Annotated in this window: 51 protein-coding genes, 1 other RNA gene and 1 riboswitch (1 of these 53 running past the window's edge); of the genes, 42 read left to right on the top strand and 10 right to left on the bottom strand. The window is 59.7% G+C overall.

Going from position 1 to position 57671, the window contains the following annotated elements:
- Window positions 1–157 precede the first annotated feature (157 nt).
- The 29 genes from argF to DWZ01_RS00145 all read left to right on the top strand — a co-directional run bounded on the left by argF (window position 158) and on the right by DWZ01_RS00145 (window position 32272).
- The gene (gene argF / locus DWZ01_RS00005; RefSeq protein WP_099431521.1) at window positions 158–1153 is read left to right on the top strand and encodes an ornithine carbamoyltransferase; all 996 of its coding nucleotides are present in this window, start codon (window positions 158–160) and stop codon (window positions 1151–1153) included.
- Window positions 1154–1291: 138 nt separating this feature from the next.
- Entirely contained in the window at window positions 1292–2779 is a 1488-nt protein-coding gene (locus DWZ01_RS00010) for a YfcC family protein (RefSeq protein WP_369831649.1), read from the top strand.
- A 554-nt stretch (window positions 2780–3333) separates the two neighbouring features.
- Complete coding sequence (locus tag DWZ01_RS00015; protein ID WP_117847516.1) at window positions 3334–4815, top strand: DUF1846 domain-containing protein; 1482 nt, start codon at window positions 3334–3336, stop codon at window positions 4813–4815.
- A gap of 256 nt (window positions 4816–5071) precedes the next feature.
- Window positions 5072–5410, top strand: a complete 339-nt coding sequence (locus DWZ01_RS00020; protein ID WP_040358312.1) for a hypothetical protein — start codon at window positions 5072–5074, stop codon at window positions 5408–5410.
- A gap of 178 nt (window positions 5411–5588) precedes the next feature.
- Window positions 5589–7250 carry a CTP synthase gene (locus DWZ01_RS00025; RefSeq protein WP_117770006.1) on the top strand — a complete coding sequence of 554 codons (1662 nt, stop codon included), beginning with the start codon at window positions 5589–5591 and terminating at the stop codon, window positions 7248–7250.
- Window positions 7251–7252: 2 nt separating this feature from the next.
- Window positions 7253–8194, top strand: coding sequence for a site-specific tyrosine recombinase XerD (gene xerD / locus DWZ01_RS00030; RefSeq protein ID WP_171025140.1), 942 nt, complete (start codon window positions 7253–7255; stop codon window positions 8192–8194).
- Between the two features lie 462 nt (window positions 8195–8656).
- A complete protein-coding gene (locus DWZ01_RS00035) occupies window positions 8657–9091 on the top strand; it encodes a division/cell wall cluster transcriptional repressor MraZ (protein ID WP_006234269.1) in 435 nt (144 codons plus the stop codon).
- A gap of 20 nt (window positions 9092–9111) precedes the next feature.
- The gene (gene rsmH / locus DWZ01_RS00040) at window positions 9112–10077 is read left to right on the top strand and encodes a 16S rRNA (cytosine(1402)-N(4))-methyltransferase RsmH (RefSeq protein ID WP_006234266.1); all 966 of its coding nucleotides are present in this window, start codon (window positions 9112–9114) and stop codon (window positions 10075–10077) included.
- Between the two features lie 90 nt (window positions 10078–10167).
- Window positions 10168–10638: a hypothetical protein gene (locus DWZ01_RS00045; RefSeq protein WP_022094483.1), complete on the top strand. Its 471-nt coding sequence runs from the start codon at window positions 10168–10170 to the stop codon at window positions 10636–10638.
- Window positions 10639–10820: 182 nt separating this feature from the next.
- Complete coding sequence (locus DWZ01_RS00050) at window positions 10821–12521, top strand: penicillin-binding protein 2 (RefSeq protein WP_306421710.1); 1701 nt, start codon at window positions 10821–10823, stop codon at window positions 12519–12521.
- A gap of 126 nt (window positions 12522–12647) precedes the next feature.
- Window positions 12648–14072, top strand: coding sequence for a UDP-N-acetylmuramoyl-tripeptide--D-alanyl-D-alanine ligase (gene murF, locus DWZ01_RS00055; protein WP_117770004.1), 1425 nt, complete (start codon window positions 12648–12650; stop codon window positions 14070–14072).
- A 3-nt stretch (window positions 14073–14075) separates the two neighbouring features.
- Window positions 14076–15095, top strand: a complete 1020-nt coding sequence (mraY, locus tag DWZ01_RS00060; protein WP_117746963.1) for a phospho-N-acetylmuramoyl-pentapeptide-transferase — start codon at window positions 14076–14078, stop codon at window positions 15093–15095.
- A 9-nt stretch (window positions 15096–15104) separates the two neighbouring features.
- A complete protein-coding gene (gene murD, locus DWZ01_RS00065) occupies window positions 15105–16511 on the top strand; it encodes a UDP-N-acetylmuramoyl-L-alanine--D-glutamate ligase (RefSeq protein ID WP_117770003.1) in 1407 nt (468 codons plus the stop codon).
- A gap of 36 nt (window positions 16512–16547) precedes the next feature.
- Window positions 16548–18041 (top strand): putative lipid II flippase FtsW, encoded by a 1494-nt coding sequence (gene ftsW / locus DWZ01_RS00070; RefSeq protein WP_117770002.1) that lies wholly within the window; start codon window positions 16548–16550, stop codon window positions 18039–18041.
- Window positions 18031–19146: an undecaprenyldiphospho-muramoylpentapeptide beta-N-acetylglucosaminyltransferase gene (murG, locus tag DWZ01_RS00075; protein WP_117770001.1), complete on the top strand. Its 1116-nt coding sequence runs from the start codon at window positions 18031–18033 to the stop codon at window positions 19144–19146. Before ftsW ends, murG begins: the two co-directional genes overlap by 11 nt.
- A gap of 97 nt (window positions 19147–19243) precedes the next feature.
- Complete coding sequence (gene murC, locus DWZ01_RS00080) at window positions 19244–20662, top strand: UDP-N-acetylmuramate--L-alanine ligase (protein ID WP_055286074.1); 1419 nt, start codon at window positions 19244–19246, stop codon at window positions 20660–20662.
- Between the two features lie 5 nt (window positions 20663–20667).
- Window positions 20668–21579: a UDP-N-acetylmuramate dehydrogenase gene (gene murB, locus DWZ01_RS00085; protein ID WP_006234257.1), complete on the top strand. Its 912-nt coding sequence runs from the start codon at window positions 20668–20670 to the stop codon at window positions 21577–21579.
- Window positions 21580–22003: 424 nt separating this feature from the next.
- Window positions 22004–22792: a cell division protein FtsQ/DivIB gene (locus DWZ01_RS00090; RefSeq protein WP_227790121.1), complete on the top strand. Its 789-nt coding sequence runs from the start codon at window positions 22004–22006 to the stop codon at window positions 22790–22792.
- Window positions 22793–22991: 199 nt separating this feature from the next.
- Window positions 22992–24146, top strand: a complete 1155-nt coding sequence (ftsZ, locus tag DWZ01_RS00095; RefSeq protein WP_022094491.1) for a cell division protein FtsZ — start codon at window positions 22992–22994, stop codon at window positions 24144–24146.
- Window positions 24147–24356: 210 nt separating this feature from the next.
- Entirely contained in the window at window positions 24357–25157 is an 801-nt protein-coding gene (locus tag DWZ01_RS00100; RefSeq protein WP_117758729.1) for a polyphenol oxidase family protein, read from the top strand.
- Window positions 25154–25990 carry a phosphate ABC transporter substrate-binding protein gene (locus DWZ01_RS00105; protein ID WP_055251678.1) on the top strand — a complete coding sequence of 279 codons (837 nt, stop codon included), beginning with the start codon at window positions 25154–25156 and terminating at the stop codon, window positions 25988–25990. Before DWZ01_RS00100 ends, DWZ01_RS00105 begins: the two co-directional genes overlap by 4 nt.
- A gap of 1 nt (window position 25991) precedes the next feature.
- Entirely contained in the window at window positions 25992–26918 is a 927-nt protein-coding gene (gene pstC, locus DWZ01_RS00110) for a phosphate ABC transporter permease subunit PstC (RefSeq protein ID WP_117769999.1), read from the top strand.
- A gap of 3 nt (window positions 26919–26921) precedes the next feature.
- Window positions 26922–27827 carry a phosphate ABC transporter permease PstA gene (gene pstA / locus DWZ01_RS00115; protein WP_006234250.1) on the top strand — a complete coding sequence of 302 codons (906 nt, stop codon included), beginning with the start codon at window positions 26922–26924 and terminating at the stop codon, window positions 27825–27827.
- Between the two features lie 12 nt (window positions 27828–27839).
- Window positions 27840–28643 (top strand): phosphate ABC transporter ATP-binding protein PstB, encoded by an 804-nt coding sequence (gene pstB / locus DWZ01_RS00120; protein ID WP_117758727.1) that lies wholly within the window; start codon window positions 27840–27842, stop codon window positions 28641–28643.
- 92 nt (window positions 28644–28735) lie between these two features.
- Complete coding sequence (locus tag DWZ01_RS00125) at window positions 28736–29593, top strand: PhoU domain-containing protein (protein WP_006234247.1); 858 nt, start codon at window positions 28736–28738, stop codon at window positions 29591–29593.
- Between the two features lie 119 nt (window positions 29594–29712).
- Window positions 29713–30450, top strand: a complete 738-nt coding sequence (locus DWZ01_RS00130) for a YggS family pyridoxal phosphate-dependent enzyme (protein WP_117758726.1) — start codon at window positions 29713–29715, stop codon at window positions 30448–30450.
- Window positions 30451–30510: 60 nt separating this feature from the next.
- Window positions 30511–31233 carry a cell division protein SepF gene (locus tag DWZ01_RS00135; RefSeq protein WP_006234245.1) on the top strand — a complete coding sequence of 241 codons (723 nt, stop codon included), beginning with the start codon at window positions 30511–30513 and terminating at the stop codon, window positions 31231–31233.
- Between the two features lie 57 nt (window positions 31234–31290).
- Window positions 31291–31536: a YggT family protein gene (locus DWZ01_RS00140; protein ID WP_227790178.1), complete on the top strand. Its 246-nt coding sequence runs from the start codon at window positions 31291–31293 to the stop codon at window positions 31534–31536.
- Between the two features lie 61 nt (window positions 31537–31597).
- Window positions 31598–32272, top strand: coding sequence for a DivIVA domain-containing protein (locus DWZ01_RS00145; RefSeq protein ID WP_006234242.1), 675 nt, complete (start codon window positions 31598–31600; stop codon window positions 32270–32272).
- A 167-nt stretch (window positions 32273–32439) separates the two neighbouring features.
- On the opposite strand, the gene DWZ01_RS00150 is transcribed toward DWZ01_RS00145, so the two are convergent.
- The 3 genes from DWZ01_RS00150 to DWZ01_RS00160 form a co-directional block, all read right to left on the bottom strand.
- Window positions 32440–32970 carry a nitroreductase family protein gene (locus tag DWZ01_RS00150; RefSeq protein ID WP_117758725.1) on the bottom strand — a complete coding sequence of 177 codons (531 nt, stop codon included), beginning with the start codon at window positions 32968–32970 and terminating at the stop codon, window positions 32440–32442.
- Window positions 32971–33250: 280 nt separating this feature from the next.
- Window positions 33251–33874 carry a DUF47 domain-containing protein gene (locus tag DWZ01_RS00155; RefSeq protein WP_006234238.1) on the bottom strand — a complete coding sequence of 208 codons (624 nt, stop codon included), beginning with the start codon at window positions 33872–33874 and terminating at the stop codon, window positions 33251–33253.
- Between the two features lie 67 nt (window positions 33875–33941).
- Window positions 33942–34991, bottom strand: a complete 1050-nt coding sequence (locus DWZ01_RS00160) for an inorganic phosphate transporter (RefSeq protein WP_006234237.1) — start codon at window positions 34989–34991, stop codon at window positions 33942–33944.
- A 250-nt stretch (window positions 34992–35241) separates the two neighbouring features.
- Here DWZ01_RS00160 and DWZ01_RS00165 point away from each other — a divergent pair, with 250 nt between their 5' ends.
- From DWZ01_RS00165 to DWZ01_RS00180, 4 genes are all read left to right on the top strand, one after another.
- Window positions 35242–35580 (top strand): hypothetical protein, encoded by a 339-nt coding sequence (locus DWZ01_RS00165; RefSeq protein ID WP_117758724.1) that lies wholly within the window; start codon window positions 35242–35244, stop codon window positions 35578–35580.
- Between the two features lie 83 nt (window positions 35581–35663).
- The gene (locus tag DWZ01_RS00170) at window positions 35664–36359 is read left to right on the top strand and encodes a Bax inhibitor-1 family protein (RefSeq protein WP_117758723.1); all 696 of its coding nucleotides are present in this window, start codon (window positions 35664–35666) and stop codon (window positions 36357–36359) included.
- 137 nt (window positions 36360–36496) lie between these two features.
- Window positions 36497–37648, top strand: coding sequence for a TIGR02452 family protein (locus tag DWZ01_RS00175; RefSeq protein ID WP_117758722.1), 1152 nt, complete (start codon window positions 36497–36499; stop codon window positions 37646–37648).
- A 77-nt stretch (window positions 37649–37725) separates the two neighbouring features.
- Window positions 37726–38385 (top strand): SGNH/GDSL hydrolase family protein, encoded by a 660-nt coding sequence (locus DWZ01_RS00180; protein WP_158556905.1) that lies wholly within the window; start codon window positions 37726–37728, stop codon window positions 38383–38385.
- Between the two features lie 333 nt (window positions 38386–38718).
- On the opposite strand, the gene thiD is transcribed toward DWZ01_RS00180, so the two are convergent.
- Together thiD and thiC are read right to left on the bottom strand one after the other, a co-directional pair.
- Entirely contained in the window at window positions 38719–39549 is an 831-nt protein-coding gene (thiD, locus tag DWZ01_RS00185; RefSeq protein ID WP_117758720.1) for a bifunctional hydroxymethylpyrimidine kinase/phosphomethylpyrimidine kinase, read from the bottom strand.
- A gap of 182 nt (window positions 39550–39731) precedes the next feature.
- Entirely contained in the window at window positions 39732–41066 is a 1335-nt protein-coding gene (gene thiC, locus DWZ01_RS00190; protein WP_117847517.1) for a phosphomethylpyrimidine synthase ThiC, read from the bottom strand.
- A riboswitch (TPP riboswitch) is annotated at window positions 41059–41174 on the bottom strand. Its footprint overlaps the gene before it by 8 nt.
- A 63-nt stretch (window positions 41175–41237) precedes the next feature.
- Here thiC and DWZ01_RS00195 point away from each other — a divergent pair.
- Window positions 41238–41753 (top strand): hypothetical protein, encoded by a 516-nt coding sequence (locus DWZ01_RS00195; RefSeq protein ID WP_118072001.1) that lies wholly within the window; start codon window positions 41238–41240, stop codon window positions 41751–41753.
- A 23-nt stretch (window positions 41754–41776) separates the two neighbouring features.
- Here DWZ01_RS00195 and DWZ01_RS00200 read toward each other — a convergent pair whose 3' ends face one another.
- Together DWZ01_RS00200 and DWZ01_RS00205 are read right to left on the bottom strand one after the other, a co-directional pair.
- Window positions 41777–42586: a YaaA family protein gene (locus tag DWZ01_RS00200; RefSeq protein WP_117758717.1), complete on the bottom strand. Its 810-nt coding sequence runs from the start codon at window positions 42584–42586 to the stop codon at window positions 41777–41779.
- Window positions 42587–42691: 105 nt separating this feature from the next.
- Window positions 42692–44089, bottom strand: coding sequence for an aminopeptidase (locus tag DWZ01_RS00205; RefSeq protein ID WP_117758716.1), 1398 nt, complete (start codon window positions 44087–44089; stop codon window positions 42692–42694).
- A gap of 166 nt (window positions 44090–44255) precedes the next feature.
- Here DWZ01_RS00205 and polA point away from each other — a divergent pair, with 166 nt between their 5' ends.
- Entirely contained in the window at window positions 44256–47006 is a 2751-nt protein-coding gene (gene polA, locus DWZ01_RS00210; protein WP_117847519.1) for a DNA polymerase I, read from the top strand.
- Between the two features lie 273 nt (window positions 47007–47279).
- On the opposite strand, the gene DWZ01_RS00215 is transcribed toward polA, so the two are convergent.
- The gene (locus tag DWZ01_RS00215) at window positions 47280–48107 is read right to left on the bottom strand and encodes a Cof-type HAD-IIB family hydrolase (protein WP_117758714.1); all 828 of its coding nucleotides are present in this window, start codon (window positions 48105–48107) and stop codon (window positions 47280–47282) included.
- Window positions 48108–48661: 554 nt separating this feature from the next.
- On the opposite strand from DWZ01_RS00215, the gene DWZ01_RS00220 reads away from it, so the two are divergent.
- The 4 genes from DWZ01_RS00220 (at window position 48662) to ndk (ending at window position 52631) form a co-directional block, all read left to right on the top strand.
- A complete protein-coding gene (locus DWZ01_RS00220; RefSeq protein ID WP_117758713.1) occupies window positions 48662–49888 on the top strand; it encodes an argininosuccinate synthase in 1227 nt (408 codons plus the stop codon).
- 233 nt (window positions 49889–50121) lie between these two features.
- A complete protein-coding gene (locus DWZ01_RS10665) occupies window positions 50122–50292 on the top strand; it encodes a hypothetical protein (protein WP_158550218.1) in 171 nt (56 codons plus the stop codon).
- A 118-nt stretch (window positions 50293–50410) separates the two neighbouring features.
- A complete protein-coding gene (argH, locus tag DWZ01_RS00225; protein ID WP_117758712.1) occupies window positions 50411–51841 on the top strand; it encodes an argininosuccinate lyase in 1431 nt (476 codons plus the stop codon).
- A gap of 385 nt (window positions 51842–52226) precedes the next feature.
- Window positions 52227–52631 carry a nucleoside-diphosphate kinase gene (gene ndk / locus DWZ01_RS00230; protein ID WP_006234152.1) on the top strand — a complete coding sequence of 135 codons (405 nt, stop codon included), beginning with the start codon at window positions 52227–52229 and terminating at the stop codon, window positions 52629–52631.
- Between the two features lie 151 nt (window positions 52632–52782).
- Here ndk and rpiB read toward each other — a convergent pair whose 3' ends face one another.
- Window positions 52783–53250 carry a ribose 5-phosphate isomerase B gene (gene rpiB, locus DWZ01_RS00235; protein WP_006234151.1) on the bottom strand — a complete coding sequence of 156 codons (468 nt, stop codon included), beginning with the start codon at window positions 53248–53250 and terminating at the stop codon, window positions 52783–52785.
- 272 nt (window positions 53251–53522) lie between these two features.
- Between rpiB and DWZ01_RS00240 the strand changes: the two genes are divergently transcribed.
- Window positions 53523–54842 (top strand): serine dehydratase subunit alpha family protein, encoded by a 1320-nt coding sequence (locus DWZ01_RS00240; protein ID WP_117847521.1) that lies wholly within the window; start codon window positions 53523–53525, stop codon window positions 54840–54842.
- Here DWZ01_RS00240 and DWZ01_RS00245 read toward each other — a convergent pair.
- Window positions 54839–55597 carry an HAD family hydrolase gene (locus DWZ01_RS00245; RefSeq protein ID WP_117847522.1) on the bottom strand — a complete coding sequence of 253 codons (759 nt, stop codon included), beginning with the start codon at window positions 55595–55597 and terminating at the stop codon, window positions 54839–54841. The genes DWZ01_RS00240 and DWZ01_RS00245 overlap by 4 nt on opposite strands.
- 315 nt (window positions 55598–55912) lie before the next feature.
- On the opposite strand from DWZ01_RS00245, the gene rpsA reads away from it, so the two are divergent.
- Together rpsA and rnpB are read left to right on the top strand one after the other, a co-directional pair.
- On the top strand, window positions 55913–57079 hold the full coding sequence (gene rpsA, locus DWZ01_RS00250; protein WP_022095232.1) for a 30S ribosomal protein S1: 1167 nt from the start codon (window positions 55913–55915) through the stop codon (window positions 57077–57079).
- 357 nt (window positions 57080–57436) lie between these two features.
- An RNA gene (rnpB, locus tag DWZ01_RS00255) (RNase P RNA component class A) lies at window positions 57437–57671 on the top strand; it runs 127 nt beyond the window's last position.

The raw sequence follows: 57671 nt of genomic DNA on the forward strand, positions 1-57671 counted from the left end.
CCGCGGCGGCCCGCGCTGCATGAGCATGCCCTTCTGGCGCGAGGACCTCTAAGTCTTTCCGTTTCCGGTGCGGTCCCCCTACAACCGCACCGGCTTCGCCCGTTAAACGGGCAACACTAATACTTACGTAATTCATTTCTTCGAAAGGAATCGAACCATGGGTGTTAACCTCTCCGGCCGTAGCTTCCTCAAGCTTCTCGACCTCTCCACCGAGGAGATCGAGTACCTGCTCAAGCTCTCCAAGAACTTCAAGGACATGAAGCGCGCTGGCGTTCCGCACCGCTATCTCGAGGGCAAGAACATCGTTCTGCTCTTCCAGAAGACCTCCACTCGTACCCGCTGCGCCTTTGAGGTCGGCGGCATGGATCTGGGCATGGGCGTCACCTACCTCGATCCGGGTTCGTCGCAGATGGGCAAGAAGGAGTCCATCGAGGACACCGCCCGCGTTCTCGGCCGCATGTATGACGGCATCGAGTTCCGTGGCTTTGCCCAGGACGATGTCGAGGAGCTCGCTGCTAAGTCCGGCGTGCCCGTGTGGAACGGCCTGACCACTGAGTGGCATCCCACCCAGATGCTCGCCGACATCCTGACCGTCCAGGAGAACTTCAACTACGACATCAAGGGCAAGACTCTCGTTTTCATGGGCGACTGCAAGAACAACGTTGCTCGCTCCCTCATGGTCGTCTGCTCCAAGCTCGGCATGAATTTCGTGGCCTGCGGCCCCGAGGAGTGCATGCCCGCCGACGACGTCATCGAGGCCTGCAAGCCCATCGCCGAGGCCAACGGCTGCACCATCAAGCTGACCACCGACGTCAAGGACGGCGTCACCGGTGCCGACGTTATCTACACCGACGTGTGGGTCTCCATGGGCGAGCCCGACGAGGTCTGGGCCGAGCGCATCGCTCAGCTCACCCCGTATCGTGTTACTTCCGAGGTCATGGCTATGGCCAACCCGGGTGCCATCTTCCTGCACTGCCTGCCCAGCTTCCACGACACCAACACTACGATTGGCGCCGAGAAGTGCGAGCAGTTCGGCATCACCGAGCAGGAGGTCACCGACGAGGTCTTCGAGAGCCCCGCTTCCAAGGTCTTCGACGAGGCCGAGAACCGCATGCACACCATCAAGGCTGTCATGTACGCCACGCTCAAGTAAGAGCATCTAGCATCTCGCTCGGGGTGTATTGCTGCTCACCCCGAGCAGTTTTGTCTGGTAAATATCTTGCGTCGGGCGGTGGGCACGGCACGGAAAATCCGCTTCGCGCGAGAAAGTTAAATGATTTATGAAGGGGGGATGAGAACCATGACTGAGACCGCTAAGAAAAAGCGCGGTATGCCTTCATCGTTCACCATTCTTCTAGCTCTGCTGGCAATTGTTGCAGTTGTTACCGTTATCGTCTCCGGCACGTCCGGCGGCGCGGTTACTGCCGCCCGTCTGAGCGATTTCTGCACCGCCCCGATTAAGGGCTTCGCTGACGCTCTGCCCGTCTGCCTCTTCGTTATGATCCTGGGCGGCTTCCTCGGTATGATGACCGAGACCGGCGCTCTGGACAACGGCATCGCCGTCCTGGTGCAGAAGCTTAAGGGCAACGAGATCATGCTCATTCCCGTGCTGATGCTCATCTTCTCCCTCGGTGGTACCACCTATGGTATGTGCGAGGAGACCGTTCCCTTCTACGCCCTGCTCGCCGCTACCATGATGGCTGCCGGCTTCGACCCGATGGTCGGCGCCGCTACCGTCCTGCTCGGCGCTGGCTGCGGCTGCCTGGGCTCCACGGTTAACCCGTTCGCCGTCGGCGCTGCCGTTGACGCTCTGACCGGCGTTGACATTGCCGTGAATCAGTCCATCATCATCGGCCTCGGTGCCGTCCTGTGGATTGTCACTACCGCTATGTCCATCGTCTTCGTGATGAACTATGCCAAGAAGGTCAAGGCTGACAAGGGTTCCACCATCCTGTCGATGCAGGAGCTCAAGGATGCCGAAGAGGCTCACGGCAAGGCTGCTTCCGAGGTCCACAAGGAGGTCAAGCTCACCGGTCGTCAGAAGGGTGTTCTGATCGCCTTCGCCTTCACCTTCGTCGTCATGATCGTCGGCTTCATTCCGCTGGCCGACCTCAACGAGGGCGTCGCCAACTTCTTCGACGCTGGCGCTGTCTACGACGCCGACGGTAACGCCGTCGTCCAGGGCTGGTCTGCCCTGATCACTGGCCTGCCCATTGGCCAGTGGTACTTCGACGAGGCTTCCACCTGGTTCTTCCTCATGGCTATCCTGATCGGTATCATCGGTGGCCTGTCCGAGAAGCAGATCGTTAACACCTTTATCACCGGCGCTGCCGACATGATGTCCGTTGTTCTCGTCATCGCCCTCGCCCGTGGTATCTCCGTCCTCATGGCTAACACCGGCCTCGACGTCTTCGTCCTCGACGCTGCCGCCAATGCCCTGGCTGGCCTGTCCGGCGTGATCTTCGCTCCCATGAGCTTCCTGGTTTACTTCGGCCTGTCCTTCCTGATCCCCTCGACCTCCGGTATGGCCACCGTCTCCATGCCCATCATGGGACCGCTGGCTGTTAAGCTCGGCTTCTCGCCCGAGGTCATGGTCATGATCTTCTCCGCCGCCATCGGTGTCGTGAACCTGTTCACCCCGACCTCCGGCGCCATCATGGGCGGTCTCGCCCTGGCCAAGATCGAGTGGACGACCTGGCTCAAGTTTGCCCTTAAGCTCATCGTCGCGCTCTCCGTCGTCTGCGCCGTCATCCTGACCGTCGCCTGCGTGTTGATCTAAGTACCCAACGGGTACCCCACGGAAACCTTGACGATCCTGTAAAGGATCACCTGGTCATCGTCTGTCCGGTGGGGTCAACCCACCGGTAGACTCCTACCTTTAGCCCCCTTCCGTTCCGTGCGCGGGAGGGGGCGCTCTTGTGTTCCGGCGTTTTACCAAACGCCGGAACCACTCGACGCTGCAAGCCCGCCAGAGCGGCAATCTGACGTTCAATCGTCGGGCATGGCCAAAAGGCCTATGCCCTCCTCTTTCACGTCACCTTGCTCGCTCTGGCGGGCTTTCGCTGACTTTTGCTCCACCTGCGGCGCTGCCATTGTTGGTGCAGAGGGCGCTTTGCCTACTCTGGTGCCCGTTCGCTGGCTTTGGCTCTGCCTGTGACGTTTTCATTGTTGGTGCTGAGTGCCTTGTTTCCCGTCCCAAATGATCTACCCCGGGTCCCCGGTGGTTGCGGTGGGCGTGTTTGGTTGGTGCCTGTTGATGGTCTGGGTATCGGGGAGGGCGGGCTCCGTTATAATCGCCTAGAACATTAAATGGAAACGGGACGGGAGCCATATATGCGCCAGGGTTTCGACAACGCGAAGTATATCGAGCTGCAGGCTGCTCACATTAAGGAGCGCATCTCGCAGTTTGGTGGCAAGCTCTATTTGGAGTTTGGCGGTAAGCTGTTCGATGACTATCATGCGAGCCGCGTGCTACCGGGTTTTGAACCGGACAGCAAGTTCCGCATGCTCAAGAGCATCGCCGACGATGTCGAGGTTATCATCGCAATCAACGCGAACCACATCGAGAAAAACAAGGCTCGTGGTGACCTCGGTATTACCTATGACGAGGATGTGCTGCGCCTGGTTGACCTGTTCCGCGGCAACGGCTTTGCCGTCGCGGCTGTGGACATCACCCAGTACGCCGGCCAGCCTGCTGCCGATGTGTTCCGCAACCGCCTGAACGCGCTCGGTATTCCCGCCAAGCTGCACTATCCCATCGAGGGGTATCCGCACGATGTCGATCTGATCGTGTCCGACGATGGCTACGGCAAGAACGAGTTTGTCGAGACCACCCGACCGCTCGTCGTGGTCACTGCCCCCGGTCCTGGCTCGGGCAAGCTTGCCACCTGCCTGTCTCAGCTCTATCACGAGCACAAGCATGGCACGGCCGCCGGCTATGCTAAATTCGAGACCTTCCCGGTCTGGAATCTTCCTCTGACGCATCCGGTCAATATTGCCTACGAGGCCGCCACGGCTGACCTCGACGACGCCAATATCATCGATTCGTTCCACCTTGAGGCCTACAACAAGACCACGGTCAACTACAACCGCGACGTCGAGGCCTTCCCGGTAGTCCGTGCCCTGATGGAAAAGATCCTGGGCAAGAGCCCCTACCAGAGCCCTACGGACATGGGCGTCAATATGGTCGGCTTTGCCATCACCGATGACGATGCCTGCCGCGACGCTTCCAAGATGGAGATCGTCCGCCGCTACTTTACCGCGGTCGAAAATGTGCGCCGTACCGGCGTGGGCGATGAGCAAGTCGACCGTCTCAAGATTATTATGAAGAAAGCCGGCATCGATAAGAACTACTCACCGGCGCGCTCAGCGGCCCTCACCAGGGAGCAGCTGACGGGTGGTCCCGTGGGTGCCATGGTCATGCCCGATGGCTCCGTGGTGACCGGTAAGACCTCCACGCGCCTGGGCGCCGCAAGTTCGCTCATTATGAACGCCCTCAAGCATGTCTCGGGCGTCGACCTTGAGCTCGAGGTCATTAGCGATGAGGCGATCGAGCCCATCAGCAAGCTCAAGACGCATTTCCTGGGCAGCAAAAACCCGCGCCTCCACACCGACGAGACGCTTATGGCGCTGTCGATCACCTCGGCCACGAGTGAGACGGCCGCTCGCGTCCTTTCGGGCCTGGAGCAGCTGCGCGGTTGCGATGCCTTCTTTAGCGTGATTATCTCGCCGACGGACGAGACGGTACTGCGCAAACTGGGTATCAACGTGTGCTGCGAGCCCAAGTTTGAGCGCCGCGGTTTCTTCCATCGCTAAGTTTGAAGCACCGCGGTAATTGCATTGCATTTTGGCCGTATCGGGTTAGCGCCCGGTACGGCTTTTTGATCAATAAAGCGCCTATTTCGGCGAAAAATAGCTGTTTACCTGCCTAGAAACAATTTGAGCGGTATACAATAACCGTAACTGTTTCATCCTTAGCGGGATGCCGCATGATGGATATTACCTGCCATCGTGAGGTGTGTCGGTCGCGCACGGCGCGTTAGATGCTCGTGCTCGGTTTGAGGAGGCTGCTATGGCGGGCAAGGGTCGTGCGAGTGTCAACGATATGAAGCGTGTCGAGGTGCTGGTGTTGATGGAGATCGACCAGCAAACTGAAGACAATGGCGGGCCGTATGGTTTCTCGCGCAAAACGCTTGCCGAGCGCGTGGGGGTTTCGCCGTATCGTGCCCGCGCCGCAATCGATCGCTTGGATTCCGAAGGCATGATTGATGTCGTCTCGCGTTATAGCGACGACGGCGGTCAGCTTGCAAATGGCATTTGCCTCACCGAACGTGGCGAGTGGTATCTTGAGGGCGTCCGTACCGGCATGCTCGTTCAAGAAATGCTTGAGGACGAGGTTGCTGATCGATAGCAGCATGTAACCCTTGCCATAGCGACGCCGCCTGGGAAACCGGGCGGCGTTTTGTTTCAAGATTGAGAAATGCAATCTCACGCGAGAAAAATTGCGAACGGTCCGCGGCGCGAGTATTACAATGAAGACCCGTAAGATGTGGATAAACAACTTCTACGGGAAGCGCAGGTAACTCAATATGACCAAGCATGTGTTCGTAACCGGTGGCGTGGTTTCGTCTCTGGGCAAGGGTATCACCGCGGCCTCGCTGGGCCGTCTGCTCAAGTCGCGTGGCTACAAAGTAACGATGCAGAAGGCCGACCCGTATCTGAACGTCGACCCCGGTACCATGAGCCCGTTCCAGCATGGTGAGGTCTTCGTTACCGAGGATGGTTACGAGTCCGACCTGGACCTGGGTCATTACGAGCGCTTTATTGATGAGAACCTGACCCGCGATTCCAACTTTACGACCGGCGCCATCTACAAAAGCCTGATCGCCCGTGAGCGTCGCGGCGACTTTTTGGGCGGTACCGTGCAGGTGATTCCCCACGTCACCAACGCCATTAAGGACAAGTTCCGCCGCATCGAGGAGCAGACCGGCTCCGATGTAGTCATCACCGAGCTGGGCGGCACGATCGGCGACATCGAGTCGCAGCCGTTTGTCGAGGCCATCCGCCAGTACCGCAAGGAGGCCGGCCCCGAGAACGTCTGCTACATTCACGTGTCGCTCGTTCCCTATATCGCCGCCGCCCACGAGGTCAAGACCAAGCCCACGCAGCATTCCGTCAAGGAGCTCCGCAGCTTTGGCATCCAGCCCGATATCATCGTGCTGCGCTCCGACCACCATATCGATGACGCTATCCGCGGAAAGATCGCAAGCTTCTGCGACGTCGACACCGATTGCGTCTTTACCAACGAGGACTGCGCGAGCATTTACGATGTTCCGCAGCTGCTTGCCGAGCAGGACTTTGACCTGCGCATTTGCGAGCGCCTGGGTCTGGATCCGCGTGAGCGCGACATGAGCGAGTGGAACGAGTTCCTGCGCAAACAGAATCACGCCAACCATCACACCGACAAGGTGAAGATCGCCGTCGTGGGTAAGTACACGCAGCTGCCCGATGCGTACCTGTCGGTTATCGAGGCCCTGCACCATGCGGGCGTCTTCTACGATCGCCATGTGGACGTCCAGCTGGTCGACGGCGAGAGTCTCGACGAGCAGAATGTCTCCGAGGTTCTGGGCGACGCCTCGGGCATCCTGGTCCCCGGCGGCTTTGGCAAGCGCGCCCTGGAGGGCAAAATCCTCGCGGCCGAGTTTGCCCGTGAGCACAAGATTCCGTATCTGGGCATTTGCCTGGGTATGCAGGTCGCCGTGTGCGAGTTTGCCCGCAATGTCGTTGGCCTTGCCGGTGCCAGCTCCTCCGAGTTCGATCCGGATGGGCCGTATAGTGTCATCGATCTGATGAGCTCGCAGGAGGACGTGACCGAGAAGGGCGGCACCATGCGCCTGGGCGCCTATCCGTGCAAGCTCGCCGCCGATACCCTTGCTCGCGAGGCATATGGCGAGGAGCTCGTCTACGAGCGTCACCGTCATCGCTTTGAGTTCAACAACGCCTTCCGTGACCAGCTCGAGGACGCCGGCTTGGTTATCTCGGGTCTGTCGCCCGACGAGCGCCTGGTCGAGATGGTCGAGCTGCCGCGCGACGTGCATCCGTGGTATGTGGCAACCCAGGCTCATCCCGAGTTCAAGAGCCGCCCGACCAACCCGCAGCCGCTGTTCCGCGAGTTCGTGCGCGCTTCGATCGGCCAGCACGAGGGTGTCGACCGTCTGCAGGTGACGCCCATGAACCTCGCTACGGACTAAGGGTGCCGGCGAATAAGGAACATACCGAAGCTACTCCCTCGTCGCTCGCCGTGGCGGCGGGGGAGTATCTCGATTACCTCGCGGTCGAGCGGGGTTTGGCGCGCAACACGATTGCGGCCTATCGTCGTGACCTGACGACGTACTGCGCCTATCTGGAGCGGGCGGGTATTGTGTCTTTTGAAGAGGTGACCCGTCAGGTCGTGGAGGGCTTTGTCGCCGACCGTCGCGATGGGGGCTATTCCGATGCCTCGGTGGAGCGTGCGCTTGCGGCCGTGAAGGGCCTACATGCCTTTTTGGTGCGCGATGGGGCTGTGGCCCAAAATCCAACGGCGGCGTTGCGCCTGCCTAAAAAGGCTGAGCGTTTGCCGGAGTATCTATCGGTGGAGGATGTCTCGGCGCTGCTCGATCAAGACTTCCCCGAGGGCGAGATGGGCTTGCGCGACCATGCCATCTTGGAAGTGCTCTACGGATGCGGTTTGCGTGTGAGCGAGTTGGTGGGGCTCGATGTGGGCGATATCCATATCGACGATGGCTTTGTGCTCGTTCGTGGTAAGGGCTCGAAGGAACGCCTGTCCCCGCTGGTAGGAAGCGCGGCGCGAGCTCTGACGCTTTATGTAACTGAGGGGCGTTCTCGCTTGGCGGCCCATGCCCGCGGAACCGAGACCTCGGCGGTCTTTTTAAATAAGAACGGCCGCCGTCTGTCGCGCCAGGGCATCCATGCCATCTGTGAGCGCTACGGGCGCCAGGTGGGACTGGTGGGGCTCCATCCCCATACCTTGCGCCACTCCTTTGCCACCCACATGCTCGCGGGCGGTGCCGACCTGCGTGTGCTGCAGGAGATTTTGGGCCATGCCGATATTTCGACCACGCAGGTCTACACGCATGTCGACCGAACGCAACTGACCGAGGTCTATCTGGCGGCGCATCCGCTAGCACATCGCTAGCACCTCGCTGACCTGCATATTTATAAATATTAAATGGGACGGGCCCCAGATTGCCGATACGCACTTTTGCGCGCATGGGCAATCTGGGGCCCGTCCCATTTTTTGCCAGACACCGACGCGGTGGTGGGCCGTGTGTACCGTGGGCGGGGGAGTTTGGGGGCGATGTGAACGGCGTGTAAAGGGACGTAAAAATCGCCTCAAGGTCAACTTGAAGGTTGAGGTTCGCGGGCGTGGTTCTACAGGTGGCATCCCGCCGTTGCTGTAAACACAACATATTGTGTTTTCGAACATATGCTTGGGGGTGTTTTGCAATATATGGTGAGTGGAGTAGTGGGGCGGGGTGGGGGAAGGGGTGGGGAAAGGTGTTGAAAAATGGGGCGGTTCCCCATATTATTAATGACGTCGACAAGCGGGGTGGTTCCCCGCGTACGTGCCATCTGAGTAACCGAGGGGAGGGCGCACATGGGAATGACTGGTGCATACGAGCGCAATCTCGATGCAAAAGGTCGTCTGTCCCTGCCTGCACCCCTTCGCGAGGAGCTTGGAGAGCACGTTCGCGTGTTCAAAGCCCTGGATGTCGATGCTCTGTACGTGTTCTCTGCCGAGGCCTTCGATAAGTGGGTCGAAGGACTCTTCGCGGGTCGTGAGGGCCACGAGGGTTTTAACCCGCGTGACATTAATGACCAGAAGCTCATGAGGGCGATCAACAAGCGCACCACGTCGATGGACGTGGACAGCGCCGGTCGTATCGGTCTTTCCGAGTCTCTCCGCAAGCAGGCGAACCTCGACCGCGAGGTCACGGTTGTGGGCAACTACGACCACCTTGAGGTTTGGGATCGCGCCGCGGCCGATGAGGACGATGACGATGAGGCCCTGCTGGACCTCTTCTTCTCGTAAGGGCAAGGCACGGGTAACGGATGGAGCGTGGGATCTTGACACAAGAATATCGGCATGAACCTGTCATGCTCGGCGAAGTGCTTGAGTCGCTGCGGCTAAAGAGCGGCTCCGTTGTCTGCGATTGCACCCTTGGCGGTGCCGGCCATTCGGTAAAGATGGCCGCGCAGGTGGGGGAGACGGGCCTTTTGCTCGGCGTCGATCAGGACGACATGGCCCTCGAGGCCGCTGGCGCCCGTCTGGACCGCGAGGTTCCCGGCGTTCCGCACCAGCTGCTGAAGGGCAACTTCGGCGACTTGGACGAGCTACTTTGCTCGGCCGAGGTGCCCGGGGTCGATGGCTTCCTGTTCGATTTGGGCGTTTCGTCGCCGCAACTCGATATCCCTGGCAGGGGCTTTTCGTATAACGAGGACGCCCCATTGGACATGCGGATGGATCCGGGTAATAACACCTTAAACGCAGCTGAGGTCATCAACACCTATAACGAACACGACCTCGCCCGGATTCTACGCGTCTACGGCGAAGAGAAGTTCGCCTCGCAGATCGCGCGCGAGATCGTGCGCCGCCGCGAGCAAGAACCGATCGAAACCACCGGCCAATTTGTCGAGATCATCAAGGCGGGTATCCCGGCTGCCGCTCGTCGGCATGGCGGACACCCGGCCAAGAAAAGTTTCCAGGCCATTCGCATCGAGGTCAATCACGAGCTCGATGTGCTCGAACGAGGGCTTGATGCCGCCACCAGGTGGCTCAACCCGGGCGGACGTATCTGCGTCATCTCGTATCACTCGCTCGAGGACCGTATCGTAAAGAACCACTTTAAGGAGATGAGCCAGGGGTGCACGTGTCCGCCGGAGATTCCGGTGTGCGTGTGCGGCAACGTGCCGATACTCAAGGTCATCACCCGCAAACCCTTGGTTGCCCAGCCTGATGAGGTTGAGCGCAACCCTCGGGCGAGATCAGCCAAAATCCGCGTGGCGCAGCGTCTGTAGGCGCGACCGTGCGATATTGGACCTCCCGCTCGCACCATAAACGAAGCTTAAACACACTACCAACGTACTCGGGATGGGAGGCGGCATATCATGGGCTACAACACTTCAAGCGCAGCACTCGCCTATGATATGAACGCCATGCCCGCCTATCGTGAGACGCCGCAGGCCCCCGTTGCTCCCCGTGAGCAGCGCACGCCGCGCTTTGATGTCTACACGGGCGCGGGCCGTCAGGCAAACCAGGCGGTAAGCCCGGTTTTCATGAGCGTTCTTAAAACGTTTTGCATCATTGCGGCTATCTTCATGACGATCGGCGTCGCCCGCGTGGCGCTCGCCGGCGTTACGGCCCAGGTGCTCAACAGCAACGCCGAGCTTACCAACACGCTCGAAAAAGCGACCGATGAGAGCTCCGACCTGGAGGTCATGCATTCGGTCTATGGTGCCGACACGCGCATTCGCGACCTTGCGGGCGCTTATGGCATGGTGGAGCCCAGCGAGAGCGTTACACTTGACTTTTCGCAGGATGCAGCCGCGGGCGCCAACGCGACCGCGACCGCTCAGTAGCAAGACGGTAGCTGAGTATGACAAATGACTATCGCCGCGGTTCCGATGGGGGCCGCGGTTCTGGACGTCCCTCGTCGCGGGGACGTTCTGGTTATCAAGGAACGGGTCGGCAATCTTACAACGCCGGGCAGTCCCGTGGCAACGACCCGGCGTCGCGACTTCGCGGCTCGGGCGGCCCTCAAGTGCATAACACCAGGTCGCGCAAGAGTTCGTCGACCGAATGGCTCACAGGCGCGCCTCTGCCTCGCCGCAAAGCCGTCATGGGCTTCATCGGGCTTGGCTTGGGCTTGGGCGTCTTTCGCCTTGCCGACTATCAAATTGTCGAAGCCGATAAACTGCGCGAGCGTGCCGATGCGCGCCGCCTGCTTGCGCAGACCCTCTATGCCAAACGCGGCACCATCTACGACCGCAACGGCAACGTGTTGGCGTCGTCGGTCGAATGTCGCAACATCGCCGTGAACCCGCAGCTTGTCGAGGATGTTGACAAGACGGTGTCGGCGCTGGTCAAGGCAACTGGAATCGATAAAAAGACCTGCCGCAAGCTCGTTGAGTCCGATGGAACCTGGGTGTATATCAAGCGCCAGGTGGACGAAGACGATGTTGCGGCGCTGGAGAAGAAGAACCTGCCCGGCGTGCTTTTTGAGCAGGCCATGAAGCGCGTATATCCATACGGCAATCTGGCATCGCAGGTGCTGGGTGTAGTGAATGTAGACAACGACGGCTTGACGGGTCTCGAAAAGCAATACAACAAGCTTCTGACCGGCACGAACGGTTCTCTCGTACGCGAGCGCGCGAGGGACGGCAGCTATATCGCGGGCGGTGCCTATAAAAAGGTGGCTGCGGTCGACGGCGTTGATATCGTGACGACGCTCGACGTCAATATCCAGCGTGCGGCCGAGGATGCCCTGGCAGAGGCAGTTGAGAAGACTAAGGCCAAGAACGGCTCGGCGCTGGTCACCGATCCTACGACAGGCGAGATTTTGGCAGCCTGCTCGTACCCGACCTACGACCAGACCGATCTGGAGAATGCCAAGACCGAGGATATGAATCTGCGCCTGGTCACCGACGCCTACGAGCCCGGCTCGGTCTTTAAGACGCTCGTGGCGGGCGCCGGCTTCGACTTGGGCGTCGTGCGATCGAGTACGTCGTTTGAGGTGCCGGCGAGCATCAAGGTGGGCGACGATACCGTCACCGATGCCGACAAGCGCGACTATGCCATGACCATGGATGTGCGCGAGATGATGCGCCGTTCGTCCAACGTGGGCTTTGTCCTGGTGGGGCGCAAGATCGGTGCCGACGACTTTGCCGCCTATGTGGACAAGTGGGGCATCGGTCACAGCTCGGGTGTCGATTTTCCGGGAGAGAGTCTGGGTATCGTCAAGGAGCGTGATCAGTATGACGGCGCCACGCTGGGCTCGATGAGCTTTGGACAGGCACTGTCCGTCTCGCCGATTGAGATCGCACGTGCCGTGGGCGGCATCGCCAACGGCGGCGTGATGATGACACCGCACTTCTATAAGTCCAGCAAAGGCGACGAGAAGGACTGGGGTGAAGGCGAGCGCGCGATTTCGGAGGACGCCGCATCCCAGGTGACATCGTGCATGCAGACGGTCGTGTCCGAGGGAACGGGCGTTGGCGGCGCGGTTGACGGCTATGACGTGGCGGGTAAGACCGGTACGGCCGAACGTGCCGACGAGAACGGCGGCTACCTCAAGGAGAACTACATGTCGTCCTTTATGGGCTTTGCACCGGCACAATCGCCCAAGGTGCTGTGCTATATCACGCTCGACGGAACGCCGAGCGGCTCAGATGCCGCTGCGGTGCCGTTCCAGTCCATTATGGCCAACGCGCTCGACGTGCTGGGTATCCCGCACACGAAGTAGGGGGTTACAATCTTTGGGGCGTTGTTTGTTGTCCCATATGAGGGTGTTCACATGCCCTGCACCACGCATGTGCGGCGCTGGGATACAATACGCCGATAGCATTATTAGGTTTACAGGGGAGCTGCAATGATAGAGATCGCCGTCAACAACCTCGCGGCCGCAACAGGGGCCCGAACCGTGACGGGAGAAGCCGATCGGGTATGCCGCGGGTGCGTTATCGACTCGCGCCAGGTCGAGGAAGGGACGATTTTCGTCGCCTTTCCCGGTGAAAACGTCGACGGCAATGATTTTGCTTCCCGTGCCGTCCAGTCGGGTGCCGGCGCCGTCGTGATGACGCGTGAGCCCGAGGCTGAGCTGGTCTCGCTGGCGCAGGACAAGGGGTGCGCCATCCTGCTGACCGATGATCCCGAGGAGTTTCTGCTGCGTTTGGCGCACACGTATCGCCTGGAGCTTGGCTGCCTGGTCGTTGGCATTACCGGTTCCATCGGCAAGACGACGACCAAGGACGTGCTCGCCGCCGTGCTCGCCAAGCGCTATCGTGTCTGGGCCACCAAGGGCAATTTCAATAACCTGATCGGCATGCCGCTCACGGTGCTTTCCGCTCCGGCCGATACCGAGGTCCTGGTGCTCGAGATGGGCATGAACCATTTCCACGAGATTGAGCGCCTTTCCCAGTCCGCCAATCCCAACCTTGCCATCGTAAGCAAGATTGGTACCTCTCACATCGGCATTTTGGGCAGCCGCGAGAACATCGCCCGCGCTAAGGCCGAGATTGTCCAGGGTATGTGCGCCGCCGGCGACTTCTTGCCGCTGCTGGTTTTGGGCGGCGAGGACGACTTTACGCCGTTCATTCGCGATACGTTCGCCCAGCCTGCTGGTATCGATGTGATGCTGGCCGGCGTCTCGGACGATGATGAGGTCCGTGCCCGCGACATTCGTGTTGATGACGAGGGACGTCCGGTCTTTACGCTCGATTTTGGCCAGGGTGAGACGATCGATACCATGCTTGCCATCCCCGGCGTGCAGTCCGTTCCTAATGCCGTTAAGGCCGCCGCGGTTTCCTATCGCCTGGGCGTGACGCCCGAGCAGATCGATGCTGCCTTTAGGGGCCTCACGATCACCGGTCACCGCCAGGAGATCAAGCGCGCCAAGAGCGGTGCCCGCGTCATCGACGATTCCTATAACGCCAGTGCCGAATCCATGGCTGCTGGCCTCGATCTACTGTGCTCGCTTTCGTGCACGGGGTCTCGCATGGCGATCCTGGGCGAGATGGGCGAGATGGGCGATGAGGCTCCTCGCATGCATGAGCTCGTGGGCGCCTATGCGGCCGCCAAGAAGCTCGACATGCTGGCGTGCGTGGGTGGTGAGCTGGCCCAGCTTATGGCCGATGCCGCGCGCATGATGGGCATGGACGAGGACCGCATCCAGGTGTTCTCCGATTATCAGCAGGTGCTCGACCGCATGGGCGGCGCGCTTGAAAAACATGATGTTGTACTGGTCAAGGGTTCCCGCTTTGTTGAGCTCGACCGCTTTGTGGAAGGTGTGTGCTAGCCCATGTTCGGCAATCCCTCGTATCCAACGTATCAGGCTTTTTTGGGGCTTGGCATCGCCGCTGCCATTGCGCTGCTGCTCATGCCGTGGTGGATCAAGCTGCTGAAGGTCGAGGGTATCGGCCAACAGGTCCGAGCCGACGGCCCCAAGCGTCATTTGATTAAACAGGGTACGCCGACCATGGGCGGCGTCATCATCCTTGTTGCGATTTCGCTGACCTGCCTGCTGATGGGCAAGCTCACCACCGAGCTCGTGCTCGTGCTGCTCGCCACGCTGGCGACCGGCGTGCTGGGCCTGATCGACGACCTGACCTCCGTTACGCATGGGCGCTCGCTCGGTCTGACGCCTCATGCCAAGATGATCGGCCTAACCATTATCTGTGTCACCTTTACGGTACTTGCCGTCAACTGGTGCGGCGTCGCCCCCGAGATTCGTTTTCCCGGCGGCCTGACGATTGACCTTGGCGTGCTTTCGACCACCATCTGCGGCCTTTCGTTCCCGTGGCTCTACATTGTCTTTTGCTGGCTGATGATCGCCGGTCTTTCTAATGCCGTGAACCTGACCGATGGCCTTGACGGTCTTGCCGGCGGCACCTCCATGATTGCCATGCTCGCCATGGCTGCCATGGCGTTTTTGCACGGAGACGTGAACCTGTCCATCTTCTGCACCGCGTGTGCCGGTGCCTGCTTGGGCTTTCTGTGGTTCAACTGCTATCCGGCGAGCATCTTTATGGGCGATACCGGCTCGCTTGCCCTGGGCGCCGCGTTTGCCTGCACGTCCATCATGACCAACACCGAGGTCGTCTCCCTCATCATCGGCGGCCTGTTTATCGTTGAGACCCTGTCGGTCATGATTCAGGTTGTCTACTTCCACTTTACGCACAAGCGCGTCTTCCTTATGGCGCCCATCCATCATCATTTCGAAAAGAAGGGCTGGGCCGAGACCAAGGTCGTCATCCGTTTTTGGATTATCGCTGCGGCCTTTGGTGCCGTTGGCCTTGCTTTGTTCTTCCAGTTGGGATAGTGGTCTTTCATGCCTCTTGCTGATGTCTTTAGCCTGCTCGTTTTGGGTCAGGGCAAATCCGGTCTCGATGTCGCCCGCTGGGCGCTGGCACATCCCGAGCGCGTAAGCGCCGTTACCGTGTATGGCGGCGGCACCTCTGAGCCCAATGACGCCACGCGTGCGCTCGAGGCTGCTGGTGCGTCGTTTGTCTATGGGGCCGAACAGGTCGAGGGCGCCTATGACGTGTGCGTGACATGCCCGGGTATTTCGGAGTTCTCGTCCTTCTTTAAGGCGGGGCGTGAGCATGCCGCTCAGATTATGGGCGAGCCCGAGTTTGCCTATCGCTTGTCTCCCCAAAATTGGATTGCCATCACGGGCACCAACGGCAAGACAACTACCACGTCGCTGACTGATTATCTGCTCAAGGCCGCCGGTGAAGCCAGCGTGGCCGTCGGCAATATCGGTGAGCCGCCGGTGAACGAGATCGACGGCCGCGCACATAATGAGTGGTTTGTGGCCGAGCTGTCGAGTTATCAGATTGCTACGACCGCCGAGCTTCATCCTCGCGTGGCGGTGCTGCTCAACATCACGCCCGACCACCTGGGCTGGCACAAGAGCCACAAGAACTATGCGCTTGCCAAGATCAAGTTGTTCGAGAATATGGTCGACGACGACCTCGTGGTTATCGACGTTGAGGATGCCGGCATCCATGAGTTCGATGAGTACATCTACATGCCGGGCCGCCGCATCTGCAAGGTCGCTTTTGACGAGCCCGAGGGTGCAGACGCCGCCTTTGTGCGCGACGGCAAGATGATCGTGCGTCTGAAGGGTGTCGAGACCCCGCTCATCGCTACATCCGAGCTCAAGATCTCGGGCCATCACAATGTCATCAATGCCCTATGTGCTGCCACGGCTGCTTTGGCCGTCGGTGCCGATCCCGAGGGCATTTGCCGTGGTTTGGCATCGTTCCAGCCGCTGGAGCACCGCGTTGAGCCCTGTGGCGAGATCGATGGCGTGCGCTACGTCAACGATTCCAAGGCAACGAACACCGATGCAGTCGAAAAGGCCCTGACGGCGTTTCCCGACGACGATGTGATTTTGCTGCTCGGCGGCCACGATAAGGGTACGCCGCTTGCGGACTTTGCCCGCGTCGTTATGGACAACGTGCGCTCGGTCGTTTGCTTTGGCGATGCGCGCGAGCGCTTTACCGCCGCTATGGACGAGGCCGATGTCGATGGTGACGTGGATATCGCCCAGGCGGATGACCTGCGCGATGCCGTGGACGTCGCCCGTTCGCTGTCGAGCCGTGGCGACGTGATCTTACTTTCTCCTGCCTGCTCTTCGTTCGATGAGTTCTCGGGCTATGAGGAGCGCGGCCGCGTGTTTAAGGACTATGTGGCCCAGCTTGCCGCTGCGGCGAAATCGCAAATGGAATAGGGGTTGCCGGTGAGAGAGGAGAGCCCCCGACAAGGTATGAGGAGGCCCGACTCGGACCGTGCTTCCTCGCGGCGCAGCACACCGCGTTCCGGTCGCGGCGGGCAGACGTTTAGCGAACGCTATATTGCCGGCGTTCCCGCCCGTATCATGCGCCCCCGTTTGATATTCATGGCCTGCCTGTTTACCTTGGTGTGCTTTGGCCTGCTGATGGTGTACTCGGCGTCTTCGGTCGAGGCGCTGCACGAGAATGGCTCGGCGACGTTTTTTCTGTTTCGACAAGCCGCGTTTGCCGGAGTTGGCGTGCTGGCTATGGTTGCCATCGTGCGCATCTTGCCGGACAGTTGGTTTGGGGAAGACGTGCTCAGGATCTTCCTCATAGGCATGATAGGGCTACTGTTTCTGGTGTTCTTGGTGGGCAGCGGCAGCCGTGGCGCCACGCGCTGGCTCAACATCGCCGGCATTCAGTTCCAGCCTTCCGAGTTTTTAAAGCCATTTGCCATTGCGTATTCGGCCATCATGCTCGATCGCTTCTTTTCGCCCGGTGGCAACATCAACGAATTCCTTCGCAAGATGGGCATCTACCTGGGCATTTCGCTCTTTCTGATCTTTATCCAGCCCGATTTCGGTACTGTCCTGATCATCCTGTTGACCCTCATGTGCATGGCGTTGTTTGCGGGTCTCGACCCCAGATTTATCATCGGCGTGCTAATCTTCGGCATTCTCGTGATCGCGATTGCGCTTGTCGCAGAGCCGTACCGTATGGTGCGTATTCAGGTTGCCTTGAACCCTTGGGCCGACGAGTATGGTGACGGCTATCAGGCCACGCTTGCCATCATGGCCTTTGCCTCGGGCGGTCTGTTCGGCCGTGGCATCGGCAACTCAACCATGAAGTACTCGTATCTGCCCGAGGCGCACAATGACTACATTCTGGCTATCATTGGCGAGGAAGTCGGCTTTGTCGGAACCGTGCTGTTCTTCTTGGTGTTTGCGATGCTGATCTACTCGGCGTTTCGCATTGCCGAGCAGGCGACCGATCGTCGGGGCGCGCTCATGGCGTCTGGCTCCGCGGTCATTCTCGCAGTGCAGTTTTTGATTAACGCGCTGGGCATCCTCAACGTGTTTCCCATGACGGGCAAACCGTTGCCGTTTATTAGCTACGGCGGTTCGTCGATTATTGTGTCGCTTATGCTTGCCGGGTTGATCCTGCGCGTTTCGTACGAGAGCGCCCGCCGCGATGAGTATGACCGCCGCCGTGAGAGCTTTGCCGTTATGGACGAGAGCACCGCCGGCGTAGCCCATGTGCGCGGTGAACGACCTTCGCGTAGCGGCTTTACCGTTCTGGATGGTTCTGCATCCGAGCCGGCAGCTCGTCCACGCCCGCGAATGGCTCCGCAAGGTCGTCCGCAGCGCCCCAGCCCTCGCAACGCGGGCGGCGGATATAATCGAATCGATTTGAACTCGGACCCGTCGGCGCGTCTGCGTACCGACGACCAGGGACCGCGTGTACGAAGGGACTACCATGACCGATAAAATGACCGTTGCTATTGCAGCCGGCGGCACGGCAGGACACATCAACCCCGCGCTCGCCTTGGCCGAAGAACTGCGTGACCGTGGCCACCACGTTGTGTTCGTGGGCCAGTCGCGCAAGCTCGAGGGTCGTCTGGTCCCCGAGGCTGGGTTTGATTTTGTGCCCATTACGGTCACGGGCTTCGACCGCTCCCGTCCTTGGACGGCGCTGACCTCGCTGTGGCGTGTCAACAAGGCCAAACGTGCGCTCGCCAGTCATTTCTCAAAGGTCGGCAAGCCCGATGCTGCCGTCGGTTTTGGTGCCTATGTCGAGGTTCCGCTGCTGGGGTGGTGCAAGGGCGCAGGCGTTCCGTATCTGCTGCATGAGCAGAACTCTGTTCCGGGCCTGGCCAACAAGATGATGAACTCCCACGCCGCCCGCGTGTGCATCTCGGTGCCGGCAGCGCGTTCGGTCTTTGAGCGCGAAGGTGACCCTGACCACGTGCTCATGACCGGCAACCCCGTACGTCGCTCGGTAATCGAAGGCGATCGCGCTCGCGGCCGCAAGGCACTTGGCGTTCCCGAGGACGCTACGCTGCTGCTCGTCTTTGGCGGTTCACTTGGCGCCCAGCACCTCAACGAGCGCGTGGTTTCGCTCAAAAACGAGCTGCTTTCGCGCAAGAACCTCTATGTGTTGCATTCGACGGGTGCCGACGGCTTTGAGGAGACCGAGCGCGCTTTGGCGCTGACGCCCGAGGAGGCGAAGCGTTACCGCGTCCAGCCTTACATCGACAACATGGGCGATATGTTGGCTGCTGCCGATTTGGTGCTCTCGCGTTCGGGCGCATCGAGCGTGGCCGAGATCGCTGCGCTCGCCGTGCCCTCGGTGCTCGTGCCGTATCCGCATGCGACGGCCGACCACCAAACCACCAATGCCCGGTATCTGGTCGACGCCGGGGCCGGCGTGCTCTGCGCCGATGCCGATATCGACGGTTCTGCCTTTGCCGATGAACTGCTGCACCTGGTCGATGACGCGGCGGCGCGCGACGCCATGCGTCAGGCGGCGCGTGGTCTGGCTCAGGATAGGGCCGCCGCTCTTCTGGCGGATGCGGTAGAGGGTTTGCGTTAGTTAGACGGGATATCGTCGGTCGCCCTCGCGCTGATGCGGTAGGTGCGGTACAGTTAACGGGTTACAGGCAGTGTTTACGCAAGGAGTACACGAGCACATGGCTGATTCCCAGACTGCAACCTCCGCGCCCGAGTTTAAGAGCGCCCACTTTATCGGTATCGGCGGCGCCGGCATGAGCGGCATCGCCCTCGTTCTGCACGAGCGCGGTTATGCCGTTACCGGCTCCGACCTTAAGACGTCACGTTATATCCGCCAGCTTACCCGCGCTGGTGTGAAGGTACATGTGGGCCATGAGGCCGCCACGATCGACGAGGTCAAGCCCGACGTGGTTGTTGTCTCCACCGCTATTCCGGAGTCCAACCCTGAACTCGTGCGCGCTCGCGAGCTTGGTATTCCCGTGTGGCCCCGTGCCAAGATGCTCTCTGCCTTGGGCCACGGCTACACTACCGTCGCTGTTGCCGGCACGCACGGCAAGACCACCACGTCTTCGATGTGCGCCACCATGCTCGACCGCATGGGTCTGGATCCGAGCTTCCTGATCGGTGGCATCGTCGAGGGCTATGACACGAACGGCAAGAACGGCTCGGGCGACTACTTTGTCGCCGAGGCCGACGAGTCCGACAGCTCCTTCCTGTTCCTGAACCCCAACGTGGTCATTGTGACCAACGTCGAGGCCGACCACCTCGATCACTACTCGGGTATCGAGGAGATCGAAGCGACTTTCGCCAAATTCATGAGCCTGGTGGGCGAGGACGGCACCGTCATCGTCTGCGGTGAGGACCCGCATCTGGTCGAGCTCGCCAAGTCGACGGGCCGTCACGTGCTTTCCTACGGCTTTGCCGAGAGCAACGACATCGTCTGCATGCACCCGGATGTCAAAGGCATCCAGAGTGACTTTATCGTTCGCTTTGAGGACGGCACTGAGCATGCCGTGGAGATCAAGAGCAATCCCGGTCGCCACAACATGCTCAACGCCACGGCGGTGCTCACCGTCGCCCATGTCCTGGGCCTTGACATCGACGCCGCCGCCAAGGCGCTCTCGAGCTTTGAGGGCGTCCGCCGTCGCTTTACCCACGTGGGCGATATCGATGGCATCACCGTGGTCGATGATTACGGCCATCACCCCACCGAGATCAAGGCGACGCTTGCTGCCGCTTCGTCGCTGGGCTACAAGCATGTCGACGTCGTGTTCCAGCCGCACCGTTATTCGCGCCTGCAGGCCCTGTGCGACGACTTTGCCGATGCATTTGCCAATGCCGATAAACTGCTGCTGATTGATGTGTTCTCGGCTGGCGAGATGCCCATTCCGGGTGTTACCTCTAAGATGCTCGCCGATACCGTGCGCGCCAAGCATCCTGGCAAGGAGGTCGTGTACTGCTCCAGCCGTCTTGAGCTCAATCAGGAGCTCGAGCAGATGGTGGGCGAGGGCGATCTGCTGCTCACTATGGGTGCCGGTGACGTTACGACCGTCGGTCCCGAGTTCATTGAGTATCTGACTGCCAAGAAAGACGCTTAAGTCTAATGGGTCTGTTTAATGCCGTCATGGCGCTCTCGGGCATGATCGACACGGATGTGATCGAGGACGAGCGCCTTGCGCGTCATACGAGCTATCGTATCGGCGGCAAGGCCGACCTCTTTGTGACGTGCCATAGCTATCATGCCCTCCGCCGCGCCGTGGCGGTGCTCGATCGCGAGCAGGTGCCGTGGGTCATCATCGGCAAGGGCTCCAATCTGCTGGTTGCCGATGGCGGTTATCGCGGCGCCGTCATTTCGCTCGGACGTGAGTTTCAGCGCACGGTTGTTGCCGATGACGGTTGTACGCTGACGGTCGGTGCGGGCGTGATGTTTGCGCGCCTGGTCAACGATGCCCTGTCGCGTAGCCTCTCGGGCCTTGAGTTTGCCGTTGGCATCCCTGGCTCGGTTGGCGGTGCGATATCTATGAATGCCGGCACACGGACCGAGTGGATTGGCTCGCTGGTTGAGGATGTCGTAACGTTTGACCCGGCATCCGGTATCAAGCATTATGCGGGGTCCGAGATCACTTGGGGCTACCGCGAATGTAGCCTTCCCCGCAATGAGATTATCCTCGAGTGCGTGCTCAAGCTTAAACCGGCGCCCAAGGCCGACATTCGCGAGCGCATGGAGCGGTACCTGACGAGGCGCAAGCGTACGCAGCCCATGGGTCGCGCATCCTGCGGGTCGGTCTTTCGCAACCCGCCCGATGCGAGTGTGGGCAAGCTTATCGAGGATTGTGGATTAAAGGGTTTTTCGATTGGCGGCGCGGAAGTTTCGCCCGTTCACGCTAATTTTATCGTTAATAACGGAACTGCCTCGGCCGATGACGTTGCCGCGGTTATCAGACATGTGCACGGAAAGGTGAGGGAGGCGTATGGCATCGAGCTCAGACCGGAAGTTAAATTCCTCGGCTTCTAGAGCATCGAAACCCACCTTCCGCCGCGCCGGAGGGCGTTCCGGCGCGCCTGCCAAACCTCAACGCAATACCGTCGCGCACTCTAAGTCTGTCGGGCATGCTCGACAGACCAGTCGTCCGGTTGTCGGCTCGCAGCTCGGTAATCGTCCGGCCGCAAAAAAGTCCTCGCGTCCCTCGGTGACGTCAAAGCCTGTTATGGGCGCCAAACCCGCCCGTCCCATGGCAACTCCTAAGCCCTCGACGGGAACTAAAGCGCCGCGTCCAGGTCGCACGCTGGGCGCATCGAAACCGCGCTCGCTGACATCGGTGCCGGCTACCGCCAAGAAGCCTTCGGGTAAAAAAAGCGTCAACCCGTTATCTTCACTTGGGGCGATGGTAAATAAAACATCAGACGCCGCTTCTGTCGTTGCAGGCAAAGGCAAAATCGTGGGCGGCGTTCTGGCCGCCTTGGCCGTGCTCGTCGTCGTTGCCATCGTGGTGATCAACTCTGGATTGTTTACCGCCACTGATATTCAGATTCAAGGCAGCGAGCATGTGACGAAGCACGATGCTATCCAGCTGATCGATTTGCCCGAGGGAACGTCGCTTTTTAACGTCGATCCCGACCAGATTACCGAGGACCTCAAGCAGAATCCGTGGGTCTCGGGCGTGGATGTCCAGCGTCAGTTCCCGCATACGCTCATCATTACGCCGATGGAGCGCAAGGTCATCGCAATTGCCTATATCAGTTCCGATGACCTTGCCTGGGCCATCGGGGATGATGACACCTGGATCGCCCCACTGTCGACGTCGGTCGAAGTGGACGACCAAGGCAACGTCATCACGACAGGGCAGGGCTCAAATACCTTGACCGGAATCGATGCCGCGCTGGCGCTCGCTAAGCACTATGGCGCGGTGTTGTTGACTGATGTCTCGGCGGATGTCGCTCCGGTTTCCGGCCAGGCGGTGAGCTCCAAGGCCGTTAAGGCTGGCTTGGATTATGTGCGTGGTTTTTCGAGCGAGTTCTTGGGACAAGTCAAGGATATTTCCACGCCTTCGGTCGAAGCCATCTCGGCAAACCTCAATAACGGCATTGAGGTGTCGCTGGGCGATTCGAACGATATCGTCAAGAAGGAGCGCGTAGTCACCAAGCTGCTTTCGCAGGTAGAGGGCGTAACGTATATCAATGTGCGCTCTCCGGGTAACTATACATTTAGGAACGCTCCGACCTCGTAGCGCTGGTTGATGCTTTGTTGAGGGGCCATACCACGCCGTTTATCTGGTTTGTTTGGTTTTCACGGTCAATTATTTGACTGATACGTTCATAATGTGCAAACATAATACGGTTTACCTTTGCATTTACTTTCAACCTGAAGGTTAATGTGCGCAGGGGTCGACCCATGCTATGGCTATAACCTTTGTTCGGAGGACCGACATGCACGAGACAGAGATCAACAACTACCTTGCCGTCATTAAGGTGGTCGGCGTCGGCGGCGGCGGTACCAACGCGGTCAATCGAATGATCGAAGAGGGCATCCGCGGCGTCGAGTTTGTTGCCATCAACACCGATGCTCAGGCACTCGCGATCTCTGATGCCGATATCAAGGTGCACATCGGCACCGACCTTACCCGCGGCCTGGGCGCCGGCGCCAACCCCGAGGTTGGCCGCAAGGCTGCCGATGAGTCCCGCGACGACATTGCCGAGGCGCTCGCTGGCGCCGACATGGTGTTCATCACCTGCGGCGAGGGCGGTGGCACCGGTACCGGCGCTGCTCCCATCGTTGCCGATATCGCGATGAACGAGGTCGGTGCGCTGACCGTCGCCGTCGTGACCAAGCCCTTCACCTTCGAGGGCCGCAAGCGCAAGAAGAGCGCCGAGGAGGGCATTAAGACCCTCTCCGATTGCGTCGACACCATGATCGTCATCCCTAACGATAAGCTGCTCGACATCGCCGAGAAGAAGACCACCATGCTCGAGGCCTTCGCGATTGCCGATGGCGTCCTTTCCCAGGGCACCCAGGGCATCACCGACCTCATCACCGTCCCCGGTATCATCAACCTGGACTTCGCCGATGTTAAGACCATCATGAAGCAGGCCGGTACCGCCATGATGGGTATCGGTACCTCTTCTGGGGACACCCGTGCCGTCGACGCTGCCCAGCAGGCCATCTCCAGCCCGCTGCTCGAGAGCTCCATCGATGGTGCCACGCGCGTGCTGCTCTCCATCGCCGGTTCCAAGGACCTGGGCATCCAGGAGATCAGCGACGCCGCCGACGTTGTCGCCAACGCCGTCGACCCCGAGGCCAACATCATCTTCGGTACCGTTGTCGACGAGTCCCTGGGCGATCAGGTGCGTATCACCGTCATCGCTACGGGCTTCTCCGACTCCAACGTCAACCGTCAGGACGAGCTCTTTGCTGCTCAGCAGTCTCAGAGCAAGGCCGCTGCCTCCGCTGAGCCGCAGCGCACCGCTCCTGCCACGAGCCCGGCTCAGGCCGCTCCGACCCGCAACGTCGGTGGCACCGAGCTTCCTAACTTCGGCAACGATCAGTTCGAGCTTCCCGACTTCCTGAAGCGCGGCAGCTTCTAAGTCGTTCTTTGCATTGTTGTGCACAGGGGCGTGTCCGTATGGACGCGCCCTTTTTATTTCGACTTTGTAAACTAGAACCTCCAATCTCTTTACGTTCCCTTTACGATTGCCTCCAGCGCAGCAGGTATCCTTTTAGAGAAGTATGACAGCCGTATAAACGCGGGCTGTAGCGGCGATGCCGCGGTACTTGTGTTATTAGGAGGCTTTAGTATGGCAGCACGTGCGGACAAAGTTTCGCGTGTCGACCATGATGGAGTTACGTTGGTGGAGGGCGCGACATCCGATGTTCGCTTTGCCTTCACCGAGCGCGCCGGTGGCGTTTCCGAAGATGCGTACTCCTCACTCAACTTGGGCTCGCATGTTGGCGATGACCCCTTTGCTGTTCAAGAAAATCGTTGTCGTGCGCTCGAGGCTATGGGTGCCGCCGAGTGCGAGCACAACCTGCTCGTTCCCAATCAGGTCCATGGTGATCATATCGTTGCGGTGACCTCGAACGGCGCCGATGACCTTGAGGACGTTCGCGAGCAGATTGCCGAGGGCTGTGATGCCATCGTCTGCACGGCGCATAACGTGCCCGTGCTGCTCTGCTTTGCCGACTGCGTTCCCGTGGTGCTGGTGGCCCCCGGCGGATTTGCCGTGGTGCACTCCGGTTGGAAGGGCACGATTGCACGTATTTCCGCCAAGGCGTGCCAGGCGCTTTGCGATGCTGCCGGTTGCGATGCGAGCGACGTTTCCGCCTATATCGGCCCCCATATCTTGGGTGACGAATATGAGGTATCCCAGGAACTCATGGATCGCTTTGCCGCCGAGTTCTCTTGCATCGATGCGAATACCTCTCGCATGCTTGATCTTTCCGCTGCCATTCGCGAGGCGCTGGTAGATGTCGGTGTCGACGCGGATGATATCGTGGATACCCAGCTTTCGACCGTGCGTCAGAACGACCGCTTTTATTCCTACCGTAACGAGGACGGCACCTGTGGGCGCCATGCTGCGATCGGCGTGATGCTATGAGAAAGATCGTATCGGTCCTGAGCGCCGCTGTGCTTACGCTTACGCTGTGCGCCTGTTCTTCGGGATCTTCTACCTCTTCCATTACCGTGGCCGGCTCCACGACCTGCCTTCCTATCGCCGAGATTGCGGCCGAGGGCTTTAAGGAGGAGACCGGCATCGACGTGCTCGTTTCCGGTTTGGGTTCTTCCGCTGGGATCGAGGCCGTCAGCGCCGGCACGGCCGATATCGCCAGCTCCTCCCGTGGACTCAATGCCGACGAACAGGATCTGGGCCTGACTCCCATCGTCATTGCCCACGACGGTATTGCGGTCATCGTGAACGACGACAACCCCGTCGATAACCTCTCGACCGAGCAGCTCCGCGATATCTACGCCGGCAAGATTACCAATTGGAAAGAGGTCGGTGGCGAGGACCTGAGGATTCAGGTCATCAACCGAGACGAGGCGTCCGGTACGCGCGAGGCCTTCCGTACCATCGTGATGGATGGCACGCCGTTCGATCGCCGCTCGGCTGTTCTTTCGGGTACGGGCCAGGTGCGCGACGTGGTATCTCGTTCGCGTGGGGCCATCGGCTACATTTCGCTGGGCTTCGTCGATAGCCTCAACGCCAAGACCTCGGTCAAGGCTGTCTCGGTCAATCATGTTGAGGCGTCCGAGAAGACGGTCGCGAGTGGCGGCTATCCCATCTCGCGCGACCTTTACTTCTTTGTGAAGGGTGCGCCTTCGCAGCAGGCGCAGGATTACATCGACTACGTGACGTCCGAAAAGATGGACAAGCAGATTCGCGAGGCGGGCTTTATTCCCGTCACCAACGACGAGAAGGGGAGTGAGTAGCATGGAAGCACAGGAAAACTCCCAGACTGAGCAGAATGCTCAGGCACCCAAGAAGCGCGAGCTGGCGCTCGTATCGCGCAGTACCTATATCAAGGAGAAGGCGCTGCAGTGGATCTTCTTTGCCTGCGCGTTTTTGGCGGTCGTTACCGTCATCCTGATTTTTGTCTTTACCACGTACTCGGCGCTGCCCGTCTTTACCGACATCGGTCTGGCGGACTTCTTTAGCTTTACGTGGGCGCCCTCTGAGGGCCACTACGGCATCATGTCGCTGCTTGCCGGCTCAGGTCTGGTGACCGTCGGTGCGCTCGCCATGGGCGTGCCGCTGGGCGTGGGTACGGCCGTTTACCTGGTCGAGATTGCCAGCAAGCGCGTGCGCAAGCTCATCAGCCCCGCCGTTGACCTGCTGGCGGGCATACCCTCCATCATCTACGGCTTCTTTGGCATGATCATCATCCGCCCGTTTATCGCACAACTGACCGGCGGCCTTGGTTTTGGTGCGCTGACGGCGTGGTTTGTGCTCGCCATCATGATCGTCCCTACCATCACCACGCTCACCATCGATGCCCTCAATTCCATTCCCATGGGCATTCGCGAGGCATCGTATGCCATGGGTGCTACTAAGTGGCAGACCATCTATAAGGTCGTGCTACCTGCCGCTAAGCTGGGTATCGTGGATGCCATCGTGCTGGGTATGGGCCGTGCCATCGGAGAGACCATGGCCGTGCTCATGGTCGTGGGTAACGCCCCGGTTATTCCCGACAGCATTGCGAGCCCTATCTCGACGCTCACGAGCCAGATCGCGCTCGACATGAGCTATTCCTCGGGTCTGCATCGCTCGGCGCTGTTCGGCATGGGCGTGGTCCTGTTTATCATCTCCGCCACGCTGGTGGGCATCGTCCGTCTGATTTCCAAGAAGAAGAGGGGGTAGGCTATGTCCGATTCCGTTGACACGACGGTCGATACGACCTCGTCGCGCGAGCGCATCAAGCGTGCCCTTTCCCACGGCAAGAAGGGCCGCATCAACAAGGACCTGTCCAACAAGATCATGCTTGGCGTGTTTCGTGCCGCTGCCTACATCACCACGCTGGTGCTGGTCGCTATCATCGCCTACGTGGTCATCAACGGCCTGCCACACATCTCGCTCGACTTTATCTTCGGTTGGCCCCAGGGCGTCAACGCCGAGGGCGGAATTTGGCCCACGATCGTCTCGACCGTCTACGTGACGGCGCTCGCCATGCTTATCTGCACGCCGATCGCTGTGCTGGCAGCCGTCTATCTGGCCGAGTACGCCAAGCAGGGCAAGGTCGTCGAGCTCATTCGCTACGCTGCTGACGCTTTGGCCTCGGTGCCCTCCATCGTTATGGGCCTGTTTGGCTACGCCTTGTTTGTCGAGGCCATGGGCCTGGGCCTTTCGATGGTCTCGGCCGCCCTGGCACTCGCGCTCTTGATGCTTCCCATCGTCATGCGTACCACCGAAGAGGCCATTCGCGCCGTTCCGCGCTATATCCGCTGGGGCGCATATGGCCTGGGCGCCACCAAGTGGCAGGTTGTCTCCAAGATCGTGCTTCCCTCTGCCTTTGGCCGTATTGCCACGGGCATCGTTCTCGCCATCGGCCGTGCCATTGGCGAGACCGCGGTGGTGCTCTATACCATGGGGCAGGCCATCAATCTACCTATTTCGCCGCTCGATTCCGGCCGCCCCATGACGGTTCACCTGTATCTGCTTGCCAACGACGGCATCAACATGAACGCAGCCTACGGCACCGCGCTCTTGCTGATGGTGATCATTCTGGCCTTCAACCTGTTTGCGCGCTTCCTGTCGCGCAAGCGTCGCTAGTTAAGGAGTCCCATGTCCGTTTATCAGTCCGCTCCCACGTTGGAGCAAGCGGCCATTACGGCCAAGGATTTCAACTTTTGGTACGGTGACTTTCATGCGCTGACGGGGCTTGACCTCAACATCGCCAAAAACGCCATCACCTCCTTCATTGGCCCTTCGGGCTGCGGCAAGTCGACGTTTTTGCGCTGCATCAACCGCATGAATGACCTGATCGAGGGCACGCGCGTCGAGGGCACCATGACGCTCGACGGCAACGATATCTATGTCGAGGGTGTCGACCCGGTCGATCTCCGTCGTCGCGTGGGCATGATCTTTCAGCAGCCCAACCCGTTTCCTAAATCCATCTACGAGAATGTCGCCTTTGGCCCTCGTCTGCAGGGCGTGACTAGCAAAAGTGACCTCGATGACATCGTGGAAGAATCGCTCAAGCGCGCCAACCTCTGGAAAGAGGTATCCAATCAGCTCAACAAGGATGGTTTGGCGCTCTCGGGCGGTCAGCAGCAGCGTCTGTGCATCGCGCGCGTGCTTGCGGTGCAACCCGATGTTCTTCTGATGGACGAGCCCTGCTCCGCCATCGACCCCACGTCCGTCTCTAAGGTCGAGGATCTGATGGCCGAGCTGGCGCCCGAGATGACGATCATCATCGTCACGCATTCAATGCAGCAGGCAGCTCGCATTAGCGACTACACCGCATTCTTCTTGCAGGAAGTTGCCGGCGAGCCCGCTACGCTCATCGAGTATGGTCAAACCGACGCGATCTTCACCAGCCCGGTGGACTCGCGGACGGAAGACTATATCACCGGCCGCTTTGGCTGATCGGTGCGACTAGTCCCAAGCCGATCGGATCTGGTCCGGTGCGTATTCACTGTGCGGGCGGCATGACCGCACCCAACTGATTGGAGTGAACCATGCGCAAACTGTTTTCCCGTCAGCTCATCGAGGCCCGTCACGAGATGCTGAGCATCTACGAGGCCGTCGATCTGGCCCTCCACGATGCCGTGAAGGCCTATGTGACCGACGACCGCAAGCTCGCCACCAAGACCAAGAAGCGCACGCTTTCGATTGACGCACGCTGCGCCAACCTGGAGGCCGTCTGCTACAACCTGATTGCCACGCAGTCACCGGTCGCCTCCGACTTTCGCTTGCTGCAGACGATCATCTACGTCGACTTTAACCTGCAGCGCATGACCGATAAGGTTCGCCAGATTTGCCGCGCCACGCGTCATATGATCAAGGCCGACATCTCGCTGCCCAAGGAGCTTGTCGGCACGGTCGAGGCCGAGGCTGAGGCCGTCTACCAGGTACTGGGCTCTTCGCTTTCTGCGCTCGTCACCAACGACATGTCCATCATCTGCAACTTGGCCGTCGAGGACGAGCCAGTGCACGCCGCCTACGAGAAGTTCTTCCGCACCTTTAACCGCATGGACACGGGCGATTTTATGGACGACGACAGCAACTATGACGACCTGCGCCGCGCCATCATGGTATCGCGCTATCTCGATCGCATCGCCTCGATTTCCATCGATGCCGCCTGCCGTCTGACCTTCCTGTTGACCGGACAGCGTATGACTGCCGGTGATATCGCCTGCACTGATGAGGATGAGCTCGAGAGCATGCGCGTGCCTTCGGGCGAGGGTGTTATCATGAGGCCCGCCGTCGATGCACGCTACGTTGCCAAGGTGCCCGTTAACGAGGTCAGCGAGGGTCTTCGCTACCTGCTCGATCATCTTGAGGACGAGGACGATGGCGAGGACGACGAGGAGTAAGTAACCCCGTTCATCGAAAGATTGTAAATACCTAAGTGAGCGCGGCCTTGCACATGCGGGGCCGCGCTCTTGCGTTAGCATGGGACTACTTGTTTGGCTGTCAGCGGAGGCGATTAGCAATGGATAACTATTTGGACTTGATGCGCGCTCGCCGCGAGCGGATTCTGGAACGTTTTTATGCGGCGCTCGATCGCGCGGGCCGCCCCCACGACGCCGCGCGCCTCATTGCCGTGTCCAAGACCGTTGGTGTCGATGAGACCGTTGCCGCCATCCAGGCGGGGTATCGCCATTTTGCCGAGAACCGCCCGCAGGAGCTGGTTCGCAAGCTCGCGGGTCTGGCGGAGCATCCGGAGCTGCCCGAGGTGCGCTTCGATATGATCGGCAACCTGCAGACCAATAAGATAAATGCGGTGCTGGGCTCAGCCGAGCTGATTCACTCGGTGGGTTCGCTGCATCTGGCGCAGGCGATCTCGAGCCGTGCTGTCCGCAAGATTGGGGCAGGCGAGCTTGCCGGCCCTCAGCGTGTGCTCATTGAGGTCAATGTGAGTGGTGAAGAGTCGAAGGGAGGCTTTTCGCCCGATGAGATTCGCGCCGCCGCGGGTGAGCTTGCGGAGCTTGAGGGAATTTGCGTGCAGGGGCTTATGACTATGGCGCCCCGGGGGAATAAGGATGTGGCACGCCGCACCTTTGCGGGGCTTCGTGAGCTGAGGGATGAGCTGGAGGCGGCGCATCCCGATTTGAACCTACCTGAGCTTTCCTGCGGCATGAGCGAGGACTTTGAGCCTGCCCTTGAGGAGGGCTCTACACTCGTTCGCCTGGGCAGGGTAGTATTTAGCCCGGAGTTTGCAGTAAAATAAGGCTCTGAAGTGCGCACTGATTATCGGGGCGCCTGCACTAAACCGCGAGAGGACACAACCATGGGCTTCCTTGACGAGATTAAAAATAAGATGCACCTGGGCGGCCAGCAGGGTTACGACCAGGGTTATGGCCAGGACGACGACTACGGCTACGATGACGGCTACGACGATGGCTATCAGAACAACGGCTACAGTGGTGCTTCGGGCGAGGGCTTCTACACCCAAGACGAGCCGAGCAACGGCCTGCTTGGCCAGACGCGCCGCGGTGAAGCTGAGTCGGTTGCCGTGTATACGCGCTCCGGTCAGCTGGTCGGCGATGACTCCCGCCATGCCACGACGTATAACCCGCCTTCGCGCTCGCAGGACAGTGTTGCGAGCGGTTATCGTCCTGGTGCCTATGACACGCCGTCGAGCTACGCCGAGAATACCCGCGCCCGTGCCGCCGCTGCACCCGCGCCTGCACCGAGCGATGCCTCGGCCTATGCGAGCAATATCATCAACGCCACGCCGCAGCTGCCGGCCTATGTCCTGCGCCCCGAGAGCTATGACGACGTGGAGACCGTGGTGCGCCGCGTTCGCACCAAGCAGCCTGTCGCACTGATTTTTGTGGGCGTACGCACCGAAGTTGCCAAGCGCGTCTTGGACTTCTCTTACGGCTTTGCCTGCGGTCTGGGTGCCACGGTCAAGGAGGTGGGCGACCGCGTGTTCATGGTGCTGCCCGCCGGTTGCGAGGTCAAAGATTCCGATCTCAAGAAGCTTCGTGCCGACGGCTACCTTAAGTAAAGACAAGACGAGGAGATTCCCATCAACATCTACACTATCGTCCAGCTGGTCAACACGCTGTTCAACTTCTATTCCACGCTCATTGTCGTCTACTGCTTTATGACGTGGATTCCCATGAAGCAGGGTGGTTTGCTTCAGGATATTGCTGCGGTGCTTGATAGCGTGTGCGGTCCGTGGCTCAACCTGTTCCGTCGTTTCATCCCGCCGATGGGCGGTATCGATTTTTCGCCGGTCGTTGCGATTATTGCGTTGCAGTTGGTGCAGAGGCTGGTTCTGCAGCTTCTTATAGGTATACTCGTGTAGAACTGACTTAGTAACTTACGTCGGGCGTGTAGCGCCGAGGCGATGAAAAAGGAGACTTGTTATGGCTATTACCCCTGCAGACATCCAGGCTCAGACTTTCTCTGAGGCCAAGCGTGGCTACGATCCTGCTGAGGTCGACGTCTTCTTGGAGACGCTGTCTTCCGAGGTTGACGCTATGCTCGCTAAGATCGTCGACCTTAAGGGTCGTCTGACTGCTACCGAGCAGCAGCTTGCCGATGCGCAGGCTCAGCTTGCCCAAGCTCAGGATGCCACCGCCCAGGCCGTTCCTGCCGCCCCCGTGGCTGCTCCCGCCCCTGACTTCTCCGCTCAGGAGCGCCAGATTTCCGCTGCCCTGATCGCTGCCCAGCAGACCGCTGAGACCATCGTCAACGATGCCAACGAGAACGCTGAGCGTATCCGCAACGAGGCTGACGCCAAGGCCCGCGAGGTTATCCGCCAGGCTCTGACCGAGAAGCAGGCCGAGCTCGAGGAGATCGATCGTCTCAAGGCTTCCCGTGAGGAGTTCAAGGCAGAGTATCTCAAGCTCATCCAGCACTTCATGGACGATGCCCAGAATTCCTTCCCGGCCGATCTGATGGCCTCCACGCCGGTCGGTTCTGCCGCTTCTCCTGCAGTGACTGTTCCCGCCGAGCCGCTGCCCGTCGCTGACCCGGTTGTCCCCGTGGCCGATCCCTTCGCCCCGATCGACAACTTTGCTGCCGACGACCTGGACTAACATTCGGCCTACAATTTAGTGCCTAGAAAGGACCCGCAGCTTGCGGGTCCTTTTTTATGACTGTGCAGGGGCGCGCAACATAAAAAACCGAGCCCTGCACATTGTGGCGCAGAACTCGGCGAATGGGTGAGCGGTAAAAGGTAGGTTTTAGGGCATGTGCCAAAAAACTACTTGAGGAGGAAGTTGGGGAGGGGAATGGTACGGGCCTCGCGATGCTCGGGGTCGGCGATGTGGTCGGCAGGATAGCCACAGACAAGCATGTGATAGGGATAAACGCCCTTGGGCAGATTGAACTGCTCCTGTGCCACCTCTGGCTTAAAATGGCATACCCAGCACGTTCCCAGGCCCTGCTCGGTGGCCTCCATCATCATCTGATCGCAAACGATGGATGTATCGATTTCGCTGGAATTCATCTGATCATACGGGCGCACCCAAGCATCATCGGTAACGCTGCAAATAAGGAAGATAAGCGGAGCGCCAAAGATAGACCCATCACGAGCAAACCGAGGCTGACAAGCAGCAGCCTTCTCCAGAAGCTCAGGCGTATCCAACACCATCACACGGGTTGGATGATTATTACAAGCAGAAGGAGCAATCCGCCCAGCCTCAACAATGGCATCCACCACAGCCTGCTCAACAGAACGATTCTCAAACTCGCGACAAGAATACCGAGACCGAGCCAGATCCAAATAACTCACAACCAAGCCCTCCAAATTCAACGAATCAATCCAAAGTAAAACAAAGGGTACCCAAAGCCCCATCCACCCAAACGTTTAAGGCGGTCCCAAAGTTCCCAATCGGGTCCAAAGGCCCCGCCAACAAAAGCCCCATCGCTTTCAAAGTATCAGCCAAAGTTCCCAATGGTGGTACGTAAGGCGAAGGGCCGGCACCTGTTTACTTTCGAACGACTCTGCCATGCAGCCGGAGTGAGAAAGCAAACAGGTGCCGGCCCTTCGCCGCCGGGACACGTACCCCCAATTAACTGTTCTTCATGACAATCGAATCCACAACATCGGCCACATTCTCACAGCAGTCAGCGCAGTACTCCAGGAAGGCGTACACGTCACGCCAGGCGATGACCTCGAGCGGGTCCTTGCCGTTAACGTGCAGGTTGCGCATGGCGTTGATATAGAGCTCGTCGGCTTCGGACTCGATGGTGTTGATCTGGATGACGAGTTCGCGCAGGGTCTTGGACTTGCGGTAGTTGGGCAGCTCGACCATCAGGTCTTTCATGGCGCGGCAGGCGTCAGTCACCTTGTGGGCGATGACGATGGCGTCGGGATGGATGCTCTGGATGTTGGTGAAGTAGACGCGCTGCACGACGCCCTCGATGCGGTCGAGCACGGTGTCGAGTGAGCAGCTCATCAGATCCAGATCCTCGCGCTCGAGCGGGGTGATAAAGGCGGTGAGCAAGGCGTCCTCAAGCTCATGGTGCTTCTTGTCGGCCGCATGCTCGATCGCGTGCATCTTGTTGAGCATATCGTGAATCTTTGCGGGATCGAAGTTCTCGAAAATCTTGGTGAGCAGCTCGGCGGCCTGGACGGCAAGGTCGGCGCAGGCGACGTAGTTGTCGAAGTAGAACGAATCGGGTTTCTTTGCCATGGGTGGGTCCTTTCGAGGCGAAGACGGGTGGGCGAGGTAATGCAGTCCGGATGGACGTTCGGTTTGACTAGAGGAACATCATGAACAGCTTGGCCATGACAAAGCTGATGAGTCCGCAGGCGGGGAAGGTGAAGAACCAGGTGAACATCATGTCTTTGACGACGCCGAAGTTGATGGCTGAGAGGCGCTTGACGGCACCGACGCCCATGATGGCGCAGGTCTTGATGTGTGTGGAGGACACGGGGATGCCGGTAAGGGTGGCAAGCAGCAGGTTTGCGGCGCCCGCCAGGTCGGCGGAGAAGCCCTGATACTTTTCGAGCTTGACCATGCTCTGGCCGACGGACTTGATGATGCGCTCGCCGCCCACGCTGGTGCCGATACCCATAGTGGCCGAGCACAGCAGCATAATCCAGATGGGGATGCCTGCATCGCCGACGCTCGTCTGGCCGCTGGCAAAGGCCACGCCTAAAAAGAGCACGCCGATGAACTTCTGTCCATCCTGCGCGCCGTGCATAAAGCTCATGGCCGCAGCGCTCGCGATCTGAGCGTATTTAAAGAAGACATTGGCACGTCGCCTGTTGGCGGCGGCGAAAAGAATCGAGACGAGCTTGCACAGGACCCAGCCCATGACAAAGCCCAGGCCGATGGAGAGCGCCAGACCGTAGATGACCTTCATCCACTCGTGGACGTTGACGCTGCTCGCACCGCCGAGGGCGATGGCGGCACCGGTCAGGCCGGCGATAAGGCTGTGGCTTTGCGAGGTGGGGATGCCAAAACGCGACGCTGTGGCGCCGTAGACGACGATGGAGAACAGCGCCGCGCATAGGCAGGCGAGCGCCATGGTGCTGTTTCCGCCAAAGTCGACGATATGTGAGATGGTGTTGGCGACGCTCGCGTTAAAGTGCGTCATGATGAGCACGCCGAGGAAGTTGAATGCGGCGCTCATGAGAATGGCGGCGCGGGCGGGCATGCAACGCGTAGTGACGCAGGTCGCGATGGCGTTGGGCGCGTCGGTCCATCCATTGACGAAGATGGCGCCCAACGCGAGGATCACGGTGACGGCAAGGACTGGGTTCGACACAATTTGGCCGAGGAAGGTTGAGAACGTTACGTCCATATATGGGCTTTCTCGAAGTTTGCAGACACGTTACAAAAACATGATAAATCGTATCACCTCCTGCGGGTCTCTTTACCGAGTTCTGATGGGAGAAGTGAACTTTTTGGCACTAAAATTGAATATTAGCCCTGTTGGCCGCGGGTGTTCTTTTTGCTAACACGCCATACGGACACGTGCGATTACTACGACACTCCAAAACCACAGTCTGTTCGCTTTACAACATGCAAACATGCGTTCGATAATAGGAGGCATGGAATATCGACAGACAGACGGCAAAACTCGGCGCGTGCACAAGCAGTATGTGGACGTCGTGGCCCGCATCCTCGCGGGCGGACAAGTCGTGCCGGTTACCGTCTGCTGGGTCGACGGTCGCTGCTTTACGATTGACGAGATCGTCTCGTCCACTGGTTTTGGCCTGACGGTCCACGGCGTTCGTACGGCAACCTATAAGGTGCGTTTTGGCGGGCACGCGACCGAGTTGTATCTGGAGGACCAGGCGTGCGGACGGCCGGACGGCTCGCAGGCCCACGTGATGCGTTGGTGGGTCTGGGCGTTTGATCGTACGCTTGAGGGCGAGCGCCGTAGGTAAGGACGCACGGCGTTCGGGTACAATGGCAGGAATCTTGTCATCTGCTGCGCCGTCTTTCACGGCGCTTTGTGAAAGGACGAAGTATGAACGATATCCAGGGCTATCAGAACGGCCCCATCGAGACCGGTGCAAGCCGTGCCAAGGAGATGTCGCCGCGCGCGTACAACCTTGTCATGTCTGCCCTGATTTTCTTGGGCTTTTGCGCCATGGGCGCCGGCGCCTACTTTACGAGCACCATGTCGTTTGCGCGCATGATGATGAGCGGCGCAGCCTTGCCGCTGGTCTTTGGCTCGTTTATTTTGACCATCGTCGGCATGGTCATGATGTCGGCCGCCGCCAGCAAGCAGTCCGTGGGCCTGTCCCTTGTGGGCTACGTAATCTTTGCGAGTACCTTTGGCCTGACCGCGTCGTTTGGCCTTGCCAACTACGACCTGCCCACCATCAACACCGCTTTTATCGCCACGGCCGCCATCACCTTTGTCTTTGGCGCGCTGGGCGTGACCTTCCCCAAGTTTTTCCAGCGCGTATATGGCATCGGTTTTGGCATTCTGCTCGCCACTGTTCTGGTTGAGATCGTGCTGATGTTCATGGGCGTCTCGCAGTCCATCACCGACCTGATCGTGATCGTGGTGTTCGCCGGCTTTATTGGCTACGACACCTATGTTGCCACGACGGTGCCGCCTACGCTGCCCAACGCCGTGCTCATGGCGTCCAATCTGTTCGTTGACATTATCAACGTGTTCCTGCGCATCCTGAACATCCTTGGCCGTCGCGACTAGTGGCGAATTGCGGCGGTGCTTGCCGTGCGGGCAAATCGATGCGAAAGGCGGTCCTTCGGGGCCGTCTTTTTTGTACGCGGCGGGGTATCATGGATGGGAAAAGCCGATAGCGGCAGCGACAGGAAAGGTGGCCACGTATGGCAGACGTCGACAACAGGAACCGTAACCGCAGGTCCAACCGAGCGGGTCAGCCCAATCCCAAGCGCGAGGCCCGTGCCAAGGCCGCCGAGCGTCACGTGTCAACTGTGTCCGAAGCGTGCGCCAAGGATATCGAGCGTTCGCTTGCCGGTGTTCGCGAGTTTGACGGTATGCCTGCCGGCTTTGTCGCGGCGATGAAGGCCAAGGTTCAGACTGCTGTGGCCGCTGAAGAACAGGTTGCCGAGGACGTCGAGGGCGCGGAGGCTGCCGAGACCGAGGCGGCACCCGAGAGCGAGGCAGCGCCCGAGACCGAGGCAGCTCCTGAGCCCGTCGAGGAGCCTGCCGAGGAAATCGCCGAAGCTGAGTCCGCGCCTGCTGAGGAGCCTGCTGCGTCCCTGCCTGAGGTCACCGTGCTCGATGCCTCCGCCACGCAGGCCATCTTGGACAACGGTCGTGGCTATGCGCAGTTCTGCGACATGGCCGTGCTCGCCTTTGCCTCGTTCACCAATCCGGGCGGTGGCTATATTCAGGGTTATCTGGGCCAGGAGGCCACGCTGTGCGCCGATTCGTATCTGTACAACGTTCTCGATAAGCAGCGCAAATGGTACGGCGAGAACCGTCGCCGCAACATCAACTGCGAGCTTTACCGAAACCGTGCGCTGGTGGTGCCTGCGGTGCGCTTCGATCGCAACCACGTGCATGCATACGCCGACGTGATCGTGGCCGCCGCGCCCAACGTTAAGCGCGCCCGCCAGGAGTATCGCGTGAGCGACGATGCTCTGCTGGATGCCCTGCGCGACCGCATTCGCTTTGTGCTTGCCATCTGCGACGAGCTGGGTCGCGAGAAGCTCGTACTGGGCGCTTGGGGCTGCGACAACAACGGCTTTGACGCCGAGGCCGTGGCCGAGCTCTTCCGCAAGGAGCTCGCGTCGGGCGACTTTAAGGTCAAGCAAGTCTTCTTTGCCGTGCCTTCTACGCGCTGGGATGAGGATTTTGCCAAGTTCGAGCACGTGCTGGCAAACTTCCCCGAGCGCAACGAGGAGTCCTATGCCCAGGTTGCCGCTCGCGCTGCGGCAGCTCGCGCCGCCGAGCAGGCCCAGGCTGCTACCGAGGATGATGAGAACGAGGACGATTGGCGCAAGTACCTGTAATCGGTACGTGCTGACAGATGGGTCGAGCCGGCGGGAGGGCTGCTCCCGTCGGCTTTTTACTGAGCGAGGGGCTTACGATGAAAAACGTTCTATGCTTTGGCGACAGCAACACCTATGGTTACGATCCGGCGGGCATGCGCGACGGCACCGCGGTGCGCTATGCGCGGGATGTGCGCTGGTGCGGCGTGGCCCAACGTGACTTAGGCGAGGGCTGGCATGTAATTGAAGAAGGCCTCAACGGCCGCACGACGGTACGCGACGACATGTGCCATCTGGACACCAATCTTAACGGCATCCGCGCGCTGCCGATGCTGCTCGAGGCCCATAAGCCACTGGACGCCATTGTGATCATGCTGGGCACCAACGACTGCAAGACGGTCTTTAACGTGACGGCTGCCGATATCGCCCGTGGCGCCATGGCGCTGATTCGCGCCGTCCGCGCGTTTCCGTGGACCGACGCTGCGCCTTGTCCGCGCATTCTGCTGATGGCTCCTATCAAGATCAAGCCGCAGATCGCCGATGTATATATGACCGATTTTGACGAGCGTTCCGTCGAGGCCTCGGAGCATTTTGCTGAATACTACGCGCACGTAGCCGAGCAGTTTGGCTGCGACTTTTTGAATGCAGCGGAGTTTGCCGAGCCGGGCGATATCGACTATCTGCATATGATGCCCGAAAGCCATGAGAGCCTGGGTCACGCCGTGGCGGCCAAGCTCCAAGAGATGCTCGGTGAGTAGCACGGCCCCAAACCACCACAATAGTTCTCCTTGCGACGGCTTGTTTCGTTGGTTTGCTTTGATCTGTAACAGTTGTAAGGCCAAAAACGGGCTAGATGTTACAGATTAAGATTATTTAGGTCGATATCGGTCGTTTGTCTCGATCTGTAACATCTAGGGTCGATTTTGCCGAGTTACTGTTACACATCGAGATTATCTTCTCAGTGGAATTTGGATGTCTCGATTTGTAACGGGTGGGCCGAAAAATGGACTTTAACTGTTACAGATCGAGATGTTTGTGGGAACCACCGCAAGGGTGCCTGTCCCCTTTGCGGTGGTTTTGGACTGCGAATCTTAATACTGCCACATGTGGTTGACGGGGCCGGAGCCTTTGCCCATGTTCAGGCCGGCGGCCAGAGCGCCTGTCAGGTAGGCCTTGCCAGCGTTGACGGCATCGGCAAGATCCATACCCTGGGCCAGCGCGCAGGCAATGGCGGACGAGAGCGTGCAGCCGGTGCCGTGTGTGTTATTGGTATCGATACGCTTGTGGCGGAACCACGTGGTGAGTGGATCTCCCAGATGGTTGCCCTCGTCATCGAGCGGCGCGGGTTCGGCCAGTACATCGTTGGCCTCGTTGACAAGATGCCCACCCTTAACGAGGGATGCGCAACCAAAGCGGCGGGTGAGGAGCATGGCAGCATTTTGCTGCGTGCGCTCGGAGTCGACCTCGTAGTCGAGCAGGGCCATGGCCTCGGGAATATTGGGCGTGATAACCGTCGCCAGCGGGAACAGGCGGCGGGTGAGCGCCTCGGCGGCATCTTCGGCAATCAGCCGCGCGCCCGAGGTGGCGACCATGACGGGGTCGACGACCACGTTCGTTGCGTTCCAGGCGCTCAAGCGGTCGGCGATGACTTCGATAATCTCGACAGAAGAAACCATGCCGATCTTGACGGCGCTCGGGCGGATATCGTCAAAAACGGCGTCAATTTGCGCGGCTACGATATCTGGCGAGATATCCTGTACGGCGGTGACGCCCAGCGTGTTTTGCGCTGTGATGGCGGTGATGGCCGTCTCGGCATACAGGCGGTGCGCCGTGATGGTCTTGATGTCGGCCTGAATGCCGGCGCCGCCGCTGGAATCGGATCCCGCGATGGACAGGACGGCAGGTACCTTACTACGATCCATGTTCGCTCCCTTGTTCGGTCGGAATCAAATGGGTCTTTAAGCCAGCATTATAAAGATGCCCGGGCCGACTCTATGTCGAACCCGGGCGGGCGATGCAATCTTTACGCAAATGCAAGCAAATGTTCACACGTCAACAATTGACAGGCACCAGCTCGCCGCCAGAGGCGGCCGCGGCGACAGGGTTAGTCCTCTATGCCGAGGTCGATCGTGGTGCCCTCGAAGATCTTGTTGATGGTGCGGACGGCGCACATCTTGCCACACATGGTGCAAGTGCCCTCGGTGGCGGCGGGGGACTCCTCGTAGCGCTTCTTGCCCGTAACCGGGTCGAGCGCGCACTCCCACATGGCGTCCCAGTCAAGCTTGCGGCGTGCCTGGCCCATCTTGTCGTCCATGTCGCGGGCGTGCGGCACCTTTTTGGCGATGTCGGCGGCGTGTGCGGCGATCTTGGTGGCCATGAGGCCGTCGAGCACATCCTGGGCGTTGGGCAGGCATAGGTGCTCTGCCGGTGTCACGTAGCACAGGAAGTCGGCACCGGAGCTGGCGGAGATGGCGCCGCCGATGGCAGCGGTGATGTGGTCGTAACCCACGCCGATATCGGTCACCAGCGGCCCGAGCACATAGAACGGAGCATTGTGGCACAGGCGTTTCTGCAGTTTCATGTTGGCGGCGATCTCGTCGAGCGCCATGTGACCCGGGCCCTCGACCATGACCTGGACGCCGGCGGCCCAAGCGCGCTTGCACAGCTTGCCCAGCTCGATCATCTCAGCGGTCTCGGTGGCGTCGTTGGAGTCGTAGAGGCAGCCCGGGCGGCAGGAGTCGCCGAGCGAAATCGTCACGTCGTACTCGTGGCAAATCTCGAGCAACTCGTCGTAGAACTCATAGAATGGGTTCTCGTTACCGGTGACCTCCATCCAGCCAAACAGCAGTGAGCCGCCACGGCTCACGATGTTCATCAGGCGGCCGGTCTCCTTAAAGGTCTTGGTGACCGACTTGTTTATGCCGCAGTGGATGGTCATAAAGTCCACGCCGTCCTCGGCATGCGCGCGCACGACTTCGAACAGGTCGTCCTTGGTGAGCTTGACCAGCGGCTTTTCCATGTAGCCGATGGCGTCGTACATGGGGACGGTGCCTACCATGAGCGGCGTCTCGTCGATGAGCTGCTGGCGGAACTGGCGCGTCTTGCCCGAGTTGGAGAGGTCCATGATGGCGTCGGCGCCAAAGTCCTCGGCGATCTTGACCTTCTTCCATTCCTCGGCGGCATCGGCCTTGTCGCCCGAGATGCCCAGGTTCACGTTGACCTTGGTGGACAGGCCCTCACCGACGCCAAAGGCGCGCATGCCCTTTTTGATGTGCACGATGTTGGCGGGAATGGAGATGCGGCCGTCGGCCACGCGCTCGCGGATGTACTCGGGGTCGCGATGCTCGCGCTCGGCGACCTCCTTCATCTGCGGTGTGATCCGCCCGGCGCGGGCGAAGTCGATTTGCGTGACGAGCTTGGGCTCGGTCTGTGCGCTCATTGGCACGGCTCCCTTCGTTGGCATTACCCATATCAGGTTTGCGGGTCAGGGCGGGCGCGCCCAGTCTCAGCCTGCCGTCTTGTCCTGCAAGCTCCCCGTTTATGTAATGGGCTCAAGTATAGCCTGAATGGGTACGATTGGGCCAACGAGCGTGCCTGTGGGGAGGCGTACATGGAAGACAAGCATCTATATCGAGAGACACAATGGGGTGTATCGGCCGAGGAAAGCCGTGCGCACCATGGGTTGGTCGCGATTGGTTTTGCGGTGCTTGCCGTGCTGGTGATTGCCTTTTGTATTTGGACGTTCGGCGGTCCTGGCGGCGCCACCTGGGGGTTTGAAGCCGACGAGGGCCTGCCGATTATGACCATGAAAGTTTCTGGTGGCAACACGGTTGCCGCACCGGGCGACTATTGGTATCCGCGCGACGAGTTTGTGCAGCTGCAGCTGAGCGGCGGGTCTATTCCGGGTGAAGAAATCGAACGCGTGACGTTTGATGCGACGCTCAAAACGCTGACGGTGAAGCTCAAAGATCAAGGGGACGTGCCCACGACCATGGACATTGCGCTGACGGAGTGGCGTCTGGAACCTCCGTCGGGCGTTACGGTATCCGACGTAGAGCACGTTAAGATTACCTACCAAGATGGCTCGACGAGCGAGATTGCAAAGGCCGATGGCTTGGCGGAGTAACGGGGTGTTTGGAAACGGCGGGCCTATAGTGCCTGCGCGTTCATGAAAACCAGGGTGTTTTTGTCTGAAAGCTCGGGGATGTGCCGATAGCCGATGTTGAATGCGGTAAGTTCGCTTGCATCCTCGAGCTTGTTTTCTGCCATCCACCGCACCATGGAGCCGCGCGCCTTTTTGCTGGCGGTCGACCGTTGGATGGGCTTCCCGTTGCGGATGCCCTCGCCAAAGAGGCATGTGACGGCCGTGGCGTCGCCCGCGAGGTGGGGCAGAACGGCTTTGGCATACTCTACGCTGGCGAGGTTGACGATCGTGGTGTTTGAGCCTGCCGGGGCGATAGCCCGCGCGAGCTTATCGCTCCAAAATGCGTAGAGGTCTCGGGCACCGTCGACGACAAGCTTCGCGCCCATCTCCAGCCGATACGGTTCGACGGCATGAAAGGGACGAACGCACCCGTAGAGGCCGGAGAGGATCCACAGATGGCTTTGCAGCCAGGCGAGCTGTTCGGCATCCATTACCTCGGGTGCCATGCTCTGGTACTGAATGCCGTGATAGGACATGATGGCAGGGGAGAAGTGACGGGCGAGTGCGGGATTGTCGAGATCGCCGTTTTTCAGGATGGGCCCGAACTCATGCAGGGTGTTGAGGCAAGGTCCCAGCAGTTTGTCACTCACGTTCCACAGCGCCTGCAGGCCGCCGCTGCCTTCATTCCGCTCGATATCTAGCAGTGCGCGGTGGAGGCGAGCTGTCTCGCGCACAAAGGGTGGAATGCCCAGGACTTCAAAAGCATTTTGGGCCGCGCGCATCTGCTTGGCGGGCGAAATGATGACCTGCAGCATGGACTCTCCTCTGCCAAAAAAGAAATTGCGGTGGAATACGGTCTGTTTGGGCTATTGAAAGACCAAATCAATCCGTATTCCACCGCAAGTTATGGGTGGGGTGGATTAGGCGCGCTCGAGGAAGGCCTTGTAGCCGCGATAGGCCTCGTAGATGTCGGCCTTGTTGGCGACCTCCCACAGGGCGTGCATGGACAGGACGGCAACGCCGGAATCGATGACGTTCATGCCGTACTTGGCCATGATGTAGGCGATGGTGCCGCCGCCGCCCGCGTTGACGCGGCCGAGCTCGCAGGTCTGGAAGTCCACTCCTGCCTTGTCCATGATGTCGCGAATGAGGGCCACATACTCGGCGTCGGCGTCGTTAGAGCCGCCCTTGCCGCGGCTGCCCGTGTACTTGTTAAAGCACAGGCCGCGACCCATAAAGGCGGCGTTCTTGGTCTCGAACTTGCCGGCATAGCCCGGGTCGAAGCCGGCGGACACGTCGGAGGAGAGCATACGGCTGTGGGCGAGCGCGCGGCGCAGAGCCAGCGGGCTGTCCTCGCCGGCGAGCGTCATGATCTCGGCGACGGTGTTCTCGAAGAAGCGGCTCGTCATGCCGGTGGCGCCCACGGAGCCGATCTCCTCTTTGTCGACGATGAGCGTGATGCTCGTGCGCTCGACATTGGCCACATTGATCTGGGCGAGCATGGAGGGGTAAGCGCAGACGCGGTCGTCGTGACCATAGCCCAGAATCATGGAGCGGTCGAGGCCCATGTCGCGGGCGGGGCCGGCGGGCACGACCTCGATCTCGGCGGAGAGGAAGTCCTCCTCCTCGACGCCGTACTGCTCTTTGAGGATGTCCAAGAACATCTGCTTGACGGGCTCCTTGGAAGCGTCCTTGTCGTCCTCATCGAACTTGACGGGACGGCCGCCCACGATCACGTCGAGAATCTCGGCGTCGACGGCGTCCTTGGCGGGCTTGGCCATCTGCTCGCTCGAGAGGTGGATCAGCAGATCGGAGATGGTAAAGACCGGATCGTCTGCCTTGTCGCCGATATTGATGTCGACGGTGGTACCGTCCTTTTTGCAGATGACGCCCACGAGTGCGAGCGGGGAGGCTACCCAGTGGTAGCTCTTGACGCCGCCGTAGTAGTGCGTGTCGAGGTAGGCCATGTCGCCGGCCTCGAAGGCGGGATTCTGCTTAAGGTCCAGGCGCGGCGAGTCCACGTGGGCGCCCAGGATGTTAAAGCCCTGCTCGAGCGGGGCGGTGCCCAGGTTGACGAGCATAAGGTCCTTGCCGTGGTTGGCGGCGTACACCTTGTCGCCGGCCTTGAGCGTGCGGCCCTCGGCGATCACGGTCTCCAGGTCGACGTATCCCGCCTCCTCGGCCATCTTGATGCCGGTCTTGACGCACAGGCGCTCGGTCTTGTTCTCGCTCAAAAACTGCTTATAGCCGCGGCAAAGCCCCTCGAGCTCCTCGACTTGCTGTGGCGTGTACTTTTTCCATGCGCAGGGACGCTCCATGACGCAGGCTCCTTTCGGATCGATCGTGCTGGTTGATGTACCGTGAGCCATCGTATCACGCGCGGGCTCGCGGTGGCGGGGGAGCTTGATGTGCGGTGGCCGCGGGGCGGGGAGCGTGTAAACTGGAGTAAGCAAACCGTGCCCAGCCCAAAGCGAGGTATTCAATATGTCTGACAAGCGCCGCACCTTTGCCGTTATCGACGGCAACTCGCTCATGCACCGCGCCTTCCACGCCGTGCCGCCCACCATGAATGCGCCGGACGGCCGCCCCACCAACGCGATTTTCGGCTTTCTGAACATGTTTCTCAAGATGATCGATGCCTTTAACCCCGACGGTGTGGTCGTGGCGTTTGACAAGGGCAAACCGCGCGTGCGCATGGAGATGCTGCCGCAGTATAAGGCGCAACGCCCGCCCATGGACCCCGATCTGCATGCGCAGTTTCCGATGATCAAGGAGCTGCTCACCGCGCTCAACGTGCCGATTCTGCAGTCCGAGGGCTGGGAAGGCGACGATATCCTGGGAACCATGGCGCGCCTGGGTGAAGAGGCCGGCTGCGACATGCTGCTGGTGACCGGCGACCGCGACATGTATCAACTCGTGACCGAGCACGTCAACGTGGTCTCGACCCGCAAGGGCCTGTCCGACGTGGCGATCATGACGCCCGAGAGCGTGGACGACCTGTATCATGGCATTACGCCGGCGCTCGTGCCCGATTTTTACGGTCTAAAGGGCGATACGTCGGACAACATTCCCGGCGTACCGGGCATCGGCCCCAAAAAGGCGAGCGCGCTCATCGCACAGTACGGCAGCTTGGACGAGGTCATCGCGCATGCCGACGAGGTCAAGGGCAAGATGGGCGAGAACCTGCGTGCGCACATCGACGATGCGCTGCTGAGCCGCAAGGTCGCAACCATTCGCACCGATGCGCCCGTCGAGCTCGATTTTGAGGCGACGTCCTTCCCGGCGTTTTCTGCCGACGAGGTGTCTGCGGCACTGGGTACGCTTGGTATCACCGCCATGCAGAACCGTTTCTTGGCGTTGATCGGCGGCGAGGGCGGGGCTGCTGCTGCCTCCAGTGTGTTTGAGATACCTGCTATGGTTCGCGCAGCCGCCGGCGATGCCGACGCGCTTGGTGCCGTTGCGGCTGAGGTCTCCCGCGCGATTGATGCCGGCGAGTGGGTCGCCGCCGTGGTGGACGACGACAAGGAAGAGGGCGCGCTCTTTGGACTGACGCGCACGCTGTGGTTGGCGACGTCCAAGGGCCTGTTCGCGCTCGAGGAGGGCGACGGCGGTACCACTGCCGTAGTCGATGGCTTCAACTTCGCCCACGGCGTGATTGCCGGCGTGCTTGCGCGCCTGTTTATGGAGGGCCGCGTGGCGAGCCCGGATACGAAGGCGTTGTTGCACGAGCTTTCGCCCATCGATTCTTCTGAGCCCGAGCTCATGGATCCGCTGGCAGTCGATTCCACGCGTATCTTCGACACCGTGGTTGCCGCCTACCTGCTGGATTCTGACCGCTCTGAGTTTGACGAGGCGTATCTGGCCGATACCTATCTGCAGATGGCGCTGCCTGCGGCGCGCGGTGCAGAGGGTGCCGGTGAGGACGCTCCGGCGCCTGCCGCCCGTACTGCGGCCCTGACGCTGGCGCTCGTGGCGCCGTTGCGCGACCGCATGGCCCGCGAGAACGCCGCCAACGTGTTCGATGGTATCGAGATGCCGCTCGTTCCGGTACTTGCCAAGATGGAGCGCGCGGGCATGCTTGTGGACCCCGACCGCCTGCACAGTCTGTCCGAGGGTCTGGCGACCCAGATTGCCGAGGTTGAGCGCAGCATTCGCGACCTGGCGGGTGACGAGACCTTTAACATCGGCAGCCCCATGCAACTTTCGCACGTGCTCTTTGACGTGATGGGCCTTCCGACCAAGGGCCTCAAGAAGACTAAGCGCGGCTATTATTCAACCAACGCCAAGGTTCTGAGCGATCTTGCCCGTGACCACGAAATCGTGCGTCTGATCTTGGACTGGCGTGAGAAGTCTAAGATCAAGTCCACCTATCTGGACACGCTGGGCCCGCTACGCCGTGGTGACGGTCGCGTACACACTACGTACAACCAGACCATCACGGCAACGGGGCGTCTGTCCTCGAGCGACCCGAACCTGCAGAACATCCCGACGCGCTCGGAGCTGGGTCGTACCGTCAAGACGGCGTTTTCGGCAGGCGAGGGAAGCGTCTTTTTGGCGGTGGACTACTCGCAGATCGAGCTGCGTCTGCTGGCACATCTCTCGGGTGACGAGCACCTGGTGCGCGCCTTTAACGAGGGCGAGGACTTCCATGCCGAGACGGCGGCGCGCGTGTTTGGTGTGCCGGTGTCCGAGGTAACGCCCGACTTGCGCAGTCGCGCCAAGGCCGTGAACTTTGGCATCGTGTATGGCCAGCAGGCCTACGGCCTGTCGCAGTCGCTGCATATCTCGATGGCCGAGGCACGCGACATGATCGACCGCTACTACGAGGCCTACCCGGGTGTGCGCACGTTCCTCGACAACGTGGTGGCACGCGCCAAGCAGACGGGCTACGCCGAGACCATGTACGGCCGCCGTCGTCATATTCCGGAGCTCAAGGCCAAAAATCCGCAACTCCGCGGCTTCGGCGAGCGCACGGCCATGAACCACCCCATGCAGGGCACCGCGGCCGACATCATCAAGATCGCCATGGCCCGCGTAAGCCGCCGTCTGGAAGAAGAAGGCTTTGCCGCCCACATGATCTTACAGGTGCACGACGAACTGGACTTTGAGTGCCCCGTCGACGAAGTCGAGCGCCTCACCGCCATGGTCCGCGACGTCATGGAACACGTAGTAGACCTCCGCGTCCCCCTAATCGCCGAAGCCAGCACCGGCACAACCTGGGCCGACGCCAAATAGGGAAGCAGCCACAGATCCAAAGCAGCCAAACCAGAAGGGAGTCCCTTTCAGCAAGGAACTCCCTTCATCCATAATTATTCAGCTAAGTATCTAGACGCCAAGACGCCATCCAGGCGGCAAGCAAGTCACCGCAGGACCTGGCCGGGTGGCATGGGTTAACTTTTCGTAGATTCCGCACGCAAAGAAAGCCACTTAATGTGGCTTTCGTCTTGCGCAGGACCTGACCGAGCGAAAAGATAACCCATGCCACCCGGCCAGGTCCGACGAGCCACGTTAACGAGCCGCCAAGATGGCGTCGATGAGCGTCAGTACGCCCCCGTCGTTGTTGCTCGGAATGCGCCACTTGGCATGCGCGTTCATGTGCTCCTCGGCATTGTCCACGATAAAGCTATGCCCGACGCGCTCCAGCATGGGGATGTCGTTGTAGGTATCGCCCACGGCGGCAGCATCGGCAATATCGATGTCCAGGTGCTCGCACAGGTGCGCGACGCCGGCGCCCTTGTCGACGCCCAGGTTCATAAAGTCGATCCACTCGCGCCCGGCGTTGGTGACGTAGAGCTTGTCCGAGAACTCGGGGCTATAGGTCTCGCGGAAAGCGGGCTCGGCGTCGTAGCCGGGGAAGAAGACCGAAATCTTGTTGGACTCGAAATCAATGCCCTCAAAGCTGTCGACGTAGTTGATTGTGTTGTAGTAGACGCTGATCTCGTCGTGGTATTGATGGTCGCGGGCAAGCACGTAGAACTCGTCGAAGCAGCACAGGACGGGGACAGCGCGAGGATCCTCCGAGGCACGGCTCAAGACCTGCTGATACAGCTCCACGTCAATATTGCTCTTATAGATATAGCTGCCGCGATAGATCACGCACGCTCCGTTGTCGGGACAAAAGGCGAGGCGGTTCTTGATGCCCTCGAACATCTCCTCGAGCTTGGGGGCGGGACGTCCGCTGGCGGGGCAGAATACGATGCCGGCGTCGGCGAGCTTGTCCAGGCGCTCATCAAGACCCTGGGGCAGCACACGCTCGTCGGTCAGCAGCGTCTTGTCCATATCGACGGCGAGAATCTTAATGTTGCCGATGTTGGCGTCCGATTCGTAAGTTTGCATAAAAAAGCGCCTTTCGTTTCGAGATTGTTTCAGACGTTATAACCATCAACTAGTAGTCGAGCGTATTTTCGCAGGAATGGTGCGTATTTGCACTGCAATTCACAAACTAATGAAAAAACTTTTCAGAAATTTGAATTTGTCGCTTGCGCAGCGTGCACTTTATCGTAATATAGCGAACATCGAAAACGGAGACGGCAAAAGAGCCGTTTACCGAGGAAAAGGTACCGTTTGCGATATTTGAATTGCGCCCGGCGATACGTGAAAGGAGAGGCAGATGCAGTTCGTAAAGATCATCACCACTGCAGACAATGCCATCCGACGCCAGCGCGCAATTTCCCGACGACGATAACAATCGTCTCTGTCCCCATGGGGCGCAATGCCTCAACAGAGTCATTTTGAGGTCGTTGGGTTTAAGCACGACATAGCCGCATGTTTCTAGGGCATGCCTGTGATGCAATCTGCTGAATAACCTGATATTGCACGGTTTTTGACCTCAAGGTGACTTGCAACTGACCGATGTTCTAACTAGCTACCAAGGGCGAAAGGAAACAGCCATGAGCAAGGAAAAAGTCGTTCTCGCATATTCCGGTGGTCTTGATACATCCGTATGTGTCAAGTGGCTCCAGGACGAGAAGAATCTCGACGTCGTTTGCGTCTGCGGCAACGTGGGCCAGGAGGAGACCGGCCTGGATGCCAAAAAGCAGAAGGCGCTCGACTTGGGCGTTCTCGATTGCCAGGTGCTCGACCTGCGCGACGAGTTCTCCGATGAGTTCCTGACCAAAGCCATCGCAGCAAACTCCATGTATGAGAACAAGTATCCGCTGCTCTCCGCCCTGTCTCGCCCGCTGCTTGCCAAGAAGCTTGTTGAGGTCGCCCACGAGTTTGGCGCGACCTACGTCGCCCACGGCTGCACCGGCAAGGGTAACGACCAGGTCCGTTTTGAGGCCGCCGTCAAGGCCCTCGACCCCGAGCTTAAGGTTATCGCCCCGGTTCGCGAGTGGGACCTGAAGTGCCGTCCCGACGAGGTCGCCTATGCCCACGCCCACAACGTGCCGGTTCCCGAGGGCGCCAACGACAACCCCTACTCCATCGACGACAACCTGTGGGGTCGTGCCATTGAGTGCGGTCACCTGGAGGATCCCTGGAACGAGCCGCTCGACGACGCTTGGGTTATGACCAAGAATCCCGAGGACACGCCGGACACCCCGACCTACACCGAGATTGAGTTTGAGGCCGGCAAGCCCGTCGCCGTCGACGGCAAGAAGATGAAGCTCTCCGAGATCGTCATCGCTCTCAACAAGATCTCCGGCGACAATGGCTTTGGCCGCCTCGATCTGGTCGAGGATCGTCTGGTGGGCCTCAAGAGCCGTGAGTGCTATGAGGTTCCCGGAGCCCTGACGCTCATCACCGCCCACAAGGCGCTCGAGGACATCTGCGTCGAGGGCGACCTGCTCAAGACCAAGATCAAGCTCGAGCAGGATTGGGCCACCGCCGTGTACAACGGCCAGTGGTACAGCCCGCTCAAAAACGCGCTCGATGCCTTTATGGCCGATACCCAGAAGTTCGTGACCGGCACTGTCCGTCTGAAGTTCTTTAAGGGCAACTGCCATGTCGTCGGCCGCAAGAGCCCCTTCAGCCTCTACGACTACGGTCTGGCTACCTACGACCGCGACACCACGTTTGACGAGAAGGCCAGCGCCGGCTTTATCGAGATCGATACGCTGTCGCTCAAGACGTGGGCAAAGGTCCAGGGCCTCAGCTCTGCTGCCGCCCAGGCCTAGCGCCTCCTTCCCTTGGTATCCGCGCGGCCCATCCGCGTGATACATAACGGGCGCACGGGGTCCCTACCTTTCGTTATGCTTGCTGACACTTCTTAACATCGGTGGCCCCTACGTTCCGCCCGCATATATGATGCCGCGTCTGCGGCTGAGTCCGAGCCCCGCCGGGGTTGTCCGGCGGGGCTCCTTCTATCAATTTGGCGGCTCTGCGCCTATATATATGAGGAGTATCCATTATGTTCAATGCTATCGCGCATGCTTTACTTGCCCTCGCGCCCGAGTTCGATGCTGCAAGGGTCGAGGACGTCCCTATGAGCCTGAAGGCCTGGATCGATGGTTCGCAGGGCAACATCCGGAGGGAGACGTTGGGCGCCAAGTGCATGGCGCGTCACTTCTTTGCAAATTAGCTACATGGCTCCGCACACGGTGGGGAATGTGTAAAACTAGCGGTTGAAAAATCGCTTTAGCGATATGGCGCATTGCTTTGGGCGCTTGTTTTGGTATTTGGAGAAAGGGGACGGTTCCATGGTTCTTTGGGGCGGTCGTTTTGAGGCAGGCGTGGCCGAGGTCACGCAGGAGTTTGGCGCGTCGCTGCCGGTCGACAAACATCTCTATAAGCAGGATATCGCCGGCTCTAAGGCGCATGCCAAAATGCTGGCGGCCCAGGGCATCATCAGTGCCGAGGACGAGCAGGCGATTGCCAAGGGCCTGACCGGAATCGAACAGGATATCGATGCCGGCAACTTCACCTTCGACATCAACGACGAAGACATTCATATGTCCATCGAGAGCGAGCTGACGCGTCGCATCGGCGAGGCCGGTAAGCGCTTGCATACCGGACGTTCGCGCAACGACCAGGTGGCGACCGACACGCGCCTGGGCGTCAAGGCGCTGGCCAAGGAGCTCATGGAGGCCAATCTTGAGCTGCGCCATGTGCTGGTGGATGCGGCTAAGAAGTACGACAAGGTAATTCTGCCGGGCTACACGCACATGCAGCACGCTCAGCCCGTGCTGCTGTCGCATCATCTGCTGGCGTATTCCTGGATGTTCGCGCGCGACTTTACGCGCCTGAAGGCAGCCTTTGATGCCGCCGACAACTGCCCGCTGGGTGCTGCCGCACTTGCCGGCACGAGCTATCCGCTCGATCGTCAGATGACGGCTGCCGAACTTGGCTTTGCGGGTGTGATTCCCAACTCGCTCGATGCGGTTTCCGACCGCGATTTCCTGCTCGATCTGCATTACGCCGGCTCAGTCATGGCCATGCATCTGTCGCGCCTTTCCGAGGAGATCGTGCTGTGGTCGAGCTCCGAATTTGGCTTTATTACGCTTTCCGACTCGTACTCCACCGGCTCGTCCATCATGCCGCAGAAGAAGAATCCCGACTTTGCCGAGCTTATCCGCGGCAAGAGCGGCCGTGTGTATGGCAACCTGGTGCAGCTGCTCGTGACCATGAAGGGCTTGCCGCTCGCTTATAACAAGGACTTGCAGGAGGACAAGGAGGGCGCGCTCGATACCGCCCATACGCTCATGCAGTGCCTGTCGGTTATGGCCGGTATGATTTCGACTTGGACCGTCAACGAGGACGCCATGGCGCGCGAGTGCGGCGTGGGACACCTTGCCGCCACCGATGTTGCCGATTACCTGGCTAAGCGTGGTCTGCCGTTCCGCGAGGCACATGCCGTGGTGGGCCATCTGGTCCTGATGTGTGAGAAGCGCGGCTGCAATCTTGAGGACCTGCCGTTTGAGGTGTTCCAGGAGGCAAGCTCGCTCTTTGAGCACGACATTACCGAGGCGCTCGACATCCCGTCGATTGTCGCTGCACGCACGACCGAGGGCGGTACCGCCCCTGCCGCCGTTGCCGTGCAGCTGCAGCGTGCCGAGGCACAGCTCGTGGCCGACGAGGGCGTGTTTGGATCGCTGACCAAGGTCGTCGAGATGGGCCACGGGATAAAGTAAGGGTTTGGCCGAAGCTGTTTTTGCCATTTATTGAGGAATCATTTTTTGCTTTACGGACGTCTGCTGATGTGAGCGTCCGTATTTTGTTGCTATGGGGGAGGGGCTTGTCGAGAAGTTCTGTAGGACCTTTGGGCAGGTTGTGAAGGGGGTACGTTCGCGGGCGGCAACCGACCGTCTGCTCTGCTCGATGCGGTTGATGGGCAGTCGGATGGTACTCTAATCGAGCTTCGAAACAGAAGTGACACATATGGAACGCTTTAATAAATTGCAACGTTTCAATAAACAGCTTTTTGTTTAACTGCAGCTAAAACTCTGTTACGATGCAGTCCAGGCGGGTGCCGGAATGGGACTTGGGCACGCGCGAACCTACTTGAAAGGCTACCTTATGGCTATCGAGAAGACCTTCATCATGATTAAGCCCGACGCCGTGCGCGACCGCAAGATCGGCGAGATTGTTGCTCGCATCGAGCGCAGCGGCCTTGTCATCGAGCGCATGGAGATGACCACGCTCGAGCGCGCTACCGTCGAGGAGCACTACGCCCATCTGGCCGACAAGCCCTTCTTTGGCGGTCTCTGCGACTTTATGACGAGCGGTCCGGTTGTCAAGATGGTTGTTTCCGGTCTCTCCGCTGTTGCTAAGATGCGCACCCTCATGGGCGCTACTAATCCGCTTGACGCTGCTCCTGGTACCATCCGCGGCGACTTTGCCGTCGATGTCAACGCCAACGTGATCCACGGCTCCGACTGCCTGGAGAACGCCGAGATTGAGATCAAGCGCTTCTTTGGCTAAACCAGCTTTGACTCCTTAAAGCTGTTAGCGTGTGGCTTGGGCGCCGCGGAACTCCATCCGCGGCGCCCTTTTATTCCAAAATCTATGAAGGGGCCCGTTCGGTCATGAGTTCCGAGCGGGCCCCTGCTGTTAGCTTGTGGCACTGAGATGTTTAGGCCTCGTCGACGACCTTGAGGCCGCGCGTGTGGTCGATCTCGTTGAGGAGGTTAACGCGACGCTCGTGACGACCGCCCTCAAACTCGGCGTCGAGCCACTCGTCGACAATCATCTTGGCGAGCTCGGAGCCCACGACGCGGGCGCCAAAGGCGAGCACGTTGGTATTGTTGTGCATGCGGGAGAGCTTGGCGCTGAAGGGCTCGGAGCACACGACGGCGCGTACGCCCTCGACCTTGTTGGCAGCCAAGCTAATCCCGACACCGGTGCCACAGATGAGGATGCCCAGGTCGACGTCGCCGTTGGCAACGGCCTTACCCACCTTGTAGCCGGCGATGGGGTAGTCAAAGCTCTCGGAGGTGTCGGTGCCAAAGTTCACGACCTCGCAGCCGCGCTCCTTCAGGTGCTCGGAAATGATGTTCTTGAGCTCGACGGCGGCGTGGTCGTTACCGATACCGATCTTCATGGATGGTTCCTCTCTGGTCTGTGCGGCGCAAATGCTAAAGGTGTTTACCGCGTTCGACTGCATGATAGCGCGACTTTTGCGTAAACGCTCGGGCGTTTTTTGGTCAAACGCTTTAGCATGCAACAAGACCGGCTTCTCATGAATGAATGCTGTCAGTTTGTGCTTGAGCGCCGTCCGCCGGAACCATGGTTGCGGTTTTTGATGCATTGTTATCAAATAAAGGAACTAACCATTCTTGAGAGCCCAGCCCGTTATGCAAGCAGGAGATACCTATGCCTACCGATTCCATCCGTGATGCCGCGTTTTGCGATGTTTTGAACCGCGAGCTTGTCTGCGCACTCGGCTGTACCGAGCCCATTGCCGTTGCCTATGCAGCAGCGCTGGCGAGCCAGACGCTCGGTTGCGAACCCGATCATATGGATGTCGCCTGCTCGGGCAACATCATCAAGAACGTCAAGAGCGTGACCGTGCCCAACTCGGGCGGTATGCACGGTATTGAGGCCGCGGCCGTGCTGGGCGCCGTGGGCGGTGACGCCAAGAGCGCGCTCGAGGTGCTCGAGAGCGTTAACGATGAAGACCGTGCTCGCGTGACCGAGCTCCTCGCCGACGCCGGCTACTGCGATGTGTCGCTTGTCGAGGGTGTGCCCAACCTCTACATCAAGGTGACTGCGACGGCCGGGGGCCATACCGCGGTCGTCGAGATTACCGACCACCACACCAATGTCACGTGCCATACCCTCGACGGTATTCCGGTGTGCGGCAAGTCGGCGGGGGAGTGTGCCGCCTGCGCCGAGCGCGTCGTGGCCGAGCGGGCGGCAGATAACGCCGATACGCCCATGTCGATTGAGACCATCATCGACTTTATCGAGGACGGTGACATTGAGGACGCCTGCGCTGCCGTTGAGCGTCAGATTGAGCTGAACGGTGCGATCAGTGCCGAGGGCCTGGCGCACGCTTGGGGCGCCGAGGTTGGCCGTACGCTGTTGGGCGCTCGTGCCGATGACGTCGCCTGCCGTGCCCGTGCCCGTGCAGCCGCCGGGTCCGACGCCCGCATGAACGGCTGCGCGCTGCCGGTCGCCATCGTGTGCGGCTCGGGCAATCAGGGCATTACCTGCGCGCTGCCTGTTATGGAGTATGCCGAGTATTTGCGCTGCGACCATGATCGCCTGGTTCGCGCCGTGATGCTGTCCGATCTGATCGCCGTGCATATCAAGAGCTATATTGGTGCGCTCTCGGCGTTTTGCGGTGCTATTTGCGCCGCATGCGGTGCCGGTGCCGCGATTACCTGGCTGTGCGGTGGCACGCGTGAGCAGATTGGCGCGACGGTCTCGAACACGCTCGGCAACGTGGGCGGCATCGTGTGCGATGGCGCCAAGGCGAGTTGCGCGGCTAAGATTTCGGCAGCCGTGGACGCTGCGATTCTGGGCCACGATATGGCTATGCAGGGCCGTGGCTTCCGTGCCGGCGAGGGCCTGATCCAGGATACCGTCGAGCAGACGATCGCCAGCATGGGCTACGTGGGCCGTGTGGGTATGAAGGATACCGACGTCGAGATCCTCAACATCATGATCGGCAAAACCCAGGTCTGTTAAGACAGTTCGTCGGCTACTTGGTGTTCGTAGAAGGCTTCTACTACGGCGTTAAAGTCGCGGGCGAAGTCTTCCATGGTTCCGCGCCAGGTGGCTCGGCTGGGCTTGCCTTGGCCCACAAAGGCGGTTTGGATGCCGCAATCGGGGGACGGGAAGTCGCGCTTGGGATCGTTGCCCACCATAAGGACCTCGTGCGGCTCGAGCCCCATCACCTGAAGCTGCTCTAGATAGTAGGTGGCATCGGGCTTGCAGCGGGTGGTGTTTCCCATGTGCGTGACGAGCTCAAAGGGAACATCGGCCAGGTCGCCCCAGCCCATGCGGCACTCGATGGCCCCCTGGGGAAAGCTGGGGTTGGTAAAGAGCGCGCAACGCAGTCCAGCGTCCTGTACGGCCTGGAGCGCGGCGTGCGCGCCCGGCATGGCGTGGGCGTTAATGACATCGTCGTTCTTGTACGGAAGAACTTCGCGATCATAGTAGGTAAACGCCTCGTAGATGATGGGATCGGAGAGGCGGATACCGCATCGGCGCTCGACCTCTTCTTGGTAAAACTCAAGATTGGTGCGGTTGTCCGTGCCGCTGCGGCGATTGGCGTTGAGGTCGACCAGGATGGTGCCGAGGCGTGCCATCGTGCCACCACGGCTGCGGCGGCCGATATCCGCGAGCATCGAAGAGACATCCTTAAAATAGCGAAGGATGAACGCGTTGAGGTTGATGCTGAGAAGCGTCTCGTCCATATCGAAAACGACTGCTTTGAGCACGCGGGCACCTTTCTCGAAAAATCGATCTAGAGTTGTTGGCTCCGGATACTTTACCCCAAAGCCGAATGCCTGGCTGGTTATCGTCAAGTTGCGGAGACGTGTGTTCATAAGATTACGAAAAAGTCTCCACACGAGTAAAAAATCGCAGTTCACGCTTGAAATCGAAATGATTTCCCCGTAACCTATACGAACGTGATTGCATAAGCGTCACATTAGTATCTGTCGGCTCCCGAGTGTTCCTAAACGTTGTGTGCTTGTCGCACCCTTCTGTAGGTCCTAGCAATCGGGGCCCCGTAGTTCGAAAGGGGTCCACCTTTGAGTGAGATTCAGAACTCGTCCATTTTCTCTCTTGACGATGTCAACGAGGAGGAGATGAACAACCTCATCGACGGTACGATTACCGACTTTGATGAGGGCGATCTCGTTAACGGCACTGTCGTTAAGATCGAGCATGACGAGGTGCTCGTTGACATCGGATTCAAGTCCGAGGGCGTTATCCCGGTCCGCGAGCTGTCCATCCGCAAGGACGCTAACCCTGCAGACATCGTTGCACTCGGTGATCCCATCGAGGCTCTGGTTCTCCAGAAGGAGGACAAGGACGGCCGTCTGGTCCTGTCCAAGAAGCGTGCCGAGTACGAGCGTGCTTGGAACCGCATCGAGGAGAAGTTCAACTCCGGCGAGAACGTCGAGGGCGAGGTTATCGAGGTTGTCAAGGGCGGCCTGATCCTCGACATCGGCCTGCGTGGCTTCCTGCCCGCTTCCCTCGTCGACCTCCGTCGTGTCAAGGACCTCACCTCCTACATGGGCACCCGCATCGAGGCCCGCGTCATCGAGATGGACCGCAACCGCAACAACGTCGTCCTCTCCCGTCGCGTCGTGCTCGAGGAGTCCCGTAAGGCCGAGCGCTCCGAGATCCTGTCCAAGCTCAAGTCTGGCATGCGTCTCCAGGGCACCGTTTCCTCCATCGTCGACTTCGGCGCCTTCGTCGACCTCGGCGGTATCGACGGCCTCATCCACATCTCCGAGCTCTCCTGGAACCACGTCAACCATCCTTCCGAGGTTGTCAAGGTCGGCCAGGAGGTCGAGGTCGAGGTTCTCGACGTCGATCTCAACCGCGAGCGCATCTCCCTGGGTCTCAAGCAGACCACCGAGGATCCGTGGCGTGCACTGGTCAAGAAGTACCCCGTCGGCGCTATCGTCGAGGGCACTGTGACCAAGCTTGTCCCGTTCGGCGCTTTCGTCGACCTGGGCGAGGGCATCGAGGGCCTGGTGCACATCTCCGAGATGGCCAACAAGCACGTCGATCAGCCTTCTCAGGTCACCCATGTGGGCGACAAGGTTCAGGTCAAGGTCATGGAGATCGACCTCGACCGTCGTCGTATCTCCCTGTCCATGAAGTCTGCTGCTGAGACTCTGGGCGTCGAGATCGAGGTTACCCCGCTGCCTTCCGAGAAGAAGGACGAGGAGACCGACGCCGAGTAAATCGGTTTGACGATCACTTGTTTTAAGATCACTTGTTTTAAGGGATCCGTCCGCAATGGACGGGTCCCTTTTTGCATTTGTTGCTGAGGTACGCGATGCTGCCCGTGCGCGATGCTGCCCTGGCTGTTCGCAGACTATTGGGTTGTCGGTGCATGAAAAATGCCGACATCCCGCCTCGGGGAGGAGGCGGGAACGCACCGAGTAGACGGAGGGGTGCGGAGCGCGGTCGCGTCTCGACTGACGACGTTGCCCATCAACAACCCTATTGTACTGCATAGCGCGGTTCTTGGTTTATCGTGTCGAACGCTTGTGTTGTGCCATTGCCTGCGGCAACGGTGTGCTACACTCTTGCACTGCTGAGTGGGCCAGACGGTCGCGCGATGTGCTGCTTGCAGCACGCGTGAGGAAAGTCCGGGCTCCAGAGGGCGGGATGCCGGCTAACGGCCGGGCGGAGTGATCCGACGGAAAGCGCCGCAGAAAAGAAGACTCCCACCTGCGCCGCAAGGCGTAAAGGGAAAAGCTGAAACGGTGGTGTAAGAGACCACCAGCGTCGTGGCAACACGGCGGCTTGGCAAGCCCCATCCGGAGCAAG

The organism is Collinsella sp. AF28-5AC (assembly GCF_003457875.1).
In the GTDB taxonomy this organism is placed as follows: Bacteria; Actinomycetota; Coriobacteriia; order Coriobacteriales; family Coriobacteriaceae; genus Collinsella.

Excerpts from the sequence above, each read along its gene's own strand:
- argF (WP_099431521.1), top strand. The coding sequence starts at position 158 with ATGGGTGTTAACCTCTCCGGCCGTAGCTTCCTCAAGCTTCTCGACCTC.
- DWZ01_RS00010 (WP_369831649.1), top strand. The coding sequence starts at position 1,292 with ATGAGAACCATGACTGAGACCGCTAAGAAAAAGCGCGGTATGCCTTCA.
- DWZ01_RS00015 (WP_117847516.1), top strand. The coding sequence starts at position 3,334 with ATGCGCCAGGGTTTCGACAACGCGAAGTATATCGAGCTGCAGGCTGCT.
- DWZ01_RS00020 (WP_040358312.1), top strand. The coding sequence starts at position 5,072 with ATGGCGGGCAAGGGTCGTGCGAGTGTCAACGATATGAAGCGTGTCGAG.
- DWZ01_RS00025 (WP_117770006.1), top strand. The coding sequence starts at position 5,589 with ATGACCAAGCATGTGTTCGTAACCGGTGGCGTGGTTTCGTCTCTGGGC.
- DWZ01_RS00035 (WP_006234269.1), top strand. The coding sequence starts at position 8,657 with ATGGGAATGACTGGTGCATACGAGCGCAATCTCGATGCAAAAGGTCGT.
- rsmH (WP_006234266.1), top strand. The coding sequence starts at position 9,112 with ATGGAGCGTGGGATCTTGACACAAGAATATCGGCATGAACCTGTCATG.
- DWZ01_RS00045 (WP_022094483.1), top strand. The coding sequence starts at position 10,168 with ATGGGCTACAACACTTCAAGCGCAGCACTCGCCTATGATATGAACGCC.
- murF (WP_117770004.1), top strand. The coding sequence starts at position 12,648 with ATGATAGAGATCGCCGTCAACAACCTCGCGGCCGCAACAGGGGCCCGA.
- mraY (WP_117746963.1), top strand. The coding sequence starts at position 14,076 with ATGTTCGGCAATCCCTCGTATCCAACGTATCAGGCTTTTTTGGGGCTT.
- murD (WP_117770003.1), top strand. The coding sequence starts at position 15,105 with ATGCCTCTTGCTGATGTCTTTAGCCTGCTCGTTTTGGGTCAGGGCAAA.
- ftsW (WP_117770002.1), top strand. The coding sequence starts at position 16,548 with ATGAGGAGGCCCGACTCGGACCGTGCTTCCTCGCGGCGCAGCACACCG.
- murG (WP_117770001.1), top strand. The coding sequence starts at position 18,031 with ATGACCGATAAAATGACCGTTGCTATTGCAGCCGGCGGCACGGCAGGA.
- murC (WP_055286074.1), top strand. The coding sequence starts at position 19,244 with ATGGCTGATTCCCAGACTGCAACCTCCGCGCCCGAGTTTAAGAGCGCC.
- murB (WP_006234257.1), top strand. The coding sequence starts at position 20,668 with ATGGGTCTGTTTAATGCCGTCATGGCGCTCTCGGGCATGATCGACACG.
- ftsZ (WP_022094491.1), top strand. The coding sequence starts at position 22,992 with ATGCACGAGACAGAGATCAACAACTACCTTGCCGTCATTAAGGTGGTC.
- DWZ01_RS00100 (WP_117758729.1), top strand. The coding sequence starts at position 24,357 with ATGGCAGCACGTGCGGACAAAGTTTCGCGTGTCGACCATGATGGAGTT.
- DWZ01_RS00105 (WP_055251678.1), top strand. The coding sequence starts at position 25,154 with ATGAGAAAGATCGTATCGGTCCTGAGCGCCGCTGTGCTTACGCTTACG.
- pstC (WP_117769999.1), top strand. The coding sequence starts at position 25,992 with ATGGAAGCACAGGAAAACTCCCAGACTGAGCAGAATGCTCAGGCACCC.
- pstA (WP_006234250.1), top strand. The coding sequence starts at position 26,922 with ATGTCCGATTCCGTTGACACGACGGTCGATACGACCTCGTCGCGCGAG.
- pstB (WP_117758727.1), top strand. The coding sequence starts at position 27,840 with ATGTCCGTTTATCAGTCCGCTCCCACGTTGGAGCAAGCGGCCATTACG.
- DWZ01_RS00125 (WP_006234247.1), top strand. The coding sequence starts at position 28,736 with ATGCGCAAACTGTTTTCCCGTCAGCTCATCGAGGCCCGTCACGAGATG.
- DWZ01_RS00130 (WP_117758726.1), top strand. The coding sequence starts at position 29,713 with ATGGATAACTATTTGGACTTGATGCGCGCTCGCCGCGAGCGGATTCTG.
- DWZ01_RS00135 (WP_006234245.1), top strand. The coding sequence starts at position 30,511 with ATGGGCTTCCTTGACGAGATTAAAAATAAGATGCACCTGGGCGGCCAG.
- DWZ01_RS00145 (WP_006234242.1), top strand. The coding sequence starts at position 31,598 with ATGGCTATTACCCCTGCAGACATCCAGGCTCAGACTTTCTCTGAGGCC.
- DWZ01_RS00155 (WP_006234238.1), bottom strand. The coding sequence starts at position 33,874 with ATGGCAAAGAAACCCGATTCGTTCTACTTCGACAACTACGTCGCCTGC.
- DWZ01_RS00160 (WP_006234237.1), bottom strand. The coding sequence starts at position 34,991 with ATGGACGTAACGTTCTCAACCTTCCTCGGCCAAATTGTGTCGAACCCA.
- DWZ01_RS00165 (WP_117758724.1), top strand. The coding sequence starts at position 35,242 with ATGGAATATCGACAGACAGACGGCAAAACTCGGCGCGTGCACAAGCAG.
- DWZ01_RS00170 (WP_117758723.1), top strand. The coding sequence starts at position 35,664 with ATGAACGATATCCAGGGCTATCAGAACGGCCCCATCGAGACCGGTGCA.
- DWZ01_RS00175 (WP_117758722.1), top strand. The coding sequence starts at position 36,497 with ATGGCAGACGTCGACAACAGGAACCGTAACCGCAGGTCCAACCGAGCG.
- DWZ01_RS00180 (WP_158556905.1), top strand. The coding sequence starts at position 37,726 with ATGAAAAACGTTCTATGCTTTGGCGACAGCAACACCTATGGTTACGAT.
- thiD (WP_117758720.1), bottom strand. The coding sequence starts at position 39,549 with ATGGATCGTAGTAAGGTACCTGCCGTCCTGTCCATCGCGGGATCCGAT.
- thiC (WP_117847517.1), bottom strand. The coding sequence starts at position 41,066 with ATGAGCGCACAGACCGAGCCCAAGCTCGTCACGCAAATCGACTTCGCC.
- DWZ01_RS00195 (WP_118072001.1), top strand. The coding sequence starts at position 41,238 with ATGGAAGACAAGCATCTATATCGAGAGACACAATGGGGTGTATCGGCC.
- DWZ01_RS00200 (WP_117758717.1), bottom strand. The coding sequence starts at position 42,586 with ATGCTGCAGGTCATCATTTCGCCCGCCAAGCAGATGCGCGCGGCCCAA.
- DWZ01_RS00205 (WP_117758716.1), bottom strand. The coding sequence starts at position 44,089 with ATGGAGCGTCCCTGCGCATGGAAAAAGTACACGCCACAGCAAGTCGAG.
- polA (WP_117847519.1), top strand. The coding sequence starts at position 44,256 with ATGTCTGACAAGCGCCGCACCTTTGCCGTTATCGACGGCAACTCGCTC.
- DWZ01_RS00215 (WP_117758714.1), bottom strand. The coding sequence starts at position 48,107 with ATGCAAACTTACGAATCGGACGCCAACATCGGCAACATTAAGATTCTC.
- DWZ01_RS00220 (WP_117758713.1), top strand. The coding sequence starts at position 48,662 with ATGAGCAAGGAAAAAGTCGTTCTCGCATATTCCGGTGGTCTTGATACA.
- DWZ01_RS10665 (WP_158550218.1), top strand. The coding sequence starts at position 50,122 with ATGTTCAATGCTATCGCGCATGCTTTACTTGCCCTCGCGCCCGAGTTC.
- argH (WP_117758712.1), top strand. The coding sequence starts at position 50,411 with ATGGTTCTTTGGGGCGGTCGTTTTGAGGCAGGCGTGGCCGAGGTCACG.
- ndk (WP_006234152.1), top strand. The coding sequence starts at position 52,227 with ATGGCTATCGAGAAGACCTTCATCATGATTAAGCCCGACGCCGTGCGC.
- rpiB (WP_006234151.1), bottom strand. The coding sequence starts at position 53,250 with ATGAAGATCGGTATCGGTAACGACCACGCCGCCGTCGAGCTCAAGAAC.
- DWZ01_RS00240 (WP_117847521.1), top strand. The coding sequence starts at position 53,523 with ATGCCTACCGATTCCATCCGTGATGCCGCGTTTTGCGATGTTTTGAAC.